Raw genomic sequence first — 57,671 nt, 5'->3', positions numbered from 1 at the left:
TGCGGCCTGGCCATGGCGGTGCGGGTTACCTCCGATGCCCGGCTGTCGGTGGGCAACGCCACCTTCTACATGCTGCTGGACGTGGGGGTGGGCATCGGTCCCATTTTGCTGGGGCTGGTGGTGCCACTGATCGGCTACAGCGCCCTGTACCTGGCCATGGCGGCCGTGGGCGCACTGGCGCTGGTGCTGTTCATGATTGTGGCCCGCACCGAAAAAGGCACGCGGACGGCTTAAGGCGCAGAGCGCCTGTTCTCGCAAAACGGGTGCGGTCGGCCGCTATGCTGGCCGCACCTCCTGGTGCGAGGGAGCTTGCATCGGGAAATGGGTTCTGCTATTATGCCCCCTTGCCGACAAGGCGGCAGCGCATTCTTTCGCGCAAGTACCTGGCGACACCGTGCCATTCTTTCCCGCACGAGCGTTGCGCGGTTCTTGAAACCGCGAGCCTGACAAGCAGGCAAAAATCACCAGCATCGCCGGTTTATGATGTTTTGCGCCCTTTTGCAAAAATTCTCAAAAATCCATTGACTTCTTTGCTAATATCTCACGTTGCTGTTTTTAACACTTCCGCTTGAAGGAGCACTTTTGGCTAAAGAAGACGTAATCGAGCTCGAAGGTACCGTGCTCGAAGCTCTGCCGAACGCAATGTTTCGCGTTGAGCTGGAAAACGGCCACAATATCTTGGCGCACATCTCTGGCAAGATGCGGATGCACTACATCAAAATCCTGCCGGGCGACAAGGTGACGGTGGAGCTTTCTGTTTACGACCTGAACCGCGGGCGCATCACCTACCGGTTCAAATAGCCCCTCCGCCTCCGGGCGACAATTGCGAGCGCTTCACGTTTGGCGAAGCGCTTTTCTGCGCCTTATGGCCGGGCAAGCCGAGCCCGCTCATGGGGCGGCGCAAAGTGGGAAACGCAGCAAGCATCAGTAGGAAACACCGCCTGCGGCTGGGCGTGTACGATAGAGGAACCGCATACCGAAAGGAAGCTGATTATGAAGGTACGTCCTTCGGTCAAGAAAATGTGCGACAAGTGCAAGATCATCCGGCGCCACGGCAAGGTGCTCGTCATTTGCGAGAACCCCCGCCACAAGCAGCGCCAGGGCTAGAAAGAAAGGGATAAGAGCACATGGCAACACGTCTTGTTGGTGTCGATCTTCCCAGCGACAAGCGCATTGAGATCGCCTTGACCTACATCTACGGCATTGGCCTGACCACCTCGAAGAAGGTGCTGGCCGAAACCGGTGTCAACCCCGACACCCGCGTGAGGGACCTCACTGAGGATGACCTCACCAAGCTGCGCGACTACATCCAGAACAACCTGAAGGTGGAGGGCGACCTGCACCGCGAGGTGTCTCAGAACGTGAAGCGCCTGATGGAGATTGGCTGCTATCGCGGCCTGCGCCATCGTCGCGGCCTGCCCGTTCGTGGCCAGCGCACCCACACCAACGCCCGTACCCGCAAGGGTCCGCGCAAGCAAATCGGCGGCAAGAAGAAGTAAGGTAGGTAACCATGGCTAAGAAAAACGTACGCACGCGCATCAAGCGCTCCGAACGTAAGAACATCGCCGTGGGCGCCGCCCACATCAAGTCTACGTTCAACAACACCATTGTGAGCATCACTGATCCCCAGGGCAATGTGATTTCCTGGCAGTCCGCCGGCACGGTGGGCTTCAAGGGCTCCCGTAAGTCCACTCCCTTCGCCGCTCAGATGGCCGCCGAAGCGGCCGCCAAGGTGGCTATGGAGCACGGCCTGCGCAAGGTTTCCGTGTTCGTGAAGGGCCCGGGCTCGGGCCGCGAGACCGCCATCCGCTCTCTGCAGGCGGCCGGCCTCGAAATCGCCAGCATTCAGGATTGCACCCCTATTCCGCACAACGGTTGCCGTCCGCGCAAGCGTCGTCGCGTGTAGCTGAAAGGATCACATTATGGCTCGTTATACAGGACCGGATTGCCGCCTGTGCCGCCGCGAGGGCGCGAAGTTGTTCCTCAAGGGCGACCGCTGCTATTCCGAGAAGTGCGCCATGGAGCGCCGCAACTACGCCCCCGGTGAGGCGGGCAAGAAGCGCATCAAGGAGAGCGAATACCGCACCCAGATGCGCGAGAAGCAGAAGACCAAGCGCATCTACGGTCTGCTGGAGAAGCAGTTCCATCACTACTACGACATGGCTTCCCGCCAGCAGGGCGTAACCGGTGAGAACCTGCTGCGCATTCTGGAGTCTCGTCTGGACAACGTGGTGTACCGCCTGGGCTTCGCGAAGTCCCGCGCGGAGGCCCGTCAGCAGGTGCGTCATGGCCACATTTGCGTGAACGGCCGTCGCGTGGACATCCCGTCGTTCCGCGTGCGTCCCGGCGACCTGATCTCCGTGGCCCCGAAGGCCAAGGAAATGCTGGTTATCAAGAGCGCCCTCATCTCCAACGAGCGCGTTCAGGTGCCGGCTTGGCTTGAGGTGGACATCGAGAAGCTGCAGGGCAGCGTCCTTGCGCTTCCCCAGCGCGATCAAATCGATTCCGACATTCGCGAACAGCTTATCGTCGAACTTTACTCGAAATAATCGCAGCATAGTAAGGAGGCTATTGCAACATGACAGAGTTCATGAGGCCGACTGTAACCACGGAAGAAGTAAACGATACCGTCGCCCGTTACATTGTCGAACCGCTGGAGCGCGGCTACGGCAATACCCTTGGCAACAGCATGCGCCGCGTGCTGCTGTCCTCCCTGGACGGCGCCAAGGCTACTGCGATTCAAATCGAGGGCGTGCAGCATGAGTTCACCACTGCCGAGGGCGTGATCGAGGACATCACCGACATCGTGCTCAACGTGAAGGGCCTGGTGTTCTCCGCCGACCATGACGACCTGACCGAAGCTACTGCCCACGTGACCGCTGAGGGCCCGTGCGTCGTTACTGGCGCCGACCTTGAGGTGCCCGCCGGCTTCACCCTGGTGAACCCCGAGCACCTGATTGCCACGGTTGCCGACGGTGGCCAGCTGGACATGACCATCCGCATTGGCGTGGGTCGTGGCTATGTGGCCGCTGAGCGCAACAAGCGCACCGAGGACCCCATCGGCATCATCCACGTGGACTCGCTGTTCTCGCCGGTGCGCCGTTGCACCATGAACGTGACGGACACCCGCGTGGGTCAGCACACCGACTACGACCGCCTGGTGCTTGAGGTTGAAACCGACGGCTCCATTGCCCCCACCGAGGCAGTGTGCCGCGCCGCCAACATCATCAACCAGTACATGGGGGCGTTCCTCAGCCTGTCCGAGACGCCTGAGGAAACCGAGAAGGAAGTGGTTTCCATCTTCGCTCCCGAGGGCCAAGAGTCCAACGCCGAGCTGGACAAGCAGATTGAGGATCTGGACCTCTCCGTCCGTTCCTACAACTGCCTGAAGCGCGCCGGCATCCATTCGGTGCGTCAGCTGGTGGAGTTCTCCGAGAACGACCTGCTCAACATTCGCAACTTTGGTGCGAAGTCCATCGAGGAAGTGAAGGACAAGCTCATTTCCATGGACCTCAACTTGAAGCTTTAGGAGTAGAAGATCATGAGACACAACAAGAAGGGGCGCAAGCTGGGCACCGACTGGAGCCACACTAAGGCCATGAAGCGCAGCCTGGTCACCGCCCTGTTTTTGAACGACCGCATCAAGACTGTGGAGTCGCGCGCCAAGGAGATTCGTCCCGACGTGGACAAGATCATCACCTGGGCCAAGCGCGGCGACCTGCACTCCCGTCGTCTGGCCATCGCTTACCTGAACGATAAGGATCTGGTGCGCGAGATTTTCGAGAAGGTGAGCCAGGGCCTGTTCCAGGATCGCCAGGGCGGCTACACCCGCATCATGAAGCTGGGCAACCGCAAGGGCGACAACGCCCCCATGGTGATCATGGAGCTGGTTACCGAGCCGGTGGCCGGCAAGAAGGCCGCTGCCGCCAAGCCGAAGAAGGCCGCCCCGAAGAAGGTTGCCGCCAAGAAGAGCGAGCAGGTGGCCGAGGATCTGGGCTTCGAGGAAGACGGCACCAAGGAGCAGCTGGAAGCTGTGGACGCCGCCGAGGAAGCCAAGGCTGAGACTGCCGAGGAGTTCCGCGAGGCCGTAGAGGCCTCGTCTGAGGCCGAGGCTGGCAAGGAAGCCGCCGAAGAGGCCGAAGCTGCCGCCGCCAAGGAAGCCGAGACGGTGGACGCTGAGAAAATCGAGGAAGAGAAAGCCGACGTTAAGGGCGAGTAACCTTCCCTTCATGTGGTTCTAAAATCACAGCCGCAAAAAAATGCCCCGCTTGATGCGGGGCATTTTTATTGGTTATGCAAGGCGAAAGGTAAGGAGCGCCTTACTTGTCCTCGGACAGTTCGCCGCCCACCATGTCGGTGCCGATTTGCGCCTGCTCGAACTCGAACACGGTCTCGGCAGCTTCGGCGGCCTTGCCCTCGTCGCCCATGGCGTCGTAGTCCTCCACGGAGGCTTCCGCTTCGGCGGCCACTTCTTGCTCGATGCGCTCAAGATCCTTCAGGGCATCGGCGGTTTTCTCGGCTTCGCTCATGGCGAACTCTTCTACTGCTTTGTTGTCAGCCATTTTTGGGCTCCTTTTCCTCATGCACGTGCAGTTGCGTTTTGCGAAGCGAAAAGGCGAGAGTCGGAGTATCCAGAACGCTGTGCTCCGTGCGAGACGCCTGCCGTGCGGCCACCTGTCAAGCACGTCAGGTTCGCAGTTTTCGCTCTCGCCCTTCGCGTTGGCTCCATTGTAGGAGTGGCGGAAGGCGGCCCTGCGGCTGCGCTTCCGAACGCTTCCGCCCTGTTACCCATCCGCAACGCTTACGGGAGACGCAGCTCCATGACAGGGGACGGGGATAGCGTCAGGTTTTTGGAGGGTGGGCCGACCCGACAGGCCTGCGCTCGACGCTCCGTACGAGGGGAACTAACTCGCCCTCCGGGCGAGTGGATTTCCCCTCTACTCCGCTTAGCCGGACCTCGCTCCGACCTGCCGGGTCGGCCCAGCCACGGTGTTTCGCAGGCCGGCCATGACGTTATCCCCGTCCCCTTATCGAAAAGCGTGGGTTTGCGTGGCGCTTGCGATACAAGCGGGGCGGGGGCGCGGCGGCTCTGCTATGATTGAAATGCTGAGTTTCAGCATGACTATTCACCAAGTCTAGGAGGACTTACATGAGCATGATCGTCGATGTGTACGGCCGTGAAGTGCTCGACTCCCGCGGCAACCCCACCGTGGAAGTCGAAGTGGTTTTGGAGGACGGCTCCTTTGGCCGCGCGGCGGTTCCCTCAGGGGCTTCTACCGGCGCTTTCGAGGCGGTAGAGTTGCGCGACGGCGACAAGAGCCGGTATCTGGGCAAGGGCACTACGGTGGCCGTGGCCCATGTGAACGAAGAGATTGCCGAAGCGCTGGTAGGCCTGGAGGCCGAGGATCAGCGCATCGTGGACAAGATGATGATCGAGGCCGATGGCACCGAGAACAAGGGCAACTTCGGCGCCAACGCGGTACTGGGCGCGTCGCTGGCGGTGGCGAAGGCGGCCGCCGAGTCGGCTGAGCTGCCGCTGTACAAGTACGTGGGCGGCGTGAATGCCCATGTGCTGCCCACCCCCATGATGAACATCCTGAACGGCGGCGTTCATGCCGACAACAACGTGGACTTCCAGGAGTTCATGATCATGCCGGTGGGGGCCGAGAACTTCTCCGAGGCCCTGCGCTGGTGCGCTGAGATTTACCACACCCTGAAGAAGGTGCTGCACGATGCCGGTCTGGGCGGCGGCGTAGGGGACGAGGGCGGTTTCGCCCCCAACCTGAAGACCAACGAGGAGCCGCTGGCTTGGATCGTGAAGGCCTGCGAGGCGGCCGGATATGCGCCCGGCACCGACATCATGTTCGCCATGGACCCGGCTTCCACCGAGTTCTACAACGCCGAAACCGGCAAGTACGTGCTGGCGGGCGAGGGCCGCGAGCTCACCAGCGACGAGATGGTGGACTACTGGGAGGCCCTGGTGAACAAGTACCCCATCATCTCCATCGAGGACGGCATGGCCGAGGAAGACTGGGACGGCTGGAAGAAGCTGACTGAGCGCATTGGCAACCGCGTGCAGCTGGTGGGCGACGACCTGTTCGTGACCAACTCCAAGCGGCTGGCCAAGGGCATCGAGCTGGGCTGCGCCAACGCCATCCTGATCAAGGTGAACCAGATTGGCAGCCTCACCGAAACCCTGGAGGCTATCGAGCTGGCGAAGACCCATGGCTATGCTTGCGTGATGAGCCATCGCTCGGGCGAGACGGAAGATGTGACCATCGCCGACTTGGCTGTGGCCACCAACTGCGGCCAGATCAAGACAGGTGCCCCCGCTCGTTCCGACCGTGTTGCCAAGTACAACCAGCTGCTGCGCATCGAGGAGCAGCTGGGCGACGGCGCCCAATACGCCGGCCGCAGCGCCTTCTATAACATCCGCTAGATTGTCAGGCCCCGGCGGCCCGACAGCCGCCGGAAAACCTCTCATTTCGTAGGGCAGAGATTCTATCTCTGCCTTTTTCGTTTCTGGAGGATGGGCCGACCCGACAGGCCTGCGCTCGACGCTCCGTACGAGGGGAACTAACTCGACCTACGGTCGAGTTAGTTCCCCTCTACTCCGCTTGGCCGGACCTCGCTCCGACCCGCCGGGTCGGCCCAGCCACGGTGTTTCGCGGGTTCGGCCATAACGTTATCCCCGTCCCTTTGTCATCTCTGCCTTTTCTTATTCTGCCTCTTGCACCAGGTTGATGAGTTCTTGCTGGCTGTGGACGCCGGTTTTTTGGTAGACGTGCTGGCGGTGGGTGCTCACGGTGGATTTCGACAGGTACAGCTGCTCTTGGATGAAGGGCAGGTTGCGCCCCTTCGCCAACATCATCATGATCTCGGTTTCGCGGTCGGTGAGGCCGAAGCGCTGGGCCACCAGGCTGCACTTGTGACGGAAGCGCTGCTGGGTGCGGGTGGGCACGATGGCCATGATCTTCCCCAGGTCCTCCGATGAGAACACGAAGGTGGACACTACCACTAATGCCACGATGGCGCACAGGGTTACCACGTAAATGCCCGTGGGGTTAAGGCCCGCGCCCGAAAGCACGGCCCGCCCCAGCACGATGCCCAGCAGCGGCCCGAGGGCCCAGGCGGCGCGGATGGTGGCGAAGGCGGCGATGGTGGCCTGCGGGAACGAGCTGCAGATGCAGGCGGTGAGAATCCAGATGAACATGCCGAATGCGCTGTAGGCGGCCGAGCTGATGGCCAGCGGGATGAAGGAGTCTACCCCGGGCACAAGCCCCGGCGCCGGCAGCAGCATCACGCCCAGGGTGAGCAGCAGGCAGATGGCGAAGTAGCAATCCTTCGCCATGCGCTCGGTGCGGCGCGCCAAAAGCAGCAGCGCCAAGGCCACCACCGCCACGGTGGCGATGAGGGAATCAATCGCCTGCACGGCGGCGTAGGCGTACTGGCCCGCACTCACCAGATCCATCTGCATATATATGGTGCGGCTGCTTTCGCTGGCGAATCCCACCAGAAGCGAGGCGGCCGTTATGCGCCCCACCAGGCCCCTCCACGCGCGGCGTTCGTTCTCGCGGGCGATGGGGGAGGGCTTGCTGCGCAACACGGCTGTGGCGAAGTTTCCGGGAAAGCCCAGGTTTTGCCCTGGTTCCGGCGAAGGCACACTGCCGCCTTCCAGCGGGGCGCGGCTCATGCCCGCTGTGGTGAGGGCGGCGCTCAAAGGCGCCATGGAAGCCGCCAGCAGAATGGCGAAGTCGGCATGGAGGATGTTGAACACTACGAACAAGAGCGATGAGAAGATGGTGGCGACGGCGGAGGCCATCACTTTGCCAGATAGGGGAAGCTGAGAAACGGCGATTCCGAAATAGATGAGGTACAGGCCGGAGAAAACGCCGGACAGCACGCCGGTTACCATCAGGATGACTTGCTGCAGTTCGCTGCCGGCGGGGTTTCCCAGCGGCAGAAACACGGTGATGATGGCGGTGCCCAGTGCCAGTGCCAAAAACGTGGGGAAATGGGCGAGCGCCTGCCAGGTGCGCCGTTCGGCTGCGGCCGCAATGCAGAGGGTAATGCACACAGTGACGATGGAGATAAGGTACACCGCATCCAGCACCGGCTCGCTTCCGCCTTCGGCGCTGACATTGCCGTAAAGGGTGAGGCTTTTGAAGGCCATGCTCACCCAAGCGGCGTTGGCCCCCAGCCCCAGCCCCACCAGTGCTTCGGGGCCATGAGCCCTTCGGTCCGCGAATTTCGCTGCAATATTTGCGCCCACCTTGACCCTCCCCTCAAGGGTTGTCTGAATAGGGAAAATTATAGGTGTTGCGAGGGATTATTGCTAAGAAAACGACTCACGGAATGGGGGAGCCATCGCAAATCGCCTGGTCATAACCCATCGTGCGCAGAGCATGATATTTGCCAACACAAGAAATCGCGCCCTGCGCACGACCGCCGGGGCGAAAGCTGGCGTTGCGCGCCCGATGCCAAAATGAAGCATCCCCGTCATCCTTCAAGACGGTCTTCTTAAGAGGAGAAGATAACGAGAGGAGGAAAAATGAGTAAGCTCACCATGACGCGCCGCACCTTTACCAAGGCCGCCGCCGTCACCGCTGCAGCACTCAGCGTGGCCGCGCCTGCCGGTGTGGCATTGGCCGAAACAGAGGTCGATGCCAAAACCACGGGCGAGGTCAAGCACATCCGCTCCGCCTGCCGTGGTTGCGGCAAGATGGAGTGCGGTGTGTGGGTGACCGTCCAGGACGGGCGCGTCATCAAATCCGAGGGAGACGAGAGTGCCTTCCAAAGCGCCGGCAACCACTGCGCCAAGGGCCAGGCGTCCCTGCAGGCGGCCTATCACCCCGACCGTCTTAAGTACCCCATGAAGCGCACCACCCCCAAGGGCGAGAACCCCGAGTGGCAGCGCATCACCTGGGAAGAGGCCTATCAGACCACGGCCGACGCCATCCACGCCGACCAGGCGAAGTACGGCAACGAGACCTGCATCTTCATGGGCGGCACTTCGCGCATCTGGGCCATGGGCCCCTACGGTTCGCTGAAGTCGTGCTTCGGCAGCCCCAACGGCATCCAGGCCAACGAGATTTGCAAGGGCCCGCGCTTCTACGCCACCGCCATCAACGACTCCAATGCCTACAGCTGGATGGAAGTGGTGGGACGCCCCCGCGTGTTCGTGCAGTGGGGCGGCGCTTCCGAGCTGTCCAACTACGACGACAGCTGCCGCACCACGGTGGACGTGGCCACTCGCGCCAACTGCCACATTCTGGTGGATCCGCGCCAAACCAACCTGGGTAAAGAGGCCGACATCTGGGTGAACCTGCGCCCCGGCACCGACGGCGCCGTGGCCAACTGCTGGGCCCAGGTGATCATCGAGAACGACCTCATCGACGAGATGTACGTGCGCAAATGGATGAACGCCCCCATGCTGGTTGTGGTGGAGGACAGCTTCCAGCCCACCGAGTCGGCTGCCAACGGGCAGACCGCCAAGATGGTCACCCGTCTGCTGAAGGAATCCGATCTGGTGGAGGGCGGTTCCTCCGGTCGCTTCATGGTGGTGAACGAGCTGAACAACGAGCTGTCCTACTACGACGCCACCGCCCCCGTGCCCGCCTGGGAAGGGGAGACTTGGGAGCCGTGCGTGATCGGCCCCGGTAAGGAAGCCAACCAGCCCGGCCTGGCCGACACCGGCCAAACCCAGGGCTTCGTGCCGGATTACACCCCCTTCCCGGACGGCCTGTACCCGGCGCTGTTCACCGAAGAGGGCGGCCGCGAGGTGACCCTCAAGGACGGCACCAAGGTGCACGTGCGCACGGTGTGGGAGAACTACATCGACTTCCTGCAGGACTACACCCCCGAGAAGGCGTCGGGGATCACCGGCGTGGACGCCGAGGTGCTGAAGAACGCCGCCATCACCTACGCCACCCGCATCGACCCCTCCACCGGTTACGGCAACGGTGGCATCCAGTACATGCTGGCAGCCGAGCACGCCTGCAACGCCACCCAGAACAACCGCGCTTGCGACCTGGTAGCGGGCATCACCGGTAACATGGACATCCCCGGCGGCATGCGCGGCTCCACCCCCGGTTGGCCCTTCTTCGACCTGGGCATGTGCAACCCCGACTCGCCCGAGGTGCCGGCTTACGACAGCTCCAAGCGGCTGGGGCAAGAGCGCTTCGTGATGATCGGCTCCGACAGCGGCCCCGGTTGGGCGGACGCCACCTCCATCTACGACGCCATCAACACCGGCAAGCCCTACAACGTTACTTGCGGCATCGGCCAAACTGGCGACTTCATGAACCAGTCGAACTCCATCTACGCGGCTGAGAACCTGAAGAAGCTGGATTTCTGGTGCTCCATCGACCTGTGGCACACCCCCTGCGTGGACATGATCGCCGACATCGCTATGCCGGCGGCCCACTGGATGGAGCTGGACTGCATCCGCAAGTCGCAGGGCTCCTCCGGCGCGTTCGGCGCCACCGTGAAGGCGGTGGATCCTCCGGGAGAGGCCAAGAACGACCTGGAGATTGTGGTGGGTATCTTCAAGGCGGCCGGTGTTCCCTACTTCGACGAGGAGAAGCACGGCGCCAAGTGGCTGGAAGGCGACGCGGCCGTGGACGGCTGCAACGAAGTGGGCCTGGCGGGCTTCCGCATTCCCAAGTGGTCCGACTACAAGGAAGAGTTCCAGAAGAACGGCTGGTTCGACTCCAAGGTGGAGAAGCCCGAGGTATGGGGCACCTACCGCCGCTATCAGCTGGGCCACGGCGCCATCAACGGCGACTTCCCGCCCTTCCCGAAAGAGATGTGGCACCAGGGTTGGAACACCACCACCCAGAAGCAGGAGATTTGGTCCACCGTGTTCGAGTCGTGGCTGGTGAACGGCGTGAACAACGACGGCAAGCCGGAGCAGGACCAATACGACGGCGAAGAGTTCACCTTGGCCGAGGTGTTCCCCCGCTTCAAAGAGGCCTACCATGGCCCCATCGCCGACCCCGACCTGTTCACCGATGAGAACGCCTTCCTGATGACCACCGGTCGTCGCCAGGGCACCTACTTCCACAGCGAGCATCGCCAGCTGCCCTGGTGCCGCGAGCTGTGGCCGGTGCCGCGCCTGGAGATGAACCCGGCCGACGCCGAGCGCATCGGCGTGAGCCAGGGCGATTGGGTGTGGATCGAAACGGACAAGCACAAGATTCGCGAAGTGGTGGACCTGTACTACGGCATCCAGCCCGGTGTGGTGAACGCCGAGCATCAGTGGTGGTACCCGGAGCTGTCCCAGCCCGACCACGGCTACCAGCTTTCCGGCGTGAACTGCCTGATCGACCAGTATGCCCAGGACCGCATCATCGGCTCCTCCAACCTGCGCGCCTACGGCGTGAAGGTGTACAAGGCCACGCCCGAGAACAGCCCCTTCGGCAACCCGGTGCCCTGCGGCGACGACGGCACCGAGATCATCCACACCTGCGATGACCCGCGCCTGAAGGAATGGCTGCCCGACTACGAATCTGCACGAGGGGAGGCATAAGCCATGACTCAGTACGCAATTTTGACCGACCTGAACAAGTGCGTCGGCTGCCTGGCTTGCTCGGTGAGCTGCAAGGTCATCAACAACGTGCCCGTGGGCAGCTACTGGAACAAGGTGCTGCGCGTGGGCCCCAACCCCCGCACCGAGGGCGGCCAGTGGCCCGACGTGTACACCTACTTCCTCACGGTGCAGTGCCAGCACTGCGAGAACCCCGCCTGCGTGGACGTGTGCCCCACCGAGGCCAGCCACAAAGTGGCCGACGGCACGGTGCAGATCGACAAATCGAAGTGCATCGGCTGCCAGTTCTGCGCCATGGCCTGCCCCTACGGCGTCCGCTACCTGAACGAGGAGGAACGGGTGGTGGAGAAGTGCACCCTCTGCGAGCAGAAGATCGCCCAAGGGGAGCTGCCCCAGTGCGTTTCCCAGTGCGGCGGTCGCGCCCGTTGGTTCGGCGACATCGAGCAGGGCATCGAGAGCTTCGAGGCCCCCTGGGCGCCGGTGAAGAGCGGCGACAGGTCCTATGAGGGCTGTGCTTCGGCCCGCATGACCTTCGGCGAGTCCACCGGCGAGGGCAACGAGTGCGCCACGAAGCCCTACAGCGCTTCCGAGGTGTACCACCTGCCCGACGTGGGCAACAAACCTTCCTTCGTCTACATCCTCCGCAAGGAGAAGTGGCAGGGCTAGAAATTGGTCCGGCGGTCGTCAGGCCGCCGGAGCCCCCTTCGTTTCGCAAGGCAGAGATTCTATCTCTGCCTTTTGCGTTTCTGGAGGGTGGGCCGACCCGACAGGTCTGCGCTCGACGCTCCGTACGAGGGGAACTAACTCGACCTGCGGTCGAGTGGATTTCCCCTCTACTCCGCTTGGCCGGACCTCGCTCCGACCTGCCGGGTCGGCCCAGCCAGGATGCTGTCGCAGGTCGAATTCGTAGGGCAGAGATTCTATCTCTGCCTTTTTTATTGGCCTTCTACTATGTTGAGGAGCTCTTGTTTGGAGTGGATGCCCATCTTGCGGTAGATACTCTTCACGTGGCTGTTCACGGTGCCGGTGGACACGTAGAGGTCTTCGGCCATGCGGGCGGCGGAATGGCCGCGGGCCATCAGCAAGAACACCTCGGTCTCCCGCTTCGAGAGGCTGTATTGAGTGGCAATCTCTTCGCAGCGGGCTTGGAAGCGGGCGCGCTCGTCGATGACCGCCGGCGCCGGTTCGTACAAGATGGCGTATACCTTGCGGTCGTTCAGCACAAATATATAGGTAAGAATGAGCACGCCGATGGCGATGCTGTCCACCAGTGCGTAACCGCTAGTGGTGGGGATGACGCCCGAGAGCAGTGATCCAGCGAAAAGCCCGGCCGCTTGGCAGCCTTCGCCGATGCAGAACACGGTAACGGCGCTCACGCCCGAGGCGTACACGATGGAGGCGAACAGCGTCCAGAAGGCGATCTTCAGGCACACGTAGCCGGCCAGCCCGATGACGGCGAACAGCTCTTGATGGGTTTGGGTGGCGTTGGCCAGCAGCAGCGACACGAATAGCACTAAAATGGCCGCCAGGTACATGTGGGCGAAACGCTGCTTAGGCACGGAGTCGCCGCTGTGGAACTGGAAATAGGCGAACAGCAGCAGCACCGGCACCTCGGTGGCGCCCAGGAACATGAAGGCGAAGGTCATGTTGTCGCCAGCGCTGGCGCCGCCTTGGGAGGTGTAGTTCATGAGGCCCACCACGATGCCGAACAGCACCGCTGCCACCGCCGAGCGCAGCAGGAACTCTACATAGGTGTTGCCCTGGGGCTGACTGGCAAGGTTGCTGAGGGAGGCGCGCACCCCTTGCTCCGGTTTTGCCGGTGCTGCCTGCCCCGAATCGGCGCTGGCAGCGTCATCCACTTGCTTTTCCGACAGCTTCTTGAATGCTTTTGCCAGGGATACCTTGGGGGTCGTCGTGCCGGCAGCAGCCGGCTGTGAGGTGGCGGAAGCGGTAAGGGTGCCGGTGCGGGAGGCTTTGGCCTCGACCAACGTTGCCGCGCGGCGGCGGGCGGTGGCCAGGATTTCCTCTTCGGAAACCGCCAAACCGCGGCGGGGGGAGGTGCCCACGGCGAAAAGCGCCACCGAGACGGCTGGCAACAGGCTGGCTGCGGCCACCGTAACTGGATGGGGCGCCACGGCCAGGAGGAAGAACAGCACGGCCGCCAGGGCGTAGGCCATGCAGAGGTTGGAGGCTGCCTTTTCTACTTTATTACCTATGAACCAGCCCCACAGCGCAATGAGATAGCCGGATCCCAGGCCTGTGAAAATGATGCCGGCGAACAAGGCTACCGGTCCGTATTCGGTTTCTATGGCGGCGTGGGCGGTGCAGAAGGTGCCGATGCAGGTAAGGGCAGCTATCACACAGAGGGCCACGCGACTGCCCATGCTGCGGCGCACCAACGCGTCCAGCGACCCCATGGCCGCCAGGCTTACCACCGAAATGGCCATGCCGGCAATGTAGAAGGCCGAGCAGGTGACCGCCAAGCTGATGTCGGTGAACAGCAGGTTGTGGAAGAACACCGCCGACGCCCACGCGAACGTGGCGGCGTAGCCGAAGGTGAAAAACAGTGAGATGTCGTTAGCCGGTTTTTGAGTCATACTGAAATCATACCCTTCCCACCTGGTAAAACTCTGTTCTCCCCAAAAAATAGGGAAAGCGAAAAAGCTTGTAATCGCCCGTTTTCCCCATCTTTTGTAGATTACAGAACGGCCCCTGAGGAAGAAGATATCACTCGATTCCTCGGGGAGTTGCATTAAACCAACGATTCCCCGAAAGCGCAAATGCCTGGCTGGGGCCGGGGCGCTGAAGAAAAGAGAGAGCGGATAACCCGCGGAAGGAGAGGGAATCATGGAGCTTCAATGGCCACTTATTATCTTTACCACGCTCATCGCGTGGTCGGCTGGTCTGTTCGCCAGCCAGTGCCTGGTTGCCGCCGCCGGTAAGGGCGAGGGCACCAAGGCTCAAATGCCTGCCTGGATTGTTGCCGCGGTGCTGCTGGCCGTTGGCGGCATTGCCGTGTTCTTCCATCTGGAGCACTGGGAGCGTATCTTCAACGGCTTCGGTCATCTGACTTCCGGCATTACCCAAGAGCTCATCTGCATCGTGGTGCTGGCTATCGTGGCCATCGTGTACCTGGTGCTGATGATGCGCGATGCCGACAAGAAGCCGAACAAGGCTGTTGCCTGGATTGGCGTTGTGGTTTCCGTCATCCTGGTGCTGGTTACCGCTCATTCCTACACCATGGCTGCCCGTCCTGCTTGGGACTCCGTGCTGTGGCTGCTGTACATGCTGGGCAACGCTTGCGTGCTTGGCCCCTGCACTATGGCCCTCATCATGGCCGCTGTTGACAAGGATGCCGACCTGGGCTTCGTGGGCATGCTGGCCGTTATCGGCTCTGCTGTTGCCACGGTGACCGCTGTTGCTTACGGCGCCATCCTGCAGGCTGTTGAAGGCTCCTTCACCTCCGTTGGCTACTACTTCGATCCTACCCATCCCACCGCTGGCATGGCTGACCTGTCCGCCACCGTTGCCGATCAGGCTATGCTGGTGTGGCTGGGCGCCGTTGTGGTGGGCGCTGTGGCCCCGCTGCTGTGCGCCATCTTCGCCAAGAAGCAGCCGAAGATGTGGGTTACCCTGGGCATCGTGGCCGTCATCTGCGCGGTCATCGGCGCCATCTGCATGCGCATTGCCTTCTACAACCTGGGCATCAGCGTGTTCATGTTCTACTAGGATCTGCACTTGCCAGGGCTTCCCTTGGCCCTGGCCTTCCTTGCTAAGCCCCAGCTGACAGGGAAGTGGGAAACGCCTCTCGACGGGGGCTGCGGGAACCCCGCACCCCCCGCTTCGAGGAGGCGCCCCTTCTGGAAATCCCCATCGGGCTCGATTCGATTCCCCTCACCCCCCTTGCAAATTCGAATCGGCCCCGCTGGGGATTTCTTGCATTCAGAGCCAAATACAGAAAGGGCGGAGAGCTTCGTCTCCGCCCTTTCCGGGTGCTCTGTGCGCAGGGTGCCGGCTTGCGCGTTGCGGCGGCAGGGGTCGCCGTTTACTTGGTGCCGAAGATGCGATCGCCGGCATCGCCCAGGCCGGGTACGATATAGGCATCCTCGTTCAGCCCGTCGTCGACGGCCGCTACGTAAATATCCACATCCGGGTGCGCTTTCTGCACTGCCGCGATGCCCTCGGGCACTGCCACCAAGTTCACGAGACGGATGTTGGTGCAGCCGCGCTTCTTCAGGCTGCTGATGGCGTCAACCGCGCTGCCGCCGGTGGCCAGCATTGGGTCCACTACGATTACTTCCGACTTCTCAAAACCCTCGGGCATCTTGTAGTAGTACTCGGTGGGCACGTGGGTTTCCTCGTCGCGCACCAGGCCGATGTGGCCTACGTGGGCAAACGGCATTAACTCCAGCAGGCCGTCCACCATGCCCAGGCCGGCGCGCAGGATGGGCACGATGGTGAAGAAGCTCTCCTTCAGCACGGGGAACTTGGAAACGCAAATGGGGGTTTCCACTTCCGCGTCCACTGTCTCGAAGTTGCGGGTGATTTCGTAGCCCATCAAAATCGATATCTCTTTCAGCAGCAGGCGGAAGTCCTGCGAAGAGGTGTTCTTGTCGCGCATGCGCGTAAGCTTGGCCTCGATAAGCGGATGGGAGATAACGTTCAGGCTGCCCATAGCAACTCCTTCGATTTGGGTTCGCGATTGCGCAATATTGTAGTCGTTTTCGCCCCGCCGCCGAAGATGAGCCGCAAAAAGCCAGAGAAGGCTCCTTAGCCCTCGTAGTCGTGATCGGTTTCCACTTCAAAGGTGTAGGCGGGGAAGGTCTTTTGCATTTGCGCTACAAGTTGGCGCTGCACCGCTTCGCCGTCGCATTTGAACTGCAGCAGTAGGTTGAAGTACACGGTGTGGGTTTCCTGGTCGCCGTAGAAGCCGCCGAAGGAAATGATGGCGGGGTTGGCGGCGGTGAGCTGAGCCAGTTTGTCGCGCACTTCCTCGAAGGCGCCGGAAGGGTTGGCGGCGTTAATGCCCACTACCAGCATTACATTGAATTTCCGGCGCACCCCTAGTTCTATCTTGCGGGACAATTCAGAAATGGTCCGGGCAGTCATCTGGTCGGGCACTTCTATCTTAATGCTGCCGATGATTTCGTTGGGGCCGAAGTTGTCTAGCACCAGAGTCTCGGCCCGCTGCACCTCGGGAAAGCCCTCCACGTACTCGCGGATTTGGCGGCCGAACTTGTCATCTTCCCGAGTGCCGATGAGGGGCGCCATGGCCTGCCCCAGCACCTCGATGCCGGCTTTGCACACCACCAGCGAAATGATGAGGCCCACCATGCCGTCGATGTTGATGTTCCATACCAGCTGGAAAATGGCCACCACCAGCGTGCCGGCCGAGAGCACTGCGTCGTAGTTGGAGTCGATGCCGCTGGCTATCAGCGCCTGGCTGTTGGTGGCCTTGCCGCGCCGGTGGAAGTAGATGCCGATGGCGACTTTCGCCACGATGGCCACCACGATGACGGTGATGGCCAGGGTGGAGTAGTTGGTGCTGGCGGGGTGCAGAATTTTGTCGATGGATTCCCGCAGCGAGATGATGCCGGCCGCCAAAATGATGGCGGCGATGATAACCGAGGTGACGTATTCCAGCCGGCCGAAGCCGAAGGGGTGGGCGCGGTTGGCGCGGCGCCCCGCCAGCTTGGTGCCCACGATGGTGATGATGGAAGATAGGGCGTCGGTGGCGTTGTTGACGCCGTCTAAGATGATGGCGATGGAGTTGGAGGCGAAGCCTACGATGAATTTAAACAGGGTGAGGGCCAAATTGCCGAAGATGCCCACGAAGCTGGCCCGCACGATGGCCCGCTCTCGCTGGCGCTTGCCCATCTGCGACGCCGCTTGGCCCGCGGCCTTCGGTGATTCCTTCTCGCTGCTGTTTTTGTTCATGGCGCCAACCTCCTCTCCGTGCCTCCGCTTTCCTCAACTATAGCCGCCGGTCCAAACGGGGGAGGGGCAGCCGCCGCTTTGCCACAAGACCGTTTCCCGCGCGCCCGCGCCTGCTGCTGATGAAAACCTTACGAAATTGTTCGGATAGGGTAAGCCGGAGGCGATGGCGGTGGCGTGCAGGCCGTTTTAGGATGGGGCTACTGACGGAAGGACGCCTCATGTACCTGAAACTTGCCTACCGCAATGTGCGCCGCTCGGTGCGGGACTATTCGGTTTACTTTGCCACGCTGGCTTTTGCCGCCTGCTTGCTGTATTCGTTCACCGCGTCTACCGAGTACTTGTTGGCGCTGGACCTCACCAGCGATCAGCGGGGATTTTACGAGAGCGCCTCCATGGTGATGGAGGCGTTTTCCGTTTTCACGGTGCTGGTATTCGCGTTTTTGATCAGCTACGCCAGCAAGTTCATCCTGCGCCGCCGTTCGCAGGAGTTCGGCATGTACGGGCTTTTGGGCATGCCGCCGACGGTTATGGGGCGTATCTTGGCCTATGAGGGGTGCCTGGTAGGGGTGTTTGCCCTGGTGTGCGGTGTTGGGCTGGGGGTGTTGCTGTCGCCGGCATTCGGCGCCGTGGCCGCCTTCGTGTTCCAGGTGCCCTGGCGCTTGGCGCTGGTGTTTTCCGGAAAGGCTGCGATGTGGACCTGCGGGTGCTTCGCCGCCATTATGGCGCTGGCCACCTGGCGAGGCGTTCGGGCCATGAAGAAGCGCACGCTGGGACAGTTGCTGGAGGCGCGGCGCGCCCCGAAGGAGCCGCGACGGCGGGGGCTGTTCTCGCCTGCGTTGCAACTGGTGGCAGGGGTGCTGATCCTGTTGCTGATTTACGGCATGTGCCTGTTCAGCCCGGTGAATTTCATTATGGGCATCCTGCCTTTGGGGGTGCTGGCGGTGTTCGCCACCGGCATGATTTTCCGATTTGCCGCGCTGCGCTGGCCCCAGTGGGCGCGCAAACGGCCCGAGCGCTATTTTCGCGGACTACGGTTTTTTGAAATGCGCCAGGTGGAGAACCAGGTGGGCCTCAGCGCGAACGCCATGGCCTGCACGTGCGTGCTGTTGGCTTGCGGCATGTGCATGATGGTGGCGGGTTTGGCCTTCAGCGTGGGGATGCGCCAACCCGGGATGGGAGCGGCGGCGGAGGCGCTGGCTTCCATCGGGTTCGTGGGGCTGTTTTACGGGGTGACGTTTCTGGTGGCCGCTGCGGCGGTGCTGGCGCTGCAGCAGTTGGCGGATGCCGCCGATGGGGTGGGGCGCTATCGGCTACTGCGGCAGCTGGGGTGCAGCGACGGGCAGCTGAAGGGCGCCGTGCGCGGGCAGGTAGGAGTGTATTTCGTCGCTCCCATGGCATTTGCGCTGGTGCATGCAGTGTTCGGCTTTGCGCTCATCGGTTTTTTGGCTTTTGTGTTGGGCAGCGCCCATTATGCGGTAATCACTGGGGCCGTGGTGGCGGTCACATTGGCTCTGATGGCCGTCTACTATGTCATTACGTGCCGGGAGAGCCAGCGCATCCTGCTGGAGCAGGGCGCCGACGCTGCCGCCGCTTAGCCAAGGCCCAGCTGGTCCAGCAGCTGGGTGAGGGAGCGGGCGCGGTAGGTGGGATGCTGCGCGGCCAGTTCGCCTTCCGAGAACATGCCCCAAAGTGCCGCGGCGGTGGAGCAGTCGGCGGCGTTGCCCGCTTGGATGTCGTAGGGGCTGTCGCCCACGTACAGGGTGCGGGCCGGTGCGGTGCCCAAGAGCTGGCAGCCGTGGAGCACCGGGCCGGGGGCGGGTTTGTGTTCCGGCCAATCGTCGTGACCGATGAGCACGGGGAAGTACCCGGCGATGCCGCTCATTTCAAGACCGCGGGCGGCCATGGCGTGGCGCTTAGAGGTGACCACTCCCATCTTGATGCCGGCCGCCTTTAGGCGCGCCAGCGCGGTGGCGGTGTCGGGGAAGGCGCTGATGGAGGCGTCGTGCACGATGTCGTTGTGGTCGCGGTACACCTGGATGATGCGCTCGGCCTCTTCGCGATTGCCGTCGCAGAAGTGCACCATCTGATCGATGAGGGGCGTGCCCACCCCGTGCATCAGCTCGGCATCCGAGCAGTTCTTCCCCAGCACCTCGTTGATGGAATAGCGCATGGAAGCGAGGATTATCTCGTAGGTGTCGATAAGGGTGCCATCGGCGTCGAACAGGATGGCGTCAAGCGGGGCGGCGTGGGTCATGGCGGGGCTTTCTGGGCAGGGGTTGGCCGGGCGCGGGGCGGCGGGCTGCTAGGCGGCGGAGCTGTGCTTCGACACCGGGCAGCGTACAGGCGCGCCCTTCTTCATATAATGTATCAGAAAACCGATGCCGGCAAGCGAGAGGGCGGCCCCCAGCCCGGTGTAGAAAAAGGCCACGAACCAGGTGGGAACGATATGGAAGCTGCGCAGGGCGATGCCGCCGCCCATCATGACGATCATGATGAGGTAGCCCTTGAGGTCGAAGAATTTCAGCACATGGGTGCGGTTTTCGCCGTAGCTGTCGATGCGGCGGGAGTGCTTGCCCACCAGCTTCGAGAACATCATGTGGAACACGATGAATACCGCCGGGATGCCGATGAGCAGAACCCACCAGGGGGTTTGCCCCTCCAGGCAGGCCAGCAGCCCCAGCCGGAAGATGTTGAGGCCGGCCAGCAGCCATACGGCGCAGGCGATGAGCAGCAGATATTTTGCGCGGACTTTGAACACGATGCCTCCTTGGGTCAGGGGGCCATTGTAGCCATTTGCGGGCAGGGGAGGGCAAATGCCACAGAATCGCCCGCTTCGGGAAAGGGGGCCGTTGATTTGGCGCAGTGGTGCGGGGGCTCTGCCGCTCGCGGATTCGCAAAAATACTTCTTGCAATTATGTGGCAAGGGAGTAATATATTTCCTTGCCTTTTAAAGGCGCTCCAAATTGCGGGGTGGAGCAGTCTGGTAGCTCGCCGGGCTCATAACCCGGAGGTCGTTGGTTCAAATCCAGCCCCCGCGACCATAAATTCAAAGCCCTGGCTTCGGCCGGGGCTTTTTGTTTGCCGGGTTGGGAAAGTAGTCTTGCGTACGAGCTGCATACGGTTTCGTCGGCGCTTTTGCGGACTTCGGGGGTTCAGCTAAAGCTGTTGATTGCGTTTCTCGCGACTTTGGAAATATTGGAATGCCGCTCCCAGGTATTTCCGGAAGCCAAACGCGGCGCGGTTGAGGTGAAAAAGCATCTGCATCAAAGATTCTCTATCTGCACCAAATGTTACAATATGATGCAGATAATGAGGCTATGATGCAGAAAGGGGAGGCATGGCGCGTTTCGATTACGGTGATCCACTCAACTTGCTGACGCCCGCTATCGTGAAGAAGGTAGCGACGCTTCGTGAATACAAAGGCAAGCAAGCGCTATATCTAGAAGCACGTCCCGATGTGCTGGAAAAGCTCTGTACCTCGGCGAAGATTCGGTCGGCTGATGCTTCCAATCGAATCGAGGGCATAAGCACGACGGATAAACGCCTTAAGGATTTGCTGGTCGAAAAAGGTGAGCCTGTTACTCGAGCCGAGCGAGATATTGCCGGATACCGTGATGTTCTTGCCCTTGTCCATGAAAGCTACGAACACATACAGATAACCCCGAACGTTATTCTTCAGATGCACGCAATGCTTCATCGATATTCAGGTTATGCTTTCGCGGGCCGTTGGAAGGACGGCGACAACACGATCGTAGAACGCGATGCGGATGGTGTAGAGCGCGTTCGATTCAGGCCCTTGCCGGCAGTTGCGGTGCCAGGGGCGATGGAGGAGTTGTGCTCAAGCTATGCCGCAGGCATAGCAAGCGAGACCGTAGACCCTCTGATTCTCGTCGCACGCTTTGTCTTCGATTTCGTGAGCATTCATCCCTTCACTGATGGCAATGGAAGAATGAGCCGACTCTTGACGTTGCTTCTTTTATATCAAAACGGTTATCTGGCAGGAAAATATGTAAGCATCGAAGACGAAATCAATCGGACGCGTGATTCGTATTACGAAGCCCTTGCCGCAAGTTCGGAAGGCTGGGGCGACGGCGAAGCAGATTACGCCCCGTTCATCAGCTATCTTTTAGGAATAGAAATAGCGGTGTACGCCGATTTCGAGTCAAGGGTGTCGGGGTTGCTTGGTGGATCCAAGAGCAAGGCAGAACGTGTGGAAGAGTGTCTTGAGAACTCGTTGGGGCCAATTAAGAAATCGGACATTGTGAGGGAATGCCCTGATATCTCGGTCACAACCATCGAGCGAGTGCTCAAGAAGCTCCTGGATGATGGCAAGATAGAGAAGACGGGAAGCGGCCGCTCCACCGCCTATGTTTGGTGCTGTTCGCGATAGGTGTTAGATGCTCTCTGAATGTCCGAACAGGCTGGAAGCGCCATAAGATTCGGTCGAAACAGGCATCCAAAATTGGTGCAGATGCGGTGCAGATGGGCACAAAAACCTGTCCAAATACACCGCATTCTGCGTGATGGGCTTAGCGCAAAGCGCCATTTCAGGCATAGTTTTACATTACGTTCGATTAAGACCTCCCATAACCCGGAGGTCGTTGGTTCAAATCCAGCCCCCGCGACCATAAATTCAAAGCCCTGGCTTCGGCCGGGGCTTTTTTGTTTTCCCGGGGCGCATGTTCTCTATTGCCGCATGCAGTTCGGGGATTAAGCTGCGCGTTTTGCGAAAGCCGTGGGGAAACGGCGCATGCCCCAGTCATTTCGCCACCACCGTGGTAGACTGCATAAATTGACTTTTTTGAGAAAGGGGCCACCGTGGGACAGCAGTCGCAGGGACGTGGCACTGGAGATAAGGCAACGGGCGCGCAGGCGGCCGCGGTGTCGAGGGAGTGGATGCGCCGACTTCCTGCAGTTGCCGCCGCGGTGGTGGTGGCGCTGATGGTGGCGTTTTTCGGCATCACCCTCAACAACACCATGGCCACAACGGCCCAGATGGACGCCATCCGTGCGGGCGCTTATCCGGTTTCGGTGGCGGCCGGCCGGGTGGAAACGCAGCTGGTGCAGATGCGCACCTTATCCAGCCGGGTAATATACGTGCGCACCGCTTCGGCCATCGATGGCATTGAGAACAGTTACGAGGAAATCGACGCCGAGCTCTCCCGCAACATTCAGCTACTGGCCGAAGAGCAGGCGCGTACTGGCATCGAGGGCAACAGCATCCAGGGCGACTACCAACGGCTGCTGGAGGCCCAGGCCGAACTTATCGCTTTCTGCCGCGACCCCGAGGTCACCGATGCGGAAGTGGAGCGGTTCGTGACTCGGAGCATCGAGCCCATAGTGTCTCAGCTGTTGCATACCAACGCCGTTATCATGGATAACTCCACCTACGCTGTGGAGCAGCTGTATGTGGAGGGCGCGGCCCGCGGTGAACAGACCGTCACCTGGGCCGTTGTGCTGATGGTGGCGGTGGTGCTCTCATTGGCCCTCTACCTGTACCTGTTCCATCGCCGTTGGGTGCTTCAGCAACAGCTGCAGCATAACGTGGAAGAGGCGCTTGAACTGGCCCAAAACGCCAGCGATGCCAAATCGCAGTTCCTGTCCAACATGTCCCACGACATCCGCACCCCCATGAATGCCATTGTGGGGCTTACCACCATCGCCGGCTCGCACGTGGATGACCCCGAGCGTATGCGCGAGTGTTTGGGCCGCATCTCCACTTCTTCGAAGCATTTGTTGTGCTTGATCAACGACGTGCTGGACATGTCGAAAATCGAGAGCGGCAAAATCGTTTTGAACGAAGAGTGCTTCAGCTTCCCCGAAATGGTGAGCGAGCTGGTGACCATCGTGCAGCCGCAGGCGAAGTCAAAAGACCAACAGTTGGAGATTGTGATCGGCAACGTGAGCCAGGAAACCGTGATGGGCGATTCCATGCGGCTCAACCAGGCGCTGCTGAACATTTTGGGCAATGCGGTGAAATACACTCCCGAAGGCGGCACGATCCGCTTTACTATCAGCGAAGGACCGGCTGCAGACGATGCGATGCGCATCTACTGGTTCACGGTGGCGGACAACGGCATTGGCATGTCGGCGGACTTCGTGCGCCACATGTTCGACCCCTTCGAGCGAGAGGAAACCGCGGCGGTAAAGGCCACCGAGGGCACGGGTTTGGGGATGGCGATCACCAAAAACGTGGTGGAGATGATGGGCGGCACCATTGAGGTGGAAAGTGCCCCTAGCGAGGGTTCCACTTTCCGCGTGGCGGTGCCGCTGCGGCCGGTGCCTGACGGGGAAGGGGACGCTGACTTCTCGGCCATGGCCGGCATGCGGGTGCTGGTGGTGGACGATGACCCAGACGTGCTAACGGGTGCCGTAGAGATGCTAGTGGCAGAGGGGCTGCGTGGTGAAGCGGCTTCCGGTGGGCGCCAGGCGGTTTCGATGGTGGCCGAGGCTCATGCTGCGGGCGATGACTACCGTGCAATTGTCGTGGATTGGGTGATGGCGGACATGGATGGAGTGGAAACCGTGCGTCAGGTGCGACGCAAGATGGCGCCCACGGTGCCCATTATCCTGCTTTCTGCTTATGATTGGGCGGAAGTGGAAGACGAGGCCCGCGCGGCCGGTGTAACGGAGTTTCTGTCGAAGCCCCTATTCCGCTCGCAACTGTGCCGGGTGTTGAGCCGTTGCTGTGGGTTTGGGCAGCCTCCAGCCCATGGGCAGCGACGGGAGGAGCGCCGGCAGTTGCAGGGGCGCGTTCTCTTGGTGGAGGATAACGAGCTGAACAGCGACATCGCCTGCGAACTTATCCGCCAGACGGGGGCGCAGGTGGAGACCGCCGTCAACGGCGCCGAAGCGGTGGACATGGTGGCTCAGGCCCCGGACGGCTATTACGATTTGGTGTTCATGGACATGCGCATGCCGGTGATGGGGGGCTTGGAAGCAGCCCGGGCCATCTGCGACCAAGCGTGTCAGGAAGGCCGGAAGCGGCCGTCCATCGTGGCGATGACCGCCAATGCCTTCGCCAGCGACCGCAACCAGGCGCTGGCGGCGGGCATGGACGGTTTCATGACCAAGCCCATCGACGTGCGCGAATTGGAACGTACTCTCAACCGCTACCTGGGCAAATAGGGCTAGGTCAAGGGCGCTTCGAACTCCTTTTCCCGCAAGAGCGGGGCTTTCGCTCGTCCATTCGTAGGGCAGAGATTCTATCTCTGCCTAATTGGGCAACCGCGAAACGGGGTTGCGGCTTTAGGCCGAGATGGAATCTCGGCCCCACGAACAACAGCAAGGGCGTCGACGCCGCTTCCCCGATTACTTCTGCACCACTTCGGTGGTGGGCTCGGCGGGGGCGGGCAGCTCGGCGGCGCAATGGGGACAGCGAGTGGCGCCTGCCAGCACCGGCTCCAAGCAGAAGGGGCAGGTGGGCTCGTGCTTGATAACCTCTTCGCCCTTCGCGTTGCGTAGTTTGCTGCCGGTGTCGCGCACGCGGTTGAAGGCCTTCACCATCAGAAATACTACCAGCGCGATGATCAGGAAGTTGATGATGGCGGTAATAAGGGCGCCGAAGTCGATGGCAACGGTGTCGTTTACCGGAATCTTCAGGCCCGCGAACTGGTTGTTTCCGCCGGTGATGAGCGCGATGAGCGGGTTGATGATGTTGTTGCACAGCGCCGTAACGATGGCGGTGAACGCGCCTCCGATAATGATGCCGACGGCCATGTCCATCACGTTGCCGCGCTCGATGAACTCCCGGAACTCTTTAACGAAGCTGCTCATTTTTCCTCCTTGAGGCTGGGAAGGTGCTTCTGCTCATTTCTAAACCACTTTGGAGAAAAGCCGTGAAGCGGTTGATGGGCCGATGGCAAACTGGAACATAGCCGTATTGCGGCGCCCTTCGGGCGCGAGAAGCGGAAAAGCGGGCGTATGCGGGCGATTCCTCTGCTACAATGTTCAAGTTTGTACGCAGGTGGCAGAAAGGGGGAACCCGGCAGATGGAATGGTACCAAGTGGCCATAGTGTTTGCCGTTGCCTTCTTGGTCACCTACGTTTCCGTGCCCTTCTCGAAGTGGCTGGCCCGCAAGATGGGGGCCATCGACTTTCCCTCTAACCGTCGTGTGAACAAAGAGCCAGTGCCCCGTTGCGGCGGTGTGGCCCTTTACCTGGGGATGGTGGCGGCGTGCTTCGTCATTTTCCTGGGGGTGCGGTTCTTCCGCTGGAATCTGCCGGTGCTGTTCGCGCTGGGCGACGTGAACTACCTTGTGCTGTACGTGGGCATTACCTGCATGTTCATCACGGGGTTGGTGGACGACATCACGCAGCTGAAGGCGATGCCGAAGTTCCTGGCGCAGATTGCCGCCTGCTCCATCGTGGTGTTCTCCGGCGTGTCTATCGGCGCGGTGAACAATTTCGGCCACGGCTTCGTGGACCTGGGGTGGATGAACTATCCGCTTTCGGTGCTGTATTTGCTGGTGTTCGTGAACATCACGAATCTGATTGACGGGCTGGACGGTTTGGCGGCGGGCTTGGTGGCCATCATCGCAGCGGCGCTGCTGTACCTGGCCTGGATTCGCGGCAACTACCTGTTGGTGCTGTGCTGTGTGGCCCTGATTGCCGTTTGCCTGGCGTTTCTCCGCTACAACTTCTTCCCCGCGTCGGTGTTCATGGGTGATTCCGGTTCGCTGGTGCTGGGGCTTTTGGTGGGCATCATTTCCATTACCGGCGTGGTGCGCACCCAGGGCCTCATGGTGATGATCGCGCCGTTGGTTATCGCCGGCGTGCCGGTGCTGGACACCACTTCGGCCATCATCCGGCGGCTGCGGGGGCACCAGCCCATCGGCCAGGCGGACATGGGGCACGTGCACCATCGCCTCATGAAGGCGGGCCTCAGCCAGCGGCGGTCGGTGGCCGCCCTGTGGCTGTGTTCGGCGGCGCTTTCGGTGATGGCCTGTTTGATGGTGGGCGCCGGCAGCCGCGCCCGCTACATTATGTTCGCCATTTTGGTGATTATTGTGGCGGCGGTGAGCTGGAAGTTCGGCCTGTTCAAGCCGGTTCTGCGCCACCATTACGAGAATCGCGGCAACGTGGGGCCCCGCAGGCCCCACAAGCGGAAGTAGGTGGTTGCGATGAGCGGAGGGAAACCCACAAAGCGCCGCGGAGGCGCCGTTTCGCAGCAACGCGCCCCTGAGGGTCCCAGGCCCCGTGTCGCCAAGGGCGCCCCTATGACCGAGGAGGAGCGCCGAGCCCATGCCCTTTCGCAGCGGCGGGCGTTTTTCGCCGCGGTTGGGGCCACGCTTTTCGCCGCAGGCTTCATCGTGCTGGTGCTGGTGCTCAACCAGCTGCCCTGGCGGTGATGAGGCGGCTCCATAACCCTGTGGTATGATGGGCTTTCGTTTCTTGAGAGAGCGCAGGGCGCCGGCAGGTGTGCGGTGCGCTTCTGGCAAATTCGACAGAGGAGAAAAGTGCTGAGCACCCTTTCCGAGATTTTGCGGGACAATTGGGAGTGGCGCCATCAAATTGTCCGCCTTTCCATATTTGAGCTGGTGAAGAAGTCGCGCGGCGCCGTGCTGAGCTGGGGCTGGTTCTTCATCAAGCCGGCCATGTACATCTTCTGTTTCTGGTTCGCGTTGGAGATGGGGTTGCGGCAAGGGGCCGCTTCCGCTTCGGGCGCGCCTTACATCCTGTGGCTGTGCGCTGGCATCATCCCCTGGTTCTTTATGCAGGACATGATCAACACCGGCACCGATGTGCTGCATCGCTATCCTTACCTGGTTAACAAGATAAAGTTCCCCATCAGCAGCATATCCGCTATTTACACCACTGCCACTATGCTGGTGCAGCTGATGCTGATGGTGGTGCTGTTTGCCATTTACTTCCTGTGCGGGCAGCCGCTGGATATTTACTTGCTGCAAGTGCCGGTGCTTCTGGTGCTGATGTTCGTGTTCTGGGACATGGTGTCCATCGCGTTTTCCGAGCTGTCGGCCGTGAGCAAAGACGTGGCTAACCTTATCCAGGCGCTCTCGACGCCGGTATTCTGGCTTTCCGGTGTCATCTTCAGCGTGTCGAACATCCATGTGGGTTGGATTCAGGCGGTGCTCAACATCAACCCGGTGACGTTTTTCGTGTCGGCGTTCCGTGCGGCGTTTTACGACAAGATGTGGATTTGGGAGAACCCGGGGCTGTGCATCGGGTTCGCGGCCGTGTTCGTAATCACGGCGGTGTTCATGGTGTTCGTGTACAAGCGCCTGAATAAGGAGGTGCCCGATGTCCTCTAGCGAAGCGGAAGAGAAGGCGCCGGTGGTTCAGGAACCCGCAGGAGAGGGTGCGCCCGTTGAGACTGCCCAAGCCGAAGACCATCGCAAAACCGGCGTGAGCGACGAGGTAGTGGTGGAGTTCGACCACGTCACTAAAACTTACACGCTGTACAAGAGCGACAAAGGGCGGTTGCTGGGAGTGTTCGGTATCCAGCGGCCGGGGTCGTACCTGGGCACGGTGAACGCCAATAACGACCTTTCCTTTACCATTCGCCGCGGCGAGGCGGTGGCCTTCTTGGGGCGCAACGGCGCAGGAAAATCCACGGCGCTCAAGATGATTACCGGTGTGGCGCATCCCACCAAGGGCCAGGTGAGCGTTGGTGGTCGCGTGAGTGCGCTGCTGGAATTGACTGCAGGTTTCGATATGAAGCTTACGGGCCGCGAGAACATCGGCCTGCGCGGGCAGATCATGGGGCTTACCAATGAGGAGATTGCCGAGTTGGAGCCGAAGGTGGTGGAGTTCGCCGATTTGGGGCTTTACATCGACCAGCCCATGCGCACTTACTCCAGCGGCATGAAAGCGCGGCTGGGCTTCGGCTTTGCCGTGGGCACCGATCCTGAGATTCTTGTGGTGGACGAGGCCCTTTCGGTGGGCGATCGCGCCTTCAGGGACAAGTGCGTGAAGCGCATCCGCGAAATCATGATGGACGAGAACGTGACGGTGTTGTTCGTCAGCCACTCTTCTAGCACGGTGAAGGAGTTCTGCAGCCGCGGCATTGTGCTGGACCATGGCACCCAGGTATTCGATGGCCCCATTGAAGAGGCCATCGAGTTTTACGAGAGGAACTACTAAGGGCTCATGGGCAAGGTGAAACTTCTTGGGCTCAAGGCGGGACTGGCGGCGATGGGCGGGGTTTACGCGCTCATGAAGCTGGCACCGGTGAAAAAGCGCTACACCTTCATCACCAAGCTGCAGGACACGCCCACGGTGGATTTCGAGATTCTGCAGGAGGCGCTGCGGCAAAAGAAGCCCGAGCACGAGATTGTGAACCTGTGCAAGCCCATGGACAACCTGGTGGCCTACGTGCCCCATATGTTCGTGCAGATGTGGCATCTGGCCACATCGGAGGCGGTTTTCCTGGACCGCTCCTGCTTGATGGTAAATGGCCTAACGCACCGCCCCACCCTGAAAGTGGTACAACTCTGGCATGCGCTGGGCAGCATGAAAAAATTCGGCTATGCCATTCTGGGAACGCCGGAAGGGGAGAGCGCCGATTTGGCCGAAGTATGCCACATGCACCGTGGTTACACCGATATCCTCATTTCCTCGCGCAGCTTCGAGCGCGACTACCTTGAGGGGTTCCGGTGCGATCCGGCCGTAATTCGGGAGATTCCCCAGCCGCGCGCCGATGTGTTGGCAAATCTCGAAGAACGGGACGTGCGGCGAAAGCGCGCACGGGAGTGGCTTGGCCTGGCAGGATCGCGGAAGAAGGTTGCAGTGTACGCGCCGACCTTTCGGAAGGATCCGGGGCCCCATGCGCAGGAAGCCGTGCAAGGGCTAGTAGACGCCATCGACCTCAATCGGTGGGAGTTCGTGTACGCCAAGCATCCCGTGGGGGGAGTGGATTGCGAAGACCCGCGCATCGTGCAGTGCCTCATCCCTACGTTTGATGCGCTGTTCGCGGCGGACGTGGTGGTGACGGATTACTCCAGTGTGATGTATGAGGCGGGGCTGCTGGACGTGCCCGTGCTGTTGTACGCTTACGACTGGGACAGCTACCAGGAAAAACGCACGCACAACTTGGATTTGCAGCGGGAGGTGCCGTCGGTTTTCACCAAGGATCCGCAAGAGATTGCGGCCGTCATGGACGAGTACCTCGATGGCGACTGCGAGGGCTATAACCACGATGCTTTCCGTGCATTTGTGGCCCGCAATGTGCGCATGCCCGAAAGCGGCACCTGTTGCGATGCCGTCATCGCCCTGCTTTAGGGGCCTGAAGACGGCCTGTCGTTCGTGCTGTGTTTTACGAGATCAGAGGCTATTTTCGTAGGGCCGAGATTCTATCTCGGCCTAAAGCTGTAGCCACTCACGAGCTGCCGGATTAGGCAGAGATAGAATCTCGGCCCTACGAAAAAAACGACTCGGCTGCTTCGGCCTGGAGAAGCCGAGTCGTCCCAAGCGACGGCTAAAAGTAGTAACCGTGGAACAGCCGTTGGAACAATTCCATGTCGTGGCGATAGGTGATTTTCAGGTTCACCAGGTCGGTGGGAATCACCTTCATGGGAATGCCGTTGGCCAGCGCAAGCGCGCCAGCGCTGGTGAACAGGGCCAGCTCCTCTTCGGGGGTTTCGGTGTAGATGCGATAGAGGGGCCCGAAGCGGAACAGCTCGGGGGAGGCGCCGGAAACAATTTCCTCCCGCGGCACCACCTCTGTGAGGTTGCCCTCTGCATCGGTGCGATAAACGGTGTCATACTGCTTCTGCCCCAAGGTGGCGGCGCCGTTTTTGCGGGTGGCCTCGATGGCCAATGCCGTGGCCCCTTCGTCCAGGTAGGGATGGGTGGCATCATGGATGAGCACGATGTCGTCATCGTTGGCCAAAAGGCGCAGATGGGCCAGGCCATTGCGCACTGATTCCGAACGGGTTGAGCCGCCGGCCACCGTGCCTAGATAATTCGCGACGCGCAGCTTCTTCGCCCATTCGTCCGCGTAGTCCACCCAGCTTTCGTGGCACACCAGCACAATGCCGTCCACCTGGGTGAAGCGATCGTACTTATCCATTATGTAGGAGAAGACCGGCTGGCCCTCCACTTCGATAAACTGCTTGGGTCGGTCAGCGCCGAACCGCGTGCCAGAGCCGCCCATCATCAGCAGAACGTAATTCATGGAAATCCCTTCCTTGGAAGCACTCCGGCTATTTTAGCGAATTTGGCCCTTGCGATAGAATGGCGTCAAGCGAAAGGAGCGTTGTCCATGAAAGCTGCAGTTGTGCAAAGGCCGGAAGTGGTAGAAACCTGCGAAATGGCGTGTCCGGCGCCGGCGCCCGGCGAGGTGCTGGTGCGGGTGGCCTATTGCGGCGTATGCGGATCTGACGTGCCGCGGGTTTGGATGGGGACGGCCCATTCATACCCCATTGTGCTGGGCCACGAGTTTTCCGGTGAAGTGGTGGAAGTGGGCGACGGTGTTGATGCCGCTCTGATGGGGCAGCGGGTGGCCGGTGTGCCGCTGGTGCCTTGCCACGAGTGCGACGATTGCGCGGCGGGCGATTTCTCGTTGTGCAAACACTACAGCTTTATTGGCAGCAGGCGTCCTGGCGCCTTCGCGGAATATGTGGCTGCTCCGGCTCAGAACGTGTTTCCGCTGCCGGATGATGTGTCGTACCTGAACGGGGCGTTTTTCGAGCCGGCTACGGTGGCCCTGCATGCCCTGCGTCTGTTGGGACGGCTGCAGTGGGGGTGCGGTGATGCTGCAGGTGCGGAGGAGGACAACCAACCCGAAAAGCTGCAAGAGAAATTCGTAGGGCAGAGATTCATCTCTGCCGTCGGCAACAGCTCCCCTGAGGATTGCGAAAGCCCCCATGCATACGCCTGGTTTGCCGCGTATGCCGGCAGCACCGCGGCCGTGGTGGGTAGCGGCACCATCGGCATCTTCCTGGCCCAGGCGTTGCAGGCGGCGGGAGCCCGTGTGGTGCTACTGGGGCGCCGAGAAGCCCCTCTGGAGGTGGCGCAAGAAGCAGGGGTGCGCCAGGTGGCGCTTACCAGCGGGGACGATTGGATTACGGCTGCGAAGGAGGCCTACGCTCCCATTGGCTTCGATTTCGTATTCGATGCGACAGGCAACGCGGCGGCCATGCCCCGTAGCCTGGAGCTGGCCGCCAACCATGGCCGCGTGTGCATGGTGGGAACTCCCAAGGAAGACATGGTGTTCAGTCCTCGACTCTGGGAGGATATCAACCGCAAGGAGCTGTTCCTTACCGGTTCGTGGATGTCGTACTCGGCGCCCTGGCCGGGGGAGGAATGGCCGCTGGCGGCACGGCTGTTCGCCGTTGGCGCCATGAAGGTGACAGAGGCCATGGTGGACACGGTGTACCCCCTCGCCGAGGCCGCCGAAGCCTTCGCCCGCTTTGCCCCAGGCTCCCAAAACAAAGCATCCGGCAAGGTGCTCATCGAGGCTTAAGGGGCCGTGAGCCCCGGTTTCGGAGGGCGCCTATTGCTGATGGCTCCTGTGCTTTTACCCTACAGTGTTTTAACGGGGCAAAGGTGTCTCTTGCGTAGATTCGTGCCTTGGGCGGCGGGGAGAAAAGTCTGTTGCGGTAAAATCGCCCGAAACACGCAAGAGAAACAGGAGGCCCCCTCTCATGCATCCAATAAAGCAGATTGTGCAGCGCAATAAAGCGGGTCGCCCGGTGGGCATCTATTCCTGCTGCTCCGCCAATGCCTACGTGGTGAAAGCGGTGCTCCGCAAGGCGAAGCAGACGAAGACCCTCTGTCTTATCGAGTCCACTTCCAACCAGGTGAACCAGTTGGGGGGCTACACTGGTATGACCCCGCAGGATTTCGCCGATTTTGTGGCGAAACTGGCGGCTGAGGAAGGGCTTGATCGCAGCCGCTATATGCTGGGCGGCGACCATCTGGGCCCGTTGCCCTGGTGCAATTTGCCCGAAGCGGAGGCCATGCCCCACGCGGCCGACCTGGTGCGCGCCTGTGTGCTGGCCGGCTACACCAAGATTCATCTAGATACCTCGATGCGGGTGGGGGACGACGACCCCAATGCCCCACTGGACGTGGCCGTGTGCGCCCGCCGCGGCGCCCTGCTCTGTGAAGCGGCGGAAGAGGCGTTCGCCCAGTACCGGGCGCAGCACCCGGAAGCTGAGCCGCCGGTGTACATCCTGGGCAGCGAAGTGCCCATCCCCGGCGGTGCCAGCGATTGCGAGGAGATGGGCGTTACCGCTGTTGAGGACTGCAAGCAGGCACTGGCGGCCTACCGCAAGACCTTCGACGACCGCGGAATCCTGGACGCCTTCGACCGTGTGGTGGGCTTTGTGGTGGAGATGGGCGTGGAGTTCCATGAGCGCACGCTAGACGAGTACAGCCATGAGGCCGCAGCGGAGCTGTGCGACTACATGTATGGTACCAACATGGCCATAGAGGGCCATTCCACCGATTATCAAACCGAAAAGAACCTGGCCCAAATGTGTCAGGACGGCTGTGCCATTCTGAAGGTGGGGCCCGCCTTTACCTTCGCCCTGCGAGAGGGACTGTTCAGCTTGGAGGGCATTGAGCAGCGCGTGTACGCCGACCAGCCGGAGAAGCGGTCGTACTTCCGCAAAACGCTGGAAGATGCCATGGTGGATAATCCTAAACACTGGGAGGACTACTACAAGGGTTCCGCGAACGACCAGGCCATCAGCCGTGCCTATAGCTTCTTCGATCGCAGTCGCTATTACTTGCCGGAGCCGGCGGTGGCGGCGGCATGCGAAACGCTGTTGGCCAACTTGTCCGATGGCGTGATCCCGCTGTGTATGCTCAGCCAGTACCTGCCCACCCAGTACTATCGTATTCGCGCCGGCGAGCTGCCCAATAACGCTGAGGATATTTTGCTCGACCGCATTGGCGACCGCATAGACGACTACCTGTACGCCACCCGCAACAACGGCGAGATGTAGCAGCCCCAGCCCCGCGCGGCCGATTCGCCGATTTCGTAGGGCGGAGATTCTATCTCTGCCTACCCAACAAGGGACATCGGGCTATCGACAGTGTACGCAACCAATCCAGGAAGAACCAATGCAGATCTCCCAACAAGACCCTACCGTCATGCCGGCTCCCAAGCCCTTTAGCGAGGTTCCCGCAACCGAGCGCCCTATGAGCCCTGCGGTCATCGAGGACATCGTTTGGCATCGCACTCATATGTTGTTGGTGTTGGCAAATGCCGATGGCGTGCAGCCGGTGCTGTTCTGCAACAAGCGGCAGCTGGTGCGCCCCCTTGCTGCGGGCACGGTAGAAGGCTTCCGGGAGAACGTGCCCGAGGGCCGTGTTGCTTACAAAATCAACTTCGCCAATGGGGAAGAGCGCGGGCTGTTGCCCAGCGGCATTTGGCAATTGGACGAGGCGGAGCAGCTGGCTCAATTGCGCGTGGGGCCGAAGGTGATGAGCAAGCTAGAGGATTTGAACCGGTCATTCTACTTCGGCAAGGGCGAAATGTACGCCGTGCAGTTTGCCGTGCCGCAGGATGATGCTTTGCCGCCGCGGCTTGAGCTGCGGGTGGAATACTTCAAGAAGAATCCGAAGCCCGGTATGGCATTCTCCAAAAAGAAGCTGGTGTTCGGAGCCATGAACGCCCTCTATCACGTTTTTCGCACCAGCGCGAAAAAGGACGGCAAGCACGTGCTGTTCATGTCTGAGAACAACGAACGCATGATGGGCAACTTGGCGGCTATCAACCAGCGTCTGAAGGAGCGGGGGCTGGAGGGCCAATTCACTGTGGAATACAGCTTCCGTAACATCTTCAAGCAAGAGGGCGCGGCGAAAGTGGCCGACACCGTAAGCGTGCTGAAGAAGATGGCGCGAGCGGATTTCATTTTCGTGGAAGACTACACTCCCATTTTGAACAGCATAAACTTCCCGCCGGAGGTGGAGATCACCCAAGTATGGCACGCGGGCTATGGTTTCAAACTGGTGGGATTTGGGCGTTTCGGGATTAGCGGCAGCCCTAACCCATATGCGGCCGGGCATCGCAAGTACACCCACGCGCTGGTGGGCAACAGCCATCTGAGGGAGATTTACGCTGAGGTGTTCGGCATTCCTGAGAGCTGCATGCTGCCTACTGGTATGCCGCGTTTGGAGCATTTCCTGGACGATGATGTGCGCGCTGCGGCCGAGAGGGAGTTTGAAGAGAAGTTCCCGCAGGCGGCCGGCAAGCATGTGGTGCTGTTTGCCCCCACATACCGGGGCAAAGACCAAAAGAGCGCCCATTACCAGTTCGATCAACTGGACTTCGATGTGCTGGCGCAATTCTGTTACGACACCAACAGCGTGGTGCTGTTCAAGATGCACCGGTTCATCGAGGAGCCGGTACCTATCCCGGGGCAGTATGCCGATGTGATGATGGATGCCAGCGGGGGAGACGTCAACCGCCTCTACTACAAGACTGACGTGTTGGTGACCGACTACTCCAGTTGCTTCTATGATTACTTGCTTTTGGGGCGGCCTGTAGTATTCTTCCCTTATGACTTGGACTATTACGCTGCTACGCGTGGTATCCACCGCCCGGTGGCGGATGTGGCGCCAGGGGCTGTATGCATGAACTCGCACGAGTTGGTGCGGCGGCTTACGGAAATGGTGCTGCATCCGGAAACGCAGCAGCTGTCGCCTATGCTGGTGGACCGCAACAGCGAAGGCGAGAAGCTGGCAAGTGACCGCGTGATCGACTACTTGCTGCTGGGCGACAAGAGCGCGATGGACTAGGCGCTGTGGTCCAAAAGGGTCCGTTGCCACGCTTTTCGTAGGGCAGAGATTCTATCTCTGCCTAAATCAGCAGCAACGATGCACTTTGCTGCAAAGGCAAGCGCCCGCCTTCATCTAGCCGCGTGCTCGAAGGCGCGCACCGACCAAAGAGGGGAACATGGCCAAAAACTTCAAAAGCCCGCAGGATTTCTGCCGCCGTGCCGTGCGCAAGGCCAAGCGCGTCGCCTGCCGCGCTGGCCGCCGCCTTTCCGGCCGCAAGATGCTGACCGTGGTGATACCCCTGTACAATGCCATGCCTTATTTCAAGAAAACGGTGGCCAGCATCCTGGAGCAGACGTACGACCTTTCGGAGGTTGAGGTGCTGGTGATGGACGACGGCTCCACTGATGGCAGCCTGGAGTATGCCAAAGAGGTAGCTGCTCAGCATCCCGCCCTTTTCCGCGTGGTGGAGTGCGGCCGCACTGGAGGCCCGTCGATTCCCCGCAACATGGGCATCGAACAGTCGAAAGGCAAACACATCTTCTTCTGCGATGCCGATGATTATTTTGGCGAAGACGCGTTCAGGAGGATGGTGAAGCACGCTGAGGAGTGGCGTTCCGATGTGTTGTTGGTGAAACTGGCGACGCCTGATGGACGCCCCATTGCGCGGGCACCTTTCCGAAAAGGAAGCATTCCGCACGCGGATATCTATTCCGATCCCGTATGCGACAGCCTCACCTGCTACAAGCTTTTTCGCGCAAGGCCCATTCGGAAGCAGGGAATCCGCTTCGACCCATCGCTTAGCCTTCGAGAGGACGACCTGTTCGTCGAGGAGGCGCTGCTTCGCGTTGCCAGCCATTCTATCGCTGCCGATTATGGCTACTATTACGTTACCACTCGTGACGACGGTGCGAATCTGATAGCCCTCAGTCCCTCTGATTTCGAGCGCGACCTCAAGGTTTTCGTTGGGTTGATGGGGCTTCTAGAACGATACGCCGATATGGAGAAAGTGCTCCGCGGCGACCGCATTATGCAGCGAGTGTTTCGTTATTCCTGGATGGGTGCCGCGAAGGCGGTGGGGCTGTGCGAGGATGCCAACGAGCGTCGAGCCAATTTCGGGCGATTGAAAGACGCTTCGGCACCTTATCTCGACGCGGAGGGCATCGGCTATCTTCCGTCCTCGATGAGGCTGCTCGCTAAGGCCATGCAACTTGGTGACGAACCGTATTTCTCCGAGCTTGCAGCTGCCATTGGCGTTACTCAAGAGTACGGGTTCGACCGCTACGATGTTTTGGCGGAAGACGTGCGCGAGGAAGACGGTCGTGCTTACTGGCACCCGCGCTTTGCGGGCCATTGCCTGGAGATAGAAGTTGACCCGATGAGGGTGGTGGACCGATAACGGGGCCCGCCACCGTTTTGGATTACATGTGCGCCAGGAACTCCGCAACGGTGGACCCATTGGGAAGCACGGTTCCCTTTGTGTCTATTTGAACCGGCAACCTGTCTCCGAAATCGAAGCGAACCCGGCTACTGGTCGATTGGTAGGGGATTTCCAATGTGTAGCGGCAGTAAAAGGGCTCGCCCCAGAAAAACCGTTGAAGGGTGTCCAATGCGGGGTCTACGCGCTGCTCGTCCACGAAGACTGCGGGTGCGGACACGAAAGTCCTGAACGTTAGGCGACAGTTCTCAGTGTCAGAGGCTATGAGGTAAGCCTTCTGAAACGGGGGGTTCTTTCCGAAGAATGTTTTAGCGATAGCTGCTTTGTGGTCAAATCCCATCGCTTTGTTTTGTGGGCTGAAAAGCATGTCGTAGCCTATGGCCTGCAGGTTTTCCTCTAAGAGGCGTCGCCCTTCTGCGATATCGGTGCTGGTGAAGTGGTCGCCCAGTTCCGGGTGGTCTACGTGGTTGCGGAAATACCATCCAATGTCGTAGAGAACCGTAAGCTTAGCGAATGCAGGTATTTCTCCTCGGGCCTCTTGGGCGTATCTGAGCAAGTCCGCGTGGCCCATTCGGGGAACTGTGAGTAGTCGATCGGTTCCGTCCCATGAATGATCCATCGTGGAAGACTCATCTGCCCTTTTTCGATAATAGTATTTTGCCGATCCCAAGAACCCCGCAGTGCCGCTTTTCGCTGAAGCAAGGTAGCGGCCTACGAAGTGGGCGTCCTCGAAAACCGGTTTAATCTCCGTTGAGGCTTTCAGGGACTCGTCTTCGATATGTTCTGTCTTGAAAAAGCCCGATGCCATGGAGAGGGCCATGGGCATGGACTCATCAAGTACGGAGTAAAAGGCCCCGTCGTTGGTAAACCGCCAATTGAGGGGGTGCTTTGCCGTGGTTGTGCCGGTGCTCTCATCGTAGGGAAAAAATTTTGTGGCAAGAAATACGGCATCAGGGTGCCTCGATATCGCCCGGTCCACCGTCTCGAAATAATCCGGCGCAAGGAAATCGTCAGGGTCCGTGAAGGTTACCCATTCGGCGCTCACGAGCTGAAGGCCGTGGTTCCGGGCGGCGGCCTGACCGCCGTTTTCTTGACGGATAAGCGTAACTTGGCCGGGAAGTTCCTCGGCCCATCGTTCGCAAATGGCAGCTGTTTCATCCGTGGAGCCGTCGTCTACAACAACCACGGAGAGAAATCGACGGTCTATGGTCTGCTGGGCTATGCTGCCAAAAAACTCATCCAGGTACGGTGCCACATTGTAGGCGGCAGACACAATGGCATAGGATGAAGAAGGGGCATAAGAGCTTGGGCGCGGTGCCGAATGCTGCTTCCCCAGCAGCCTCCTCAGGAACTTCGGGGCTTTCATTCTTCTCCTTCCGAATCGCATGCGCAAATTGTGCGGCTGCCTCTGGCCGATGGTATCACGTGGATGCTGTTCATCATGCGTCTTTTCTGAAACGGGACAACTTGTGAAGAGATGCGCCGCCATTGAATTAAACTAAATCTGTTCGACGCTTCGGCGCGCTTTGAGGAGGCGAAGAGATGGCTGCTGCCCTTTCCCGGATGATGCGCAAAATAAAGAGAGCTTTTGGATCGGCAGGCCAAAAGGAACCGAAATATGCCTTTGGCGAGCAGGACCTGTCGTCGCCCTCTAACATCCCTTTCGATGCTTATGCAGACGCTCTTTCAGGGGGTCGAGACGAGGAGGAGAGAAGACGTGCCGAAGTGGCGGTGCTATCTGATTTGGCGCCCTACATCCATCGTTTTGCTGGTAGGGAGGACAGGACGCTTTCTATCGGGTCTCAAGAAGCCGCTGCGATATGGAACCGCTTGGGCGACCTTTTTTGCATAATAGATCCAGAGGCTATTTTCTCCCCATTAAACAAAAAAATGGGCTTTGACCATAAGGCGGCCATCCTGGACAAGTTTTATGGCAAGCAGCCGCCTTTCCTTAAAGTGTACGTGAGAAGGGTCAATCTGGAGAAGAAACGGCTGCGTTGCCAGGCCTTTGTTGAGATGCCGCACGCGCTGCTCGACGGCGTGGAGATGAAATCGCTGCCTAAAAAGCAATCGATTCGCAGGATGCTGGGGGAGGATTTTTGCTATACGCAGGAATTCATTGTCCCCTATGGCTCGGACGGACAGACACTATCGTTTTCTGTGGACGATGGCAGGGCCGTCATACTTGACGTGGATGGGAAAGAGTTCGATGGAGCCGTTCCCGTGGCCGACATCCTCTCGGCGTTCACGGCAAAATGGGACAGGTATCCCCAAGAGGAAAACACCTGGCTCATTATGGACCGCGATGTGTGTGCGGATGACAATGGCGAGCATTTCTATCGCTACATGATGAATCACCACCCCGAGCAGCGCTGCGTTTTTGCCTTGAGGAAGACATCGGTTCATTGGGACAGGCTGAAAAAAGAGGGGTTTCATCTGGTAGATTTTGGGTCGCCGGAGTATGAGCGAGAAGCTTGTGCCTGCTCGATGATTATAAGCAGCCATGCCGATCCCTACGTGTTCTCATATTACCGGGACCACTTCTTTTTCTCGAAGAAATTTGTCTTTCTGCAGCACGGCGTGACCAAGGATGATATTTCACCCTGGTTGAATACGATAAGAGAGATCGATTTGATGGTCGCGGCATCTGTACGGGAGCGCGACTCTATCGTGGAAGAGGGAGGCCCTTACCGCCTTCTTCCAGAAGAGGTTGGGCTCACCGGGTTCCCTCGTCATGATCTTCTTTTGCGCAAAGCAAGCGCCCTGGCTGAAAACCCGAACGGCCCTAAAACCATTCTTGTAATGCCGACATGGCGCCAGGATCTTCTGGGGAAGGTTTCAGGGAAAGGGAATGCCCGCGACTTGCTGGATCATTTTTCCGAATCCCAATTTGCTAAGGCGTGGAGTGCGTTCCTGAATTCTCCGAGGCTCGAAAAATTGGCGAAGAAGGGTTTTCGCGTGGTGTTCTTCCCTCATGCGAATTTAGTGCCCTATATAGAGTCGGGCCAGTTTTCTTTCCCCTCCTATGTGGAGTATGCGTCCAATATGACGGGGGAATCGATACAGGACATCTTTGCCAACTCCTCTCTCTTGGTCACGGACTACTCGTCAGCGGCTTTTGAGCTGGCCTATATCGAGCGGCCCTGCATCTACTACCATTTTGAAAGCGGACAGAATGATGGCAGCGGCTATCATTTTTGCAAGGGCTACTTCGACTACGAAAAGGACGGGTTTGGCCCTATTGCGAGAAGCGAGGAGGAGTTGTTTGCCCTCTTGGAATCTTGGGAGGCGGATGGCTGCGAAGTCGAGCCGGAGTTTCGGGCGAGGATGGCCCAAACGTTCCCGTATCGCGATGGGCTTTGCTGCGAAAGGGCGTATCGCGCCATTTTAGAGCTTGGATAGCGAGAAGTGGTGTCAAATCGGGCTATAGGGTTTGTCCGACAGTGTTGAGAGGCTTTGCGGCCGGAGCGGATGGCTCCGGCCGTTTTTTAGGGCATAGAAGCTACCGTGCGGGCGCAGGTTTGTCATGCATGTGCATGATGGCCTCAAAAGCGCGTTCGCAGCATTTTCCATCTCGGAAGACGAAGGCGTTTTCCGCTTGGGCTCTATACTCGGATGATCCTTGAAACTCGTTTTTCTCTAACGCCTCGATATGGGTGGCTAGTTGGTCTTCGGTGGTGGCTACGGTTCCAAGCCTGGTGTTTTCGAGGGCATGTCGCCCCTGATCGACGAGGTGTGCGACGGCCAGGTCCTCGGAAGCATCGGGACAAAAGCAGACAACAGGCTTAAAAATGTAAGCTGCATCCAGTGCCAGAGAGGGATCGTCGGTTACGAGCGCCGATGAGTGCAGCAAGCGATTTCGGAGTTGTCCAGCGCAGCCATAGGTGGCCAGTTCGAGGTGAGACGGCAGCGAGAGACCTTCCGCGCCCCCATCGCTGATCGCGTCTTGGGGCAGGCAGAGAGCCATTCGCACGCCGCGTTTCGCCAGTTTTGCCAGGCGGTCGCTTCCAAGAGCGCTCAGCCACCGATGAAGGAAAGACGCGCAGGAGGAGGGTTGCCATGTGGGGGCGATGACTATCTCCGGAACGCTGTTGGTTGCTCCAGCGTTTTCCGCTGACGTCGCCCTAAGGAGCGCATCCTGATATGGAAAGCCGGTAAGATGCACCTCTTGGCTGGTGAGATTGTAGCTGCTGCCATCGTCTGTTATCGAATGGTATCCGCGCGGGGTGGCGGTCAGCATGAGGGCGAGGGCCCGTTCGGAATTGAGGCGCCCCGATTCATCGCGTGTTGCCACTCCGTTCTGCAGATATACATAGTCTTTGGAGAACAGATATTCCTTAGGGAGACGTGAAAGGGCCTTGTTGTCGATGCTGCTTGTTATCACCCTGGAGCTTAAGCGCGCTTCCTGCTCGAACTCCTCGGATGTCGTATCAACGAGGGAGAACCCTTCTTCTTGGAGCCTTTTCCAGTCGCAAGAGCCGCTCTGGAGGGCGAACAGGCAGCGCTGTTCCGGATGTTCGCTCATTACGTATCGGTAGAAGTGCTCGCCATTGCCCCGGGCGTAGTCGTCCTGGTCCATGACAATCCAGGTGTCGTTTTGTGGCTTGCACCTGCTCCAGTTTTTTGTAAATTCACCTATGATAGCGCCGATGGGCGTGTCGTTCGGGAAAGCCTTTCCGTTGACGTCTATTGTCACTGGGCACGCGTTGGGAAACCGGAACGCAAGTTGCTGGCTTTCTGCGTGAAAAGGTACGTGGAAAGTGTGACTGTCGTAAAAATGCTGTTCGAGGAAGGACCGAGGGGCGCTCTTTTGGGCGAGAGGCTTCTCGGCGATCCCATCAAGTTCTATAGATGGGGCCTCGACAAAGCTTTGGCAGATCAGAACCCGCTTCTCTAGGTCTACCCTTCGCAGGTACACCTTCTGGAAGGGCGGTAGTTGGTTCAGGAAAAAGCTAGCGGATCCGGCTTTGAGGTCGAACCCCATATTACGGTTACGATTTGCGAAGAGCGCATCGGCACCGCAAAGCTCGATGAGTTGCCTGATGAGGGCAGTGCCATGGGCAATTTGTTCGGATGTAAACTGGCCCGACCGCTCTGGATGGTTTGTGTATAGACGGATAAGGGAGCCCAGATCGTGAAGGATGGTGAACCTGAGGCTGTCGGGAATGCGCCCTTTAATCGTCTGAGCCGTTTGGAGCAGGTCGAGCATCCCCTTTTCAGGCACCCGGGTTATTTTGTCCGGGTTAGTGAGCGACCGGTCCAGTGTGGACGAGCTGTCAGAACGACGCCGATAGTAGTATTTCGGCGACTGCAGGTAGCCCACTTCCCCCCTCTGTAGGCCGAGGAGGTAGCGGTTAACAAAATGCGCATCCTCGAAATTCGGGTAGATGTCTTCGCTCACTATGAGCATTTGCCGCTTCAATTCGCTTACTTTGAAAAGGGAGCTAGCCATGGAAACGATAGGGGGCATTTCCTCGTCGTTGTATAGGTAGAACGTATCGCCTTTTGTAAAGCACCACTTTAGGTAGTAGGTATCCGAATACTCCCGCTTGTCTTCGTTGAACAATACCGTATTGGTGGTAATGAGCTGTGCGTCGGGGTGCTTGCACAGCGCTTTGTCGACCCTTTCAAAATAATCGGGGTCAACAAAGTCATCAGGGTCAATGAAGCAAACCCAGTCGCCCTCAAGATGCGCTAGTCCAAGATTCCTGGCGGACGCCTGGCCGCCGTTGTGTTTTTGCAGCAGCTCAATTTGCCCAGGGCATTGATCTGCCCAGCTCCGCACCACTTTGGCGGTGTCGTCTGTCGACCCATCATCTACCACGATGATTTTGAGGTTTTCCTTCAGGATGGTCTGATTGGAGAGGCTCTGAAAGAACTCACTCAGGTAGCCTTCCACGTTGTAAGCGGCCGAGACTACAAGGTAGGAATATCGAGGACGGTAACTGCCGGGTTTTTTGGGTCCTTCATCGGATTTGGAGAACAGCGCTGAGGCCTTGCGCTTAAGGGAATTGGGGATAATGCTCATAAGAGCCCTTTCTGGACATGAAGTTGCCGTGAAAAGGGTAGCATGAAATGGCCCCCTGGGCGGTGAACGCCATGGCTTCCCTATTTTGCGTTAATGCCAAAATGCCTTCGGCGCTGGCTTAGCCCATTCGCCCATAAAAGGGTTCGGAGGGCGGCGATATTGGTATCATTCGTTTGTTTGTCAAGAAAGGCGGGAAAGTGCTCCAGGAGAGACGAAGGCAGCTAATGCGCTTTGCGCTCGTAACCGCAGGGCTTGTGCTGCTGCTGTTTTTCCTCTGTCCTCCCGACAGCTTGGTATACGCGTGGTTCTGGAAGCCGGTTATTCGGCGGGGCACGTATATCGCCATCGCCATCTGCTTCGCCTTGTACTTTTGGAAAGTGCGCATTGACGTGTTCGGACTTCTGGCGATCGCCTACTGGCTCGTCATGATGCTCTCAACGCTGCTCATGGATGCAAGCCTCTGGGTCTGCGCGCGGACATATCTCCCCATGGTTGCCTCAATGCTCCTGGTCAGGGCGCTGTTCGGAACCTGCAAAAAGCAGCTCCTTTGGGCCGTTTTGATTGTATCTGTCAGCTACCTCCTAATTAATTTGGTGGGAATGCTGGCTTTCCCGTCGGGGACAAAGATGTGGCACACCAACTGGTATTCCGGCCTTTTAGGGAATCGTAATGGGTTTCCCCGTTTTTTTGTTGCGGCGATTGGATCCTCCGTGCTAATTGATGCGGGACAAGGGCGGCGCTGCAGCTTAAGGACTGTAATGATAGTCCCTCTCTGCTTGGCTCAAAGCTGGGTTGCCCCTTCGGCTACTGGCGAAGTTGCTTTCGTGCTTCTCATTGTTTTGCTGCTTGCGGTGCAAAAGCGGGCGGTGAGAAAAATGCTGAACATAGGGGTATATGCCGCTACGTACATTATTGTTTTTTTATCTATAGTAGTTCTAAGGCTGCAATTCGTTTTCGAGCCCTTTATTGCAGGTGTCCTTCACAAAGACCTATCCTTCTCCGGGCGGGTGCAGATTTGGGATGCAATTTTCGGGCTCATGGGCGATCCGGCTCATTTGCTGATTGGCTACTGTGGGAACCCGAGCCCGATAGTGTCTTATGACCCTCGGATTACGACGGGGCACAATGCCATACTAGACGTTCTGTATAATGGCGGCATTATTGGTCTAGTATTTGCTTTGGCGATTTGCATTGTGGTTGGTAGAGGGCTGTTTTTTTCTCGGCAGAAGTACGAAACCGCATTGGTTTCGGCATGCTTAGGGGCTTTTCTTGTTCTTGGGGTTACCGAACACGTTACGTGCGTCCCATTATGTATTTTTATGGCTCTTGGGTTTTGCGTGGGTAGGAATGGGGCAATTGGGGACTTAGTCGGGCGTTCTGGAGGAAGCTGTCTAACCGACACGTTTTGTCGGCGGCGTTGCTAGGGCAACAATTGTGGATTTCTTTTCGCCGTCTAAAGTCAATGATTTTCCAGCAAGCCCGGTGTGCGTGTTGATGTCGCCGAGTTTGCTTGCGAATGTGATTTACCGTCGTTGCTTGAGGCCATTCTCGCCATCTAGAGGTTTCTAATCGGGGCTCGTGGTTAGCCGCATGTTATTTGCCTTGTTTTCTGTTGCTGACTACGCGCGTGGCGGCTTTTGCTTTAAAATTAAAGCGTTATGCCTAAAGACGAGGAGAATCTCGAATGACCCTAAACGACTTCATACTCTTGCTTAGACACTATCTTAAATGGGTGATAATCGTTCCTGTGTTATGCGCCCTTCTAGGTGGGACCTTTGTTGTAGTGCGCGATGCGAGCAAGGAGGCAAGTTATTCAGCGTCGGCCTCTCTTTCGGTTGTCGACATCACTGACTCGCTCTCCGCGACAAACCTCACTCTCTTGTTGAGCTCCGTAGCGCAAAACGCCATCATCTCCCTTGAGGATGACGGCGTTGCCGTAAAAGTTGCAGTTGACGATAAGGCCCAGTCCGTGAAGTTTACCGCTACGGCTTCTGGCGCGGGTGAAGCCGAGCATGCTGCAAATAGCGCCGCAAGTGCTACGATGGAATTGATGAAGGAGAAGCTTGCCGAGCAGGCAAATGTTTTTAGGGATGAAGGTGCCTCCTCTACGGACTTGGGGTCCCCCAGCCAAGAAGCCGTGAGTTCGAAGGCCGCAGCTCTCGATGCTTGTATTTACACCGTTGCGCCAGCGACGGCTGCCCTGAATACGGCCCCCACCAGCGTAGTGAAGTATGCGGTCTTTGGCTTTATCGGTGGGTTGATTGCCGTGGTCTTCGTCTTGGTCATGATTGATTCGGTGAAGTGTCCTATCAAGACACGCCGGGATGTTGAAGAGGCAACAAATCATCCGATTGTTAACGGATGCGGTGGTGTTTCAGGTGTGGAGTTAGCTCGCGCTAATGTGCTGACGGCGCTGGGCGGGGTTCCGCCAAAGCTCTGTGTTATTTCCGGAAACGAGCAGGGGCAAGCTTTTTCGCAGCAGCTTGCTTCGCTATTTAAGGCATCGGGGGATAGCACAGAAGTCCTCTTTGTCTCCCCGCTCTCTTCCAATGCTGCGGGTTATTTTGAGGTCCAGAATGCCGATGCGACTTTGGTGTGCGTGGCGCGTTGGAAGGACAGCGCCAAGAGCTTGATGCTGTCGCTGGAAGAGCTTGAGCTTGCTCGTGCCAATGTTATTGGGATTGCGTTGATTTAGTCGCAAGCGATTTTGGCGAAAGAGGCGGGAAATGGCGAAAGCCGAAAAAAGAATGAGAGTCATTGTCCGGACATTTCCTCTGGTTATTATCGATGTGGTTGCCACAATTGCAGCCTTTCTTATTGCTGCATGGGGTACTAATGCAACCGAGATTAACTTGGAATCGGGTCTATTTATTAGCCAAGTCGTGCTTATTGCCCTTGTGAACGTGGTAGTTTTTGCGTGTTTTCGCATGTACAACAGCATGTGGGAGTATGCGAGCGTTGATGATGCGGCTCGCATAGTTGTCGCCACCTTAGTGGGCTCTCTTATTGGCGATGTGCTCAGTATGGCGTTGTTTCCAACGCGCATGCCCTTCCGTGTTTATATTTCAGCTTGGGCCATTTTATTTGTGATATGCGCCCTCTCGCGATTCCTTATCCGTGTGAACTCCCGCCAGCGCAGTTGGTCTTTTCTGGGGGTTCAGGGCGAGGGCCTACCCCGCACTCTTGTTGTGGGTGCTGGTGAAAGCGGGAGTTTGGTTGTTAATCGTATGCTGGCGGGCAATGACGATATACCCGGTTGCCCTGTGGCGTATGTTGACGATGATCCCAAAAAGGTGGGGAGGCGCATTCACGGCGTTAAGGTTTTGGGCTCGTGTGCAGACATCCCTTCTGTTTGTGCCGCGAACCAAATCGAGCAAATCGTCGTTGCCACCCCTGCGGCATCGCGCAAGGAGAAAAAACGCATCTACGATTACTGCATTGAAACTGGCTGCAAGGTGCTTACGGTGCCCGACCAGATAAAGGACATTCCCGAAAGCCAGCTTGGGCGCATTGTGCTGCGCGATGTTGAGGTGCCGGACCTGCTGGCGCGGGAAGAGGTGGCTCTCGACGAGTCGTTGGTGGGGGACTACTTGACGGGCAAAACGGTGCTTGTTACGGGTGGCGGCGGGTCTATCGGCAGCGAGCTCGTTCGTCAGCTGCTTCCGGCGAAGCCAGGCAAGATAGTTCTTTTCGACATCTACGAGAATACCGTCTACGAGCTTTTCCATGAAATTCGTCCGCAGGCCCTGGAAGCTGGCATTGAGGTGGTTACCGAAATAGGGTCGATTACCCATATGCCCGCCTTGGAGGAAGTGTTTGACCGCCATAAGCCCCAAGTGATTTTCCATGCAGCAGCGCACAAGCACGTTCCTCTTATGGAAACGAACGCTCGTGAAGCCATAGAGAACAATGTTTTTGGCACTTTGAATGTGGCTCGCATGGCGGACGAGCGTGGGTGCAGCCACTTCATCCTCATCTCCACCGACAAAGCGGTGAACCCCGCAAATGTCATGGGGGCAACAAAGCGTATGTGCGAAATGGTAGTGCAGCATTTTGCGGCGGATTCTCAGACAGTGTTTGCATCTGTGAGGTTTGGCAATGTGTTGGGCAGCCACGGCAGCGTAATTCCGCTGTTCAAGCGGCAGCTCAAAAACGGTGGCCCCATTACGGTTACCCATAAAGACATTACGCGCTACTTCATGACCATCCCCGAAGCGGCTCGTCTCGTGATTACCGCTGGCGCCTTGGCTAAAGGTGGCGAGATTTTCGTGCTCGATATGGGAGAGCCGGTTCGCATTTATGATCTGGCCGAGAACCTTATTCGCCTTTCCGGCCTGACAGTTGGGGAGGATATTGAGATTAAAGTGACGGGTTTGCGCCCAGGCGAAAAGCTATATGAAGAGCTGAGTATGACCGATGAGCCTACTGCCCCCACGGCGAACGGGTCCATCACGGTTATCCAGGGCATTCGGCCCGAGGTTGAGCAAGTGCCGCAAAGGTTGGACCTGCTGGAAGGCTCGCTCGAGCTGTCTAACGATGAGATAAAGGTGGCGCTACAGAAAGCCGTACCTACGTACACCCCGGAATTTCGTTAAGAAGGATGCGGAAGATGGCAAAGACGCTCAATGTTTCTTTTTCTCCACCTGATATTACCGAAGAAGAGATAGTGGAGGTGGCTGATGCCCTAAGGTCGGGGTGGATCACTACGGGTCCTCGGGTCAAGGAATTCGAGCGACGCATTGCCGACTATATCGGCGTTGAAAAGAGCGTCTGCCTCAATTCCCAGACTGCTTGCGCCGAGATGGCTTTGCGCGTTTTGGGTATTGGGCCTGGGGACGAGGTGATTGTGCCCGCCTACACCTATACCGCTAGTGCCTCTGTGGTGTGCCACGTGGGTGCTACGCTTGTTTTGGTAGATTGCGCCTCTGATTCTTTTGAGATGGACTACGAAAAGCTCTCCGAGGCTATCACTGAGAATACTAAGGCGATAATGCCCGTCGATCTAGGCGGCGTTCCTTGTGATTATGACGCGATATTCGAAATAGTAGAGCGCAAAAAGTCCCTGTTCAGCCCTGCCAATGATTTGCAAAAGGCGATTGGCCGTGTGGCAATATGCGCTGATACGGCCCATGCTTTCGGGGCGGAATATCGGGGTCGCAAGGTTGGCGCGATTGCCGATTTCTCCTCCTTTTCTTTTCATGCGGTAAAGAACCTCACTACCGCTGAGGGCGGTTGCGTGACCTGGAATCTGCCGGATGGTGTTGACAACGAGGCCGTTTACAAGCAGTTCCAGCTGCTATCTTTGCATGGGCAATCGAAGGATGCCCTGGCCAAAACCAAGAAAGGCGCATGGGAGTATGACATTTTGGGGCCGTGGTACAAATGCAATATGACGGACATTCAGGCGGCTTTAGGTTTGGTGCAGCTTAAGCGGTATCCGGAAATGCTGCGGCGGCGCAAGGAGCTGATTGAGCGCTATGACGGCGCATTGCTCGCTGCTGGCATACAGCCTCTGCCGCATTATGTGGCGGAACGCCAATCCTCGGGGCATTTGTACATTTGTCGTGTGCCGGGAATTACGCTCGAGCAGCGAAACGCCATTATTGAAAAGATGGGGGAGAAGGGCGTGGCGACGAATGTGCACTACAAGCCCTTGCCGCTGCTGACTGCCTATAAGGAGCTCGGGTTCGATATTGCCGCATACCCCAACGCGAAGGCCCATTACGAAAATGAGATCACGTTGCCGTTGCACACCCTGCTGACCGATGAGGAAGTGGACGCGATCGCGGCGGCATTCATGGAGACCATCGGGGAAGTTGCGTGAGACTGCTGCCTTGGGACGAGCTCCCGGAAGACATGAGAACCGCCGAAGTGCGGCCATATTACGAAGCCCTTTCTAAGAAGCGAAGGCAGCTGATAGTTAAGCGCATCTTCGATGTGGTTTTTTCTGCGCTTCTGCTCGTTATTCTCAGTCCCGTGTTCTTGATTCTGGCGATTGCGATTAAGGTCGACTCTCCAGGGCCGGTGTTCTTTCGGCAGGAACGGGTGACTCAATACGGGAGAACGTTTCGTATTTTTAAGTTTCGCACTATGTGCGACAAGGCGGACGCGATGGGTAGTGCGGTGACTACGAGTGGAGATGCTCGCATTACCCGGGTGGGTGCGAAGATTCGCGACTATCGTCTGGACGAGATAAGCCAGCTGCTGGATGTGTTTCGGGGAACCATGAGCTTCGTGGGCACGCGCCCGGAAGTGCCGAAGTATGTGGCTGCCTACACGCCCGAGATGAGGGCGACGCTTCTGTTGCCAGCCGGAGTAACGTCGTCGGCCAGCATTGAGTTCAAGGACGAGGCTCGACTGCTAGATTCATCCAGCGACACGGACGGGGTATATGTTAATGCCATTCTCCCAGATAAAATGGCTTATAATCTGAATGATTTAGGGAGTTTTTCTTGTTTGCGGGAAGCGAGACTTTTGTCCAAGACAGTTTTAGCTGTTTTTGGAGGGGAGAGGTAATGACAGTGATTTTGCTTTTGCTTTGCGGATCTATGGAGCGCGAATTATCTTGAGCGCTGATCTGAACATCCTCCATATCGCCTGCATTACAAACAACTCCTTTAATGGGGTCTGTGTAGTTGCGCCCTTACATGCAAATGCTCAAGGGTCTTTTGCCCAAACAGCTTTCTTGAATATTTCAGGCGAGAAAATAGACTCTGCGCAGAATCAGATTTTCGTGAATGCTCCTGTGTCCCTGGATGAAGTAAAGAGGGCGTGGCGGAAACCGGATATTGTAGTATTTCACGAAGCCTATCGGTTTCCGTATCTCGCTATCGCGAAGCAGCTTAAAAGTGAGGGAATTCCTTACTTCGTCATTCCTCATGGTGAGCTTTCGGAGCAGGCGTTAAAGAAAAAGGCCCTGAAAAAGATGGTGGCGAATGCGATTTTCTTCAACAAGTTTATTAGAGAATCTGCTGCCCTTCAGCTGCTTTCGGATAAGGAAATGCAGTCTACGGCATTTAAGGCAAAGAAGTTTGTTGCCACAAATGGCATCTTTATGCCTAAAAACGTGAAGGCCTCATTTTCGGGTGAGGGGATTCGGTTTGTCTACGTAGGGCGTTTGGATGCCTATCACAAGGGTTTGGATTTGATGATGGACGCTATTGCGCTAAATGCTGATTACCTGAGGGGAAAACGGACTTCATTCGAAATATATGGGCCAGATTACAAGGGGCGCTTTGCCAATGTGGAAAGGCTGGTATCGGAGCGTTCTCTGGGAGATATTGTCTCGGTAAGCCCTGCGGTTTGTGGTAAGGAGAAGGAGGAAATCCTTTTGTCCTCTGACGTGTTTTTGCAAACTTCAAGGTTTGAGGGAATGCCAATGGGAATCCTCGAGGCGCTGAGCTACGGTTTGCCCTGTGCGCTCACGCGAGGAACCACCATGGGCGGTTTCATCGAAGAGTATGGTGCTGGCTGGATTGCGGATAACACTGTCGATTCAATTTCTCGTATGTTGCTTGAGGTCACGGAGGCTGATGAGGATGATATGTGGGCAAAGTCGGCGAAAGCCCGTAGTCTAGCTATGCAGGAGTTCTCTTGGCAAACAGTTGCTGCGTGTGCCGTGGCCAGATATGAAGACCTTCTTCAATCATCCGTGAAGCGAGACGATTCGTAATGTTTCTGTACGTAGCGTTGGCGGGCCTGGTCGCAGTAGTTGCATGTTTTGGGTTGCTTGATGACGTGTGGCACAATCGGCTTCAGCAAGGGTCTCGGCAAGACCCCCGAACGTACAAAATCGTTACTGGCGTTTTGGTGGCAATAGCCCTCTTGGTCGCATGGTGGTTTACGGCGGAGCGGGCAATCAATATTGGAAACGATACTGCAAATTATGTAGAGCTGTTTCTGTCCTTTAGGGAGGGGATACAACCTGGGCGAAGGTACGAAATCGGTTTTCAGGTTTACTGTTTTTTGGTGGGAACTATTACCGACGACCCGCATGTTTTCCTTGAAATTACTGCATCGATCATGTATGTGTTGCTGGCGATTTATATTTTCAGGTATTCAGATAATTATCCGCTCTCCTTATGTCTTGCGTTCTGCTTCGCATTTTCAGTGTTCACGAATGAGCTCAGGCAGGGCTTCGCCCTTCTTGTAATTTTGTTTGCCTATCAGCAGCTTAAGCAAAACCGTAAAGTCTGCTTCTCCCTTCTCGTTTTTCTGGCTGCTACTTTCCATCTGACGGCTTTGATTTGCTTTGCCCTTCTATTCAAGCAACTGGCCCCTAAGCGGGTTATGGTGGTGTTTGTTCTCGGTGCCGTGATTTGCTTGCTCTGCATGACGGGGGTATTCTCTGCGGCAATAGGGCCGTTTTTGGGTGATTACTACTCGCGTTATCTGACAAATTCCTATGCCTCTTCCGGATGGCTTGCAACCTCATACTATGTTCTGCGGGCAGGTGTGCTGTGCTTATTGGTTTACGCGTGCACAAAAGACCTGCCTGGTAAAGATTCTTACCGTGATTTGGTTAGATGGGACTTTTGCTTGCTTGTCTTTGTGTCTGCCCTCGGTTTCTCAATGAATCTCTTCTCGCGAGTTGCCCAATACTTTCTATTTGTCTCTATAAGCGAACTTCCAAATTTGATTTGCAGGAGTAGTCTGCGAAACCGAAAGGCAGTTTGCGCCTTGATTGGCGTTGCGTTCATATTGTTCTTCTTGGTTGTCCTGTGGCTCAGGCCAGAATGGAACCATCTATACCCATATCAGTCTTGGATTTAATGCAGGGATGGTGAACTAAGTGGGCAAAACTGGCGGGAGCAGTATTTCGTTGGTTACGGTTGGCGTCATAGCTCGGAACGAGGAATTATCTTTGCCTGATTTGCTGAGGGATATAGAGGCGCAGACTTTTCCTCACGCAATGATTGAGGTAATACTCGTGGACGGAATGTCTACCGACTCAACGAAGGCCATCATGGATGAGTTTGCAAAATCGAAAAAAAATGATTTTGCTGCTACGCTTGTTTACCGAAACGAGAGGCAGATTCAACCTTGCGGCTGGAATATCGTCATCGGCGCCAGCCGGGGCGACGCGATTATTCGCGTAGATGCTCATGCGCGTATCCCTAGTGATTTTGTGGCCACGAGTATTGCCACACTTGAATCCGGGGAAGATGTATGTGGGGGCGTGCGGCCCACGGTGATGAAGGATCCAACTGGCTGGCAGAGCGTGCTCCACATGGCAGAAGAATCAGCGTTTGGGAGCAGTGTGGCGTCATGCAGGAGGAATGCTGATAAACGGTATGTTAATTCGGTATTTCACGGTGCATACAAACGTGAAGTGTTTTCAGTGGCCGGCTTGTTTGACGAGCGCTTGCGTCGGACGGAGGATAACGAGCTTCATTACAGGATTCGACAGAGCGGCTACAAAATCTGCCTTTCGCCTGAGATTAAGTCTGTGCAGCTCGCCCGGGCGAGCCTTGGAAAAATGCTGACCCAAAAATGGCTTAATGGGTATTGGATTGGAAAAACTCTCTACATCGAGCCTCGTTGTTTCCGGCCTTATCATTTTGCCCCCCTTGTTTTTGTGCTTACGTTGCTAGTTTTTGGCATAGTGGGCTTTCTTCTTGCCAACTGGATGCCTTTCATAGTGTTAGTTACGTTGTATCTGGTTGCAGACCTTGTTCTTTCGATGTGTGCCATTGGGGCGTCGTGGCCATGTGATTTTAGAGCTCTTGCGTTGCCCGTTCTTTTTCCTTTAATTCATGTCTCCTACGGCATGGGTACCCTGATCGGGATTGTTGCCGGCCCTTTCTGGCGATTCAAGGCTGGCAGAACGGGCTCGAGGTGACCCGATGCGAGGAATGCTGCGGGTGGTGCCTTGTCTTCTTATCGTTTGCGCCGAAGTAGAAGACGACCATTGACGGCGGCGAATGTCGCAATTGCAAGTGCTGATGCCAGCGGGCCGCAGTAATCAAGGGACACAAAGCCGACTTCTGCAAGCATGATTAGGATGTTTGCTGCTAGGATTGATTTATTTAGCTCGATCTTGAGATATCGTCCTACGTCAATCAGGCGAATAATAAAAAGGAGGGCGAATGAAACCATTGTACCAATTGCGGCGCCCCAGATTCCGAACAGCATAATTCCAAAGTAGTTGGTGATTAGATTAACGAGGGCGGCTGCGATGGTGGTCCACATATTGTTAAGACTTTTCCTCAGCGCCAAGTAAAGGGATCCATAATAGGAGGCTATGGCGGAGAAGGCGGAGCTCGCGAGCAAAAGCGGAACGAACTGCCATGAAGCGGCAAAGGCTTCTCCTACGTATATTGCCATGAAGGGCTTGACGATTGCTGTGAGCACAATGGCGGCTCCGAATGCGATAGCCTGGTAAATGTTTAGAACATTTGAGTAAAAGCGTGTGTCGTTATCGGATTCGTACTCGCGTATCGAGGAGAGCCCCCACGCTTGAGAAAAAATGGAGATAATCACATTAATCATTGCGGGAATCTTACTTGCTACTGTAAATATTCCGAGTGCTGCGGCACCAACCATTGCATCTATCATGATCTTATCTGACGATTGGATGACCCACCAGCTGATACTGTTAAGTACGAGCGGTGAAGAATAGGCAAGTATCTGCTTGGTCATGCCTTTACGTATCGTGGCGGTTTTGAGGTCGGTCAGCGCGCCACTAAGCACAAGGGCGAATAGGGAGTTTGCACCGCAGGAAGCGACGAGGGAGAGCAGATATCCTGCTATACCCCAATGGTAGAATCCAAGCAGAACAATGTTAAGAGTTGCAAGTGCAAGGGTTTGAAGAATGCTCAGTACGGCGTAGGTCCTATTGCGGTCCTTTACCTTGAGGTAATTCATGAAAAGGTTGTTGAAAAGAGAGGCTACAACATATGCCGAAAGGAGCCATCGCCATTCGGAGATGGCGGGATAAAGGACAAGAGCAGGAGTAAGAAACAATACCGCCACGCTGCCTATGCTGCTGACAATTAGCCCACTGAGCAGTGTGTCGCAGGTGCGGAATCCTTTTGCGAGCCCGAAACGAAGGACGCCGTCGAAGATGGAGAGCGATGCAAAGGGAATGATAAGCTGGGAAACCGTAACGACAAGGTCGGCGATACCGTATTCGGCATCGGACATAAAATGGGTGTACAAGGGAACCAGGAAAAAAAGTACTAGCTTGGTGCCCGCGCTCCCGAGGGCAAAGATGCCGGTGTCTCGGACCAAGCGCTTGTATTTCATGGGAACTTGCATGCTCATCTATGATTACCTTTAACGTGGCGGATGTGTGGTGCAATTGAAATAATATATCAGAGAGCCCGCTGCGCGAGGAGGAGCGAGGTGGCAGCCGTAATTGCGCCATGAAAGCTCGTGGAGGGCTGTTTGGATTATTTGTTGGTTTTCTTGGCGCCCCTCGTAATAGGGATGTCGTGTGCTCGACAATTATGGTTGACTCGTTGAGTCGCGGCTTAAGTGATTCCCCTGTTGTCCCAATCGTCCAGCTGGTCTTCGGGCTGCAGGTTCTGCTGATTGTGACTGTTTGCTGGCGAAGAGAGGTTTTGTGAAAACTGTAGCTTTATACGACACGTCGATTGCGTCGTTAAATATGGGTGATGAGATCATCAATACATCAATTGCGGCAAATTGGCCGCAATTGTTCGAAGGCAACTATATTTTGCGGATGCCTACCCATACGCCACTCTTTTACACTTGGCAGAATTGGTATTCTGGGAAAAATAGTACCTACAGTAGTGTGGACTATAAAATAATATGTGGAACTAATCTCCTCTATACGGATATGCTTCGCCCTAAACCCTCATGGAATATTTACTTGTGGAACACGAGCATTGTCAAAGGAGCGGTTCTTTTGGGCGTAGGTCGAGGAAAGAACAGCGAAAAGGTCTCCTGGTACACCAGGAGACTCTATTCCAAAGTTCTGAATAAAGACCTTGTCCATAGTGTTAGAGACGCTAAAACGGCTGAAATACTCGATGATCTTGGGCTTAAGGTGGCTAATACCGGTTGTCCGACTCTATGGGGTCTGACAGGTGACCACTGCAAAGGTATTCCGAGTACGAAGGCGAACAGGGCTGTGTTTACCTTGACCTGTTATCATCCCGACGTGGAGCGGGACCGCTCTATGATTGACGCAATTAGGAAAAACTATTCCGATGCTTATTTCTGGCCTCAGACTCTGAAGGATTTGGAGTATTTGGAAGAGCTTGTTTCTTTGGATGGGATTAACCTCGTGCCTCCAAATCTTTCGGCGTTTGATAGGTTATTGCTAGAGGGGGATATTGACTATATTGGAAATCGACTTCATGGCGGCATCTATGCGTTGCAGCATCGCTGCCGTGCGGTGATAATCGGCATAGATTATCGTGCCTCGGGCATGAATGAGTCCTTCTCTATCCCATTTTTGCCTCGCGAACAAATTTCGGAGCTGCCGGAGATGATAAACGCGTCTTGGGGGACAACGATAACGGGTCTGGATTTCGACTTGATAGAGAAGTGGAAATCCCAGTTCCTCTTCTAAGGGGTCTTCTCTGCAGCGTTGTTGTCATTGGTGCGGCTTAGGGTGTCCATTGAGGATAGCCAGGATCGCAGCTGTGTTGGTCGCTTGGCGACTTGCGGCGACAATAATTAGGCGTTTTCGGCCACAAACCTCCACACCTCGAAGACGTGTCCCGTACTGTCGTTTGTTATCGTTAATTCAAGTATGGCGACCGCTGATGGGTTGTAGTGTTCTTGTAGGAACACGAGCAGATGGTCTGTTACTGCGCTTCCTTGAAGCGAGATGTATCGGGCCTTCTCGTTGTCGATTAGGCTGCCAATTCCCAAAGAGACGTTTGCTTGATTTTTTGCGTTGTTTGTTTGAGGGGATTCGGTGGTCCAGCCTCCCAGCTTAAAGTTTTGCGCCAAAAGGGTTCGTGGGGGGATGCCCTTGCTGCCAAAGGCGTCTCGATACGCTTCCATTGAGGAGGTGTCCCACCAAAAGACGTTTCCAGGATTCAATTCTACGTATTGCACTATTGGCGATTGCTTTATGTCGAGCGAGTCTTTTGCACTCCGCGGATTGAATGAAAGACCATGGACGGCAAAAGCGCTCCATGAAACAAGCAATAAGCTGAGAAGTATTAGCGAGGCATTAGGCGAAAGGTTAGCAACGACCGTTTGTGCCCAAGGCTTGTTCGGAGCAGAAATGGCCTTGGCTCCTGAGGCAGAGTCTTTGCGTCCCCCCTGGTTTTGTGTAGGAGCAGAGGGCTGGGTATAAAGGCACATAAACAGGAGGCAATACGCGAAGCTCATCGCCCAGACAGGGTCTTCAACGCGACTCGGAAGCCTTCCCGTATCCCAGAAGTAGGAATTGATGACGACTGGAAGTATGGCAAAAGCGCAGATAACGGCTTTAGCCCCGTTAGACTTTACTACGAAAGATGCTATTGCGAGTACGCACAGCAGCAAGGCTATCAGGTGTGGTCGACTTGCAAGATGGATGGCGTACGGTTGTGCGGTGTCGGGCGATTCGACCTCCCGTTGAATTTCATCAAGGGCTTTAAGCGTGGCCGTGTCAAACACTTCGGGAGAAGCTGTGGTCCAATGCGTGGCTAACCACCAGTCATTTTCAGAAATGCTTAGGCGGTCTAGCTGAGCTCTTATCGTGTCGTATTCCGGGACCGGATAATCGGAAAGATAAGACCTGGCCCGGTTGTATTCTTGCCAGGTGTGCCATTCCGGTTGCGTGTTCCAGAAAGCGGCGTCTCCCGCGTAGCTCATGCCGATGATGACGAGAGGCAGGGCTATGGCGCCCAGGACTCGCTTTGCGCGCCATGGGCTTTGGTGGTGGCTCCGTTTTTCGCTGAGCCACAGGCATATGATCACCAGGGCAAAGAAAGGGGTTGTCAGGAGCCACATGTCTGCGCGGAACCAGAAGCCGAAGACAATGAGTAAGGTAGATGCTAGCCAAAGGAATAGTCGCCTTTTGGTCTTGTGGGAAGTGGCGACAAGGTAGACGAGGGCCAGTTCTCCTGATATTGCGCAGCATGCTGCTACGATGGTGAAATTGCTGTTGATGAGGCATCCTGGGATAACCATCACCAAAAATAATGCCGAAATCACCTGGAGATATTTTGCATTATGGGGGGGGGTCTTCGTTGACAGGCAAAGGAGTAGCGCCACGGAACAGAAGGTGGCTACTCTCTCGACAACCATAAACCAGTTGACCCCGGCAGAAAGCGCATTCAGCTGGAGAATTATGCTTGAAAGGAGGATGTTTATAAACAGACATGGACCTTGCAGTTCGTTATTGCCGCTAAGGATGGTGCTGATGGTCCAATCATCGGCACCCATGGTTCCGCTCGGTGAGAGAGAAATGCCCATGACGGTAATAGCGTTAAGTAACAAAAGGGTCGGAAGGGCAAGGGACTTCCATCGGGAATTATATATTTTGACTTTGGAAGACACGGCTTAGAGACGCTCCAATTCCCGCTGCGGACGTAGGGCGGTACAAGTATAAACCCGCAATCTCTTTGCGCTGTAAAGGAAATGGTATATCCCCGAGAATCAATTGGTCCCCTGATCCCGGCGTTGCTAAGGCGCGAGGGATGCTTCGGCTTGCAAGGGGTATAGGGCGTAATGACCTGGTGAATGGTTTAGTGTAATTAGAATACATGCGGCTTCCCCGTGCCCGACCTGCCTGCACTCCCTATCCGGTTTCTCGGGTGGTATGACGTGGGAAGGGTGAATTCCAGAACGAGGAAAAAGGTTCTGGTAGAATGTGCTCAATCGCATGGGCAGATTGTATGAATGGGAAAGAAAATGAGCCTTTTTTTGGAGAAGTTAAATTCTTGTAGGAGGACCAGTCCCCGGAGAACGGCTTTTGTGAATTCGCGTCATGGGGGGGGGGTCTTCTGAGGCCAACTCAGTAAGCTATGCGGAGCTTTGGGATAAATCAGATAGCTTGGCCGCGTATCTTCTAGACAATGCCCCTGTCGGAAAGCCTGTAGTGGTATACGGGCACAAGT

The 57,671-nt window shown here is 57.4% G+C and carries 47 protein-coding genes and 1 tRNA gene (1 of these 48 running past the window's edge); 35 read left to right on the top strand and 13 right to left on the bottom strand.

Annotation, left to right across the window (positions count from 1 at the left end; translation table 11 throughout):
* The 8 genes from DMP11_RS03385 to rplQ all read left to right on the top strand — a co-directional run.
* Nucleotides 1–234: the end of an MFS transporter gene (locus DMP11_RS03385; protein WP_161555277.1), read on the top strand. 1,152 nt of this gene lie to the left of the window's left edge; only the last 234 of its 1,386 coding nucleotides appear in the window; the start codon falls outside the window, past its left edge; the stop codon is at nucleotides 232–234.
* Between the two features lie 348 nt (nucleotides 235–582).
* Nucleotides 583–801, top strand: a complete 219-nt coding sequence (gene infA, locus DMP11_RS03380) for a translation initiation factor IF-1 (RefSeq protein ID WP_123185103.1) — start codon at nucleotides 583–585, stop codon at nucleotides 799–801.
* Between the two features lie 192 nt (nucleotides 802–993).
* The gene (gene rpmJ / locus DMP11_RS03375; protein WP_006363204.1) at nucleotides 994–1,107 is read left to right on the top strand and encodes a 50S ribosomal protein L36; all 114 of its coding nucleotides are present in this window, start codon (nucleotides 994–996) and stop codon (nucleotides 1,105–1,107) included.
* Between the two features lie 20 nt (nucleotides 1,108–1,127).
* Complete coding sequence (rpsM, locus tag DMP11_RS03370; RefSeq protein WP_123185102.1) at nucleotides 1,128–1,499, top strand: 30S ribosomal protein S13; 372 nt, start codon at nucleotides 1,128–1,130, stop codon at nucleotides 1,497–1,499.
* 11 nt (nucleotides 1,500–1,510) lie between these two features.
* Nucleotides 1,511–1,906, top strand: a complete 396-nt coding sequence (gene rpsK / locus DMP11_RS03365; RefSeq protein WP_123185101.1) for a 30S ribosomal protein S11 — start codon at nucleotides 1,511–1,513, stop codon at nucleotides 1,904–1,906.
* A 16-nt stretch (nucleotides 1,907–1,922) separates the two neighbouring features.
* Nucleotides 1,923–2,549: a 30S ribosomal protein S4 gene (gene rpsD / locus DMP11_RS03360; protein ID WP_123185100.1), complete on the top strand. Its 627-nt coding sequence runs from the start codon at nucleotides 1,923–1,925 to the stop codon at nucleotides 2,547–2,549.
* 29 nt (nucleotides 2,550–2,578) lie between these two features.
* Nucleotides 2,579–3,529, top strand: a complete 951-nt coding sequence (locus tag DMP11_RS03355; RefSeq protein ID WP_123185099.1) for a DNA-directed RNA polymerase subunit alpha — start codon at nucleotides 2,579–2,581, stop codon at nucleotides 3,527–3,529.
* A 12-nt stretch (nucleotides 3,530–3,541) separates the two neighbouring features.
* A complete protein-coding gene (gene rplQ, locus DMP11_RS03350) occupies nucleotides 3,542–4,219 on the top strand; it encodes a 50S ribosomal protein L17 (protein ID WP_123185098.1) in 678 nt (225 codons plus the stop codon).
* Nucleotides 4,220–4,319: 100 nt separating this feature from the next.
* Here rplQ and DMP11_RS03345 read toward each other — a convergent pair whose 3' ends face one another.
* Nucleotides 4,320–4,562 carry a BAG1 BAG family molecular chaperone regulator 1 gene (locus DMP11_RS03345; protein WP_123185097.1) on the bottom strand — a complete coding sequence of 81 codons (243 nt, stop codon included), beginning with the start codon at nucleotides 4,560–4,562 and terminating at the stop codon, nucleotides 4,320–4,322.
* A 587-nt stretch (nucleotides 4,563–5,149) separates the two neighbouring features.
* Here DMP11_RS03345 and eno point away from each other — a divergent pair.
* Nucleotides 5,150–6,439, top strand: coding sequence for a phosphopyruvate hydratase (eno, locus tag DMP11_RS03340; protein WP_123185096.1), 1,290 nt, complete (start codon nucleotides 5,150–5,152; stop codon nucleotides 6,437–6,439).
* Between the two features lie 279 nt (nucleotides 6,440–6,718).
* Here the strand turns inward: eno and DMP11_RS03335 are convergent, their stop codons facing one another.
* Nucleotides 6,719–8,272, bottom strand: coding sequence for a helix-turn-helix transcriptional regulator (locus DMP11_RS03335; RefSeq protein WP_148041083.1), 1,554 nt, complete (start codon nucleotides 8,270–8,272; stop codon nucleotides 6,719–6,721).
* Nucleotides 8,273–8,551: 279 nt separating this feature from the next.
* On the opposite strand from DMP11_RS03335, the gene DMP11_RS03330 reads away from it, so the two are divergent.
* Nucleotides 8,552–11,530, top strand: coding sequence for a molybdopterin-containing oxidoreductase family protein (locus DMP11_RS03330; RefSeq protein ID WP_123185094.1), 2,979 nt, complete (start codon nucleotides 8,552–8,554; stop codon nucleotides 11,528–11,530).
* Between the two features lie 3 nt (nucleotides 11,531–11,533).
* Nucleotides 11,534–12,214 (top strand): 4Fe-4S dicluster domain-containing protein, encoded by a 681-nt coding sequence (locus tag DMP11_RS03325; protein WP_123185093.1) that lies wholly within the window; start codon nucleotides 11,534–11,536, stop codon nucleotides 12,212–12,214.
* A 269-nt stretch (nucleotides 12,215–12,483) separates the two neighbouring features.
* Here the strand turns inward: DMP11_RS03325 and DMP11_RS03320 are convergent, their stop codons facing one another.
* Nucleotides 12,484–14,145 (bottom strand): response regulator transcription factor, encoded by a 1,662-nt coding sequence (locus DMP11_RS03320; RefSeq protein ID WP_161555276.1) that lies wholly within the window; start codon nucleotides 14,143–14,145, stop codon nucleotides 12,484–12,486.
* 250 nt (nucleotides 14,146–14,395) lie between these two features.
* Here DMP11_RS03320 and DMP11_RS03315 point away from each other — a divergent pair, with 250 nt between their 5' ends.
* Nucleotides 14,396–15,277 carry a dimethyl sulfoxide reductase anchor subunit family protein gene (locus DMP11_RS03315; RefSeq protein WP_123185091.1) on the top strand — a complete coding sequence of 294 codons (882 nt, stop codon included), beginning with the start codon at nucleotides 14,396–14,398 and terminating at the stop codon, nucleotides 15,275–15,277.
* Nucleotides 15,278–15,593: 316 nt separating this feature from the next.
* Here the strand turns inward: DMP11_RS03315 and upp are convergent, their stop codons facing one another.
* Both upp and DMP11_RS03305 read right to left on the bottom strand, forming a co-directional pair.
* Nucleotides 15,594–16,223, bottom strand: coding sequence for a uracil phosphoribosyltransferase (gene upp / locus DMP11_RS03310; protein ID WP_123185090.1), 630 nt, complete (start codon nucleotides 16,221–16,223; stop codon nucleotides 15,594–15,596).
* A gap of 95 nt (nucleotides 16,224–16,318) precedes the next feature.
* Nucleotides 16,319–17,485: a cation diffusion facilitator family transporter gene (locus tag DMP11_RS03305; RefSeq protein ID WP_123185089.1), complete on the bottom strand. Its 1,167-nt coding sequence runs from the start codon at nucleotides 17,483–17,485 to the stop codon at nucleotides 16,319–16,321.
* Nucleotides 17,486–17,703: 218 nt separating this feature from the next.
* Here DMP11_RS03305 and DMP11_RS03300 point away from each other — a divergent pair, with 218 nt between their 5' ends.
* Nucleotides 17,704–19,080, top strand: a complete 1,377-nt coding sequence (locus tag DMP11_RS03300; RefSeq protein ID WP_123185088.1) for an FtsX-like permease family protein — start codon at nucleotides 17,704–17,706, stop codon at nucleotides 19,078–19,080.
* Here the strand turns inward: DMP11_RS03300 and DMP11_RS03295 are convergent.
* Both DMP11_RS03295 and DMP11_RS03290 read right to left on the bottom strand, forming a co-directional pair.
* Nucleotides 19,077–19,739 (bottom strand): HAD family hydrolase, encoded by a 663-nt coding sequence (locus DMP11_RS03295; protein ID WP_123185087.1) that lies wholly within the window; start codon nucleotides 19,737–19,739, stop codon nucleotides 19,077–19,079. The genes DMP11_RS03300 and DMP11_RS03295 overlap by 4 nt on opposite strands.
* Nucleotides 19,740–19,787: 48 nt before the next feature.
* Nucleotides 19,788–20,243, bottom strand: coding sequence for a hypothetical protein (locus tag DMP11_RS03290; protein WP_123185086.1), 456 nt, complete (start codon nucleotides 20,241–20,243; stop codon nucleotides 19,788–19,790).
* Between the two features lie 206 nt (nucleotides 20,244–20,449).
* Between DMP11_RS03290 and DMP11_RS03285 the strand changes: the two genes are divergently transcribed.
* From DMP11_RS03285 to DMP11_RS03275, 3 genes are all read left to right on the top strand, one after another.
* Nucleotides 20,450–20,526: transfer RNA gene (locus DMP11_RS03285), tRNA-Met, on the top strand.
* A 296-nt stretch (nucleotides 20,527–20,822) separates the two neighbouring features.
* On the top strand, nucleotides 20,823–21,875 hold the full coding sequence (locus DMP11_RS03280; RefSeq protein ID WP_123185085.1) for a Fic family protein: 1,053 nt from the start codon (nucleotides 20,823–20,825) through the stop codon (nucleotides 21,873–21,875).
* A 428-nt stretch (nucleotides 21,876–22,303) separates the two neighbouring features.
* Nucleotides 22,304–24,613 carry a response regulator gene (locus tag DMP11_RS03275; protein WP_148041082.1) on the top strand — a complete coding sequence of 770 codons (2,310 nt, stop codon included), beginning with the start codon at nucleotides 22,304–22,306 and terminating at the stop codon, nucleotides 24,611–24,613.
* A 183-nt stretch (nucleotides 24,614–24,796) separates the two neighbouring features.
* Here the strand turns inward: DMP11_RS03275 and mscL are convergent, their stop codons facing one another.
* On the bottom strand, nucleotides 24,797–25,261 hold the full coding sequence (gene mscL / locus DMP11_RS03270) for a large conductance mechanosensitive channel protein MscL (protein ID WP_123185083.1): 465 nt from the start codon (nucleotides 25,259–25,261) through the stop codon (nucleotides 24,797–24,799).
* Between the two features lie 215 nt (nucleotides 25,262–25,476).
* On the opposite strand from mscL, the gene DMP11_RS03265 reads away from it, so the two are divergent.
* From DMP11_RS03265 to DMP11_RS03250, 5 genes are all read left to right on the top strand, one after another.
* Nucleotides 25,477–26,598 carry a glycosyltransferase family 4 protein gene (locus DMP11_RS03265; RefSeq protein WP_123185082.1) on the top strand — a complete coding sequence of 374 codons (1,122 nt, stop codon included), beginning with the start codon at nucleotides 25,477–25,479 and terminating at the stop codon, nucleotides 26,596–26,598.
* Nucleotides 26,599–26,703: 105 nt separating this feature from the next.
* On the top strand, nucleotides 26,704–26,835 hold the full coding sequence (locus DMP11_RS10585) for a hypothetical protein (protein ID WP_257432357.1): 132 nt from the start codon (nucleotides 26,704–26,706) through the stop codon (nucleotides 26,833–26,835).
* A 108-nt stretch (nucleotides 26,836–26,943) separates the two neighbouring features.
* Nucleotides 26,944–27,756 (top strand): ABC transporter permease, encoded by an 813-nt coding sequence (locus DMP11_RS03260; protein WP_214647028.1) that lies wholly within the window; start codon nucleotides 26,944–26,946, stop codon nucleotides 27,754–27,756.
* Complete coding sequence (locus DMP11_RS03255) at nucleotides 27,746–28,588, top strand: ABC transporter ATP-binding protein (protein ID WP_123185081.1); 843 nt, start codon at nucleotides 27,746–27,748, stop codon at nucleotides 28,586–28,588. Before DMP11_RS03260 ends, DMP11_RS03255 begins: the two co-directional genes overlap by 11 nt.
* Nucleotides 28,589–28,594: 6 nt before the next feature.
* Nucleotides 28,595–29,725: a CDP-glycerol glycerophosphotransferase family protein gene (locus DMP11_RS03250; protein ID WP_123185080.1), complete on the top strand. Its 1,131-nt coding sequence runs from the start codon at nucleotides 28,595–28,597 to the stop codon at nucleotides 29,723–29,725.
* A 196-nt stretch (nucleotides 29,726–29,921) separates the two neighbouring features.
* Here the strand turns inward: DMP11_RS03250 and DMP11_RS03245 are convergent, their stop codons facing one another.
* The gene (locus DMP11_RS03245; protein WP_123185079.1) at nucleotides 29,922–30,620 is read right to left on the bottom strand and encodes an IspD/TarI family cytidylyltransferase; all 699 of its coding nucleotides are present in this window, start codon (nucleotides 30,618–30,620) and stop codon (nucleotides 29,922–29,924) included.
* Nucleotides 30,621–30,707: 87 nt separating this feature from the next.
* On the opposite strand from DMP11_RS03245, the gene DMP11_RS03240 reads away from it, so the two are divergent.
* The 4 genes from DMP11_RS03240 to DMP11_RS03225 all read left to right on the top strand — a co-directional run bounded on the left by DMP11_RS03240 (nucleotide 30,708) and on the right by DMP11_RS03225 (nucleotide 36,575).
* Nucleotides 30,708–31,910 (top strand): alcohol dehydrogenase catalytic domain-containing protein, encoded by a 1,203-nt coding sequence (locus DMP11_RS03240; protein WP_123185078.1) that lies wholly within the window; start codon nucleotides 30,708–30,710, stop codon nucleotides 31,908–31,910.
* Nucleotides 31,911–32,091: 181 nt separating this feature from the next.
* Complete coding sequence (locus DMP11_RS03235) at nucleotides 32,092–33,399, top strand: class II D-tagatose-bisphosphate aldolase, non-catalytic subunit (protein ID WP_123185077.1); 1,308 nt, start codon at nucleotides 32,092–32,094, stop codon at nucleotides 33,397–33,399.
* Nucleotides 33,400–33,517: 118 nt separating this feature from the next.
* A complete protein-coding gene (locus DMP11_RS03230) occupies nucleotides 33,518–35,197 on the top strand; it encodes a CDP-glycerol glycerophosphotransferase family protein (protein ID WP_123185076.1) in 1,680 nt (559 codons plus the stop codon).
* 157 nt (nucleotides 35,198–35,354) lie between these two features.
* A complete protein-coding gene (locus tag DMP11_RS03225) occupies nucleotides 35,355–36,575 on the top strand; it encodes a glycosyltransferase family 2 protein (protein ID WP_123185075.1) in 1,221 nt (406 codons plus the stop codon).
* Nucleotides 36,576–36,597: 22 nt separating this feature from the next.
* Here DMP11_RS03225 and DMP11_RS03220 read toward each other — a convergent pair whose 3' ends face one another.
* Complete coding sequence (locus tag DMP11_RS03220) at nucleotides 36,598–37,980, bottom strand: glycosyltransferase family 2 protein (RefSeq protein WP_161555275.1); 1,383 nt, start codon at nucleotides 37,978–37,980, stop codon at nucleotides 36,598–36,600.
* Between the two features lie 176 nt (nucleotides 37,981–38,156).
* Here DMP11_RS03220 and DMP11_RS03215 point away from each other — a divergent pair, with 176 nt between their 5' ends.
* Nucleotides 38,157–40,016: a CDP-glycerol glycerophosphotransferase family protein gene (locus DMP11_RS03215; protein WP_123185073.1), complete on the top strand. Its 1,860-nt coding sequence runs from the start codon at nucleotides 38,157–38,159 to the stop codon at nucleotides 40,014–40,016.
* 100 nt (nucleotides 40,017–40,116) lie between these two features.
* Here DMP11_RS03215 and DMP11_RS03210 read toward each other — a convergent pair whose 3' ends face one another.
* Nucleotides 40,117–42,642, bottom strand: a complete 2,526-nt coding sequence (locus tag DMP11_RS03210) for a glycosyltransferase (RefSeq protein WP_123185072.1) — start codon at nucleotides 42,640–42,642, stop codon at nucleotides 40,117–40,119.
* Between the two features lie 224 nt (nucleotides 42,643–42,866).
* On the opposite strand from DMP11_RS03210, the gene DMP11_RS03205 reads away from it, so the two are divergent.
* The 8 genes from DMP11_RS03205 to DMP11_RS03170 all read left to right on the top strand — a co-directional run bounded on the left by DMP11_RS03205 (nucleotide 42,867) and on the right by DMP11_RS03170 (nucleotide 52,483).
* The gene (locus tag DMP11_RS03205) at nucleotides 42,867–44,066 is read left to right on the top strand and encodes an O-antigen ligase family protein (RefSeq protein ID WP_148041081.1); all 1,200 of its coding nucleotides are present in this window, start codon (nucleotides 42,867–42,869) and stop codon (nucleotides 44,064–44,066) included.
* Between the two features lie 260 nt (nucleotides 44,067–44,326).
* The gene (locus tag DMP11_RS03200) at nucleotides 44,327–45,337 is read left to right on the top strand and encodes a YveK family protein (RefSeq protein WP_123185070.1); all 1,011 of its coding nucleotides are present in this window, start codon (nucleotides 44,327–44,329) and stop codon (nucleotides 45,335–45,337) included.
* Nucleotides 45,338–45,368: 31 nt separating this feature from the next.
* Entirely contained in the window at nucleotides 45,369–47,237 is a 1,869-nt protein-coding gene (locus DMP11_RS03195) for a polysaccharide biosynthesis protein (protein WP_123185069.1), read from the top strand.
* A 14-nt stretch (nucleotides 47,238–47,251) separates the two neighbouring features.
* Nucleotides 47,252–48,466 (top strand): DegT/DnrJ/EryC1/StrS family aminotransferase, encoded by a 1,215-nt coding sequence (locus DMP11_RS03190; protein ID WP_123185068.1) that lies wholly within the window; start codon nucleotides 47,252–47,254, stop codon nucleotides 48,464–48,466.
* Nucleotides 48,463–49,158, top strand: coding sequence for a sugar transferase (locus DMP11_RS03185; protein ID WP_211329064.1), 696 nt, complete (start codon nucleotides 48,463–48,465; stop codon nucleotides 49,156–49,158). Before DMP11_RS03190 ends, DMP11_RS03185 begins: the two co-directional genes overlap by 4 nt.
* A gap of 49 nt (nucleotides 49,159–49,207) precedes the next feature.
* Complete coding sequence (locus DMP11_RS03180) at nucleotides 49,208–50,314, top strand: glycosyltransferase (RefSeq protein WP_148041080.1); 1,107 nt, start codon at nucleotides 49,208–49,210, stop codon at nucleotides 50,312–50,314.
* Entirely contained in the window at nucleotides 50,314–51,414 is a 1,101-nt protein-coding gene (locus tag DMP11_RS03175) for an EpsG family protein (RefSeq protein WP_123185066.1), read from the top strand. The genes DMP11_RS03180 and DMP11_RS03175 overlap by 1 nt, the downstream gene beginning before the upstream one ends.
* 19 nt (nucleotides 51,415–51,433) lie before the next feature.
* The gene (locus DMP11_RS03170; RefSeq protein ID WP_123185065.1) at nucleotides 51,434–52,483 is read left to right on the top strand and encodes a glycosyltransferase family 2 protein; all 1,050 of its coding nucleotides are present in this window, start codon (nucleotides 51,434–51,436) and stop codon (nucleotides 52,481–52,483) included.
* 38 nt (nucleotides 52,484–52,521) lie between these two features.
* On the opposite strand, the gene DMP11_RS03165 is transcribed toward DMP11_RS03170, so the two are convergent.
* Nucleotides 52,522–53,907 carry a lipopolysaccharide biosynthesis protein gene (locus DMP11_RS03165; RefSeq protein WP_123185064.1) on the bottom strand — a complete coding sequence of 462 codons (1,386 nt, stop codon included), beginning with the start codon at nucleotides 53,905–53,907 and terminating at the stop codon, nucleotides 52,522–52,524.
* 301 nt (nucleotides 53,908–54,208) lie between these two features.
* On the opposite strand from DMP11_RS03165, the gene DMP11_RS03160 reads away from it, so the two are divergent.
* Nucleotides 54,209–55,183 (top strand): polysaccharide pyruvyl transferase family protein, encoded by a 975-nt coding sequence (locus tag DMP11_RS03160; RefSeq protein ID WP_123185063.1) that lies wholly within the window; start codon nucleotides 54,209–54,211, stop codon nucleotides 55,181–55,183.
* A 107-nt stretch (nucleotides 55,184–55,290) separates the two neighbouring features.
* Here the strand turns inward: DMP11_RS03160 and DMP11_RS03155 are convergent, their stop codons facing one another.
* On the bottom strand, nucleotides 55,291–57,111 hold the full coding sequence (locus tag DMP11_RS03155; protein WP_148041079.1) for a hypothetical protein: 1,821 nt from the start codon (nucleotides 57,109–57,111) through the stop codon (nucleotides 55,291–55,293).
* Nucleotides 57,112–57,671: the final 560 nt, after the last annotated feature.

This window comes from Parvibacter caecicola (assembly GCF_003725335.1).
Lineage (GTDB): Bacteria > Actinomycetota > Coriobacteriia > Coriobacteriales > Eggerthellaceae > Parvibacter > Parvibacter caecicola.
This window is presented reverse-complemented; position numbering and strand designations above follow the sequence as displayed.

Coding starts and splice junctions, on each gene's coding strand:
- DMP11_RS03330 (WP_123185094.1), top strand. CDS start 8,552: ATGAGTAAGCTCACCATGACGCGCCGCACCTTTACCAAGGCCGCCGCC.
- DMP11_RS03225 (WP_123185075.1), top strand. CDS start 35,355: ATGGCCAAAAACTTCAAAAGCCCGCAGGATTTCTGCCGCCGTGCCGTG.
- DMP11_RS03195 (WP_123185069.1), top strand. CDS start 45,369: ATGGCGAAAGCCGAAAAAAGAATGAGAGTCATTGTCCGGACATTTCCT.
- DMP11_RS03220 (WP_161555275.1), bottom strand. CDS start 37,980: ATGAAAGCCCCGAAGTTCCTGAGGAGGCTGCTGGGGAAGCAGCATTCG.
- DMP11_RS03190 (WP_123185068.1), top strand. CDS start 47,252: ATGGCAAAGACGCTCAATGTTTCTTTTTCTCCACCTGATATTACCGAA.
- DMP11_RS03265 (WP_123185082.1), top strand. CDS start 25,477: ATGGAATGGTACCAAGTGGCCATAGTGTTTGCCGTTGCCTTCTTGGTC.
- rpsK (WP_123185101.1), top strand. CDS start 1,511: ATGGCTAAGAAAAACGTACGCACGCGCATCAAGCGCTCCGAACGTAAG.
- DMP11_RS03300 (WP_123185088.1), top strand. CDS start 17,704: ATGTACCTGAAACTTGCCTACCGCAATGTGCGCCGCTCGGTGCGGGAC.
- DMP11_RS03255 (WP_123185081.1), top strand. CDS start 27,746: ATGTCCTCTAGCGAAGCGGAAGAGAAGGCGCCGGTGGTTCAGGAACCC.
- DMP11_RS10585 (WP_257432357.1), top strand. CDS start 26,704: ATGACCGAGGAGGAGCGCCGAGCCCATGCCCTTTCGCAGCGGCGGGCG.
- rpsD (WP_123185100.1), top strand. CDS start 1,923: ATGGCTCGTTATACAGGACCGGATTGCCGCCTGTGCCGCCGCGAGGGC.
- DMP11_RS03205 (WP_148041081.1), top strand. CDS start 42,867: ATGCGCTTTGCGCTCGTAACCGCAGGGCTTGTGCTGCTGCTGTTTTTC.
- DMP11_RS03200 (WP_123185070.1), top strand. CDS start 44,327: ATGACCCTAAACGACTTCATACTCTTGCTTAGACACTATCTTAAATGG.
- DMP11_RS03345 (WP_123185097.1), bottom strand. CDS start 4,562: ATGGCTGACAACAAAGCAGTAGAAGAGTTCGCCATGAGCGAAGCCGAG.
- rplQ (WP_123185098.1), top strand. CDS start 3,542: ATGAGACACAACAAGAAGGGGCGCAAGCTGGGCACCGACTGGAGCCAC.
- DMP11_RS03320 (WP_161555276.1), bottom strand. CDS start 14,145: ATGACTCAAAAACCGGCTAACGACATCTCACTGTTTTTCACCTTCGGC.
- DMP11_RS03325 (WP_123185093.1), top strand. CDS start 11,534: ATGACTCAGTACGCAATTTTGACCGACCTGAACAAGTGCGTCGGCTGC.
- DMP11_RS03165 (WP_123185064.1), bottom strand. CDS start 53,907: ATGAGCATGCAAGTTCCCATGAAATACAAGCGCTTGGTCCGAGACACC.
- DMP11_RS03210 (WP_123185072.1), bottom strand. CDS start 42,642: ATGAGCATTATCCCCAATTCCCTTAAGCGCAAGGCCTCAGCGCTGTTC.
- DMP11_RS03305 (WP_123185089.1), bottom strand. CDS start 17,485: ATGAACAAAAACAGCAGCGAGAAGGAATCACCGAAGGCCGCGGGCCAA.
- mscL (WP_123185083.1), bottom strand. CDS start 25,261: ATGAGCAGCTTCGTTAAAGAGTTCCGGGAGTTCATCGAGCGCGGCAAC.
- DMP11_RS03240 (WP_123185078.1), top strand. CDS start 30,708: ATGAAAGCTGCAGTTGTGCAAAGGCCGGAAGTGGTAGAAACCTGCGAA.
- DMP11_RS03280 (WP_123185085.1), top strand. CDS start 20,823: ATGGCGCGTTTCGATTACGGTGATCCACTCAACTTGCTGACGCCCGCT.
- rpmJ (WP_006363204.1), top strand. CDS start 994: ATGAAGGTACGTCCTTCGGTCAAGAAAATGTGCGACAAGTGCAAGATC.
- eno (WP_123185096.1), top strand. CDS start 5,150: ATGAGCATGATCGTCGATGTGTACGGCCGTGAAGTGCTCGACTCCCGC.
- DMP11_RS03230 (WP_123185076.1), top strand. CDS start 33,518: ATGCAGATCTCCCAACAAGACCCTACCGTCATGCCGGCTCCCAAGCCC.
- DMP11_RS03245 (WP_123185079.1), bottom strand. CDS start 30,620: ATGAATTACGTTCTGCTGATGATGGGCGGCTCTGGCACGCGGTTCGGC.
- DMP11_RS03355 (WP_123185099.1), top strand. CDS start 2,579: ATGACAGAGTTCATGAGGCCGACTGTAACCACGGAAGAAGTAAACGAT.
- upp (WP_123185090.1), bottom strand. CDS start 16,223: ATGGGCAGCCTGAACGTTATCTCCCATCCGCTTATCGAGGCCAAGCTT.
- DMP11_RS03250 (WP_123185080.1), top strand. CDS start 28,595: ATGGGCAAGGTGAAACTTCTTGGGCTCAAGGCGGGACTGGCGGCGATG.
- DMP11_RS03175 (WP_123185066.1), top strand. CDS start 50,314: ATGTTTCTGTACGTAGCGTTGGCGGGCCTGGTCGCAGTAGTTGCATGT.
- DMP11_RS03235 (WP_123185077.1), top strand. CDS start 32,092: ATGCATCCAATAAAGCAGATTGTGCAGCGCAATAAAGCGGGTCGCCCG.
- DMP11_RS03295 (WP_123185087.1), bottom strand. CDS start 19,739: ATGACCCACGCCGCCCCGCTTGACGCCATCCTGTTCGACGCCGATGGC.
- DMP11_RS03215 (WP_123185073.1), top strand. CDS start 38,157: ATGGCTGCTGCCCTTTCCCGGATGATGCGCAAAATAAAGAGAGCTTTT.
- DMP11_RS03315 (WP_123185091.1), top strand. CDS start 14,396: ATGGAGCTTCAATGGCCACTTATTATCTTTACCACGCTCATCGCGTGG.
- rpsM (WP_123185102.1), top strand. CDS start 1,128: ATGGCAACACGTCTTGTTGGTGTCGATCTTCCCAGCGACAAGCGCATT.